General features: G+C 40.2%; 66 protein-coding genes and 2 pseudogenes (1 of these 68 only partly in view). 52 read left to right on the top strand and 16 right to left on the bottom strand.

Annotated elements, in window-relative coordinates; translation table 11 throughout:
• The 5 genes from AB204_RS10675 to AB204_RS10655 form a co-directional block, all read left to right on the top strand.
• Positions 1-562: the 3' portion of a DnaB-like helicase C-terminal domain-containing protein gene (locus AB204_RS10675; protein WP_047963352.1), read on the top strand. It extends 791 nt beyond the left edge of the window; 562 of the gene's 1,353 nt are visible here — the last part of the coding sequence; its start codon lies beyond the left edge, outside the window; its stop codon occupies positions 560-562.
• 137 nt (positions 563-699) lie between these two features.
• A complete protein-coding gene (locus tag AB204_RS10670) occupies positions 700-1,827 on the top strand; it encodes a DNA primase catalytic core, N-terminal domain protein (protein WP_047963351.1) in 1,128 nt (375 codons plus the stop codon).
• Between the two features lie 40 nt (positions 1,828-1,867).
• On the top strand, positions 1,868-2,650 hold the full coding sequence (locus AB204_RS10665; RefSeq protein WP_152671532.1) for a hypothetical protein: 783 nt from the start codon (positions 1,868-1,870) through the stop codon (positions 2,648-2,650).
• A gap of 171 nt (positions 2,651-2,821) precedes the next feature.
• On the top strand, positions 2,822-3,355 hold the full coding sequence (gene abiEi, locus AB204_RS10660; protein ID WP_047963349.1) for a type IV toxin-antitoxin system AbiEi family antitoxin: 534 nt from the start codon (positions 2,822-2,824) through the stop codon (positions 3,353-3,355).
• Positions 3,356-3,706: 351 nt separating this feature from the next.
• Positions 3,707-4,408 (top strand): hypothetical protein, encoded by a 702-nt coding sequence (locus tag AB204_RS10655; RefSeq protein WP_047963348.1) that lies wholly within the window; start codon positions 3,707-3,709, stop codon positions 4,406-4,408.
• Between the two features lie 92 nt (positions 4,409-4,500).
• On the opposite strand, the gene AB204_RS10650 is transcribed toward AB204_RS10655, so the two are convergent.
• From AB204_RS10650 to AB204_RS10640, 4 genes and pseudogenes are all read right to left on the bottom strand, one after another.
• The gene (locus AB204_RS10650; protein WP_047963347.1) at positions 4,501-5,025 is read right to left on the bottom strand and encodes a hypothetical protein; all 525 of its coding nucleotides are present in this window, start codon (positions 5,023-5,025) and stop codon (positions 4,501-4,503) included.
• A 163-nt stretch (positions 5,026-5,188) separates the two neighbouring features.
• The gene (locus tag AB204_RS10645) at positions 5,189-5,458 is read right to left on the bottom strand and encodes a hypothetical protein (RefSeq protein ID WP_053067885.1); all 270 of its coding nucleotides are present in this window, start codon (positions 5,456-5,458) and stop codon (positions 5,189-5,191) included.
• Positions 5,455-5,759, bottom strand: a pseudogene (locus AB204_RS21395) (type II toxin-antitoxin system HigB family toxin); the annotation flags it as partial. The gene AB204_RS10645 and the pseudogene AB204_RS21395, both read right to left, overlap by 4 nt.
• A gap of 176 nt (positions 5,760-5,935) precedes the next feature.
• Positions 5,936-6,493 carry a hypothetical protein gene (locus tag AB204_RS10640; protein WP_047963346.1) on the bottom strand — a complete coding sequence of 186 codons (558 nt, stop codon included), beginning with the start codon at positions 6,491-6,493 and terminating at the stop codon, positions 5,936-5,938.
• Positions 6,494-6,979: 486 nt separating this feature from the next.
• On the opposite strand from AB204_RS10640, the pseudogene AB204_RS21390 reads away from it, so the two are divergent.
• Positions 6,980-7,137, top strand: a pseudogene (locus AB204_RS21390) (BrnA antitoxin family protein); the annotation flags it as partial.
• Positions 7,138-7,220: 83 nt separating this feature from the next.
• On the opposite strand, the gene AB204_RS10635 reads toward AB204_RS21390, so the two are convergent.
• On the bottom strand, positions 7,221-8,162 hold the full coding sequence (locus tag AB204_RS10635; RefSeq protein ID WP_047766534.1) for an Rpn family recombination-promoting nuclease/putative transposase: 942 nt from the start codon (positions 8,160-8,162) through the stop codon (positions 7,221-7,223).
• A 370-nt stretch (positions 8,163-8,532) separates the two neighbouring features.
• Between AB204_RS10635 and AB204_RS10630 the strand changes: the two genes are divergently transcribed.
• The 6 genes from AB204_RS10630 (at position 8,533) to AB204_RS10605 (ending at position 12,824) form a co-directional block, all read left to right on the top strand.
• The gene (locus AB204_RS10630; RefSeq protein WP_047963345.1) at positions 8,533-8,796 is read left to right on the top strand and encodes a helix-turn-helix domain-containing protein; all 264 of its coding nucleotides are present in this window, start codon (positions 8,533-8,535) and stop codon (positions 8,794-8,796) included.
• A 43-nt stretch (positions 8,797-8,839) separates the two neighbouring features.
• Entirely contained in the window at positions 8,840-9,262 is a 423-nt protein-coding gene (locus tag AB204_RS23040) for a hypothetical protein (RefSeq protein ID WP_047963344.1), read from the top strand.
• A gap of 334 nt (positions 9,263-9,596) precedes the next feature.
• Complete coding sequence (locus tag AB204_RS10620; protein WP_047766537.1) at positions 9,597-9,875, top strand: type II toxin-antitoxin system RelE/ParE family toxin; 279 nt, start codon at positions 9,597-9,599, stop codon at positions 9,873-9,875.
• Positions 9,875-10,189 (top strand): HigA family addiction module antitoxin, encoded by a 315-nt coding sequence (locus AB204_RS10615; protein ID WP_047766538.1) that lies wholly within the window; start codon positions 9,875-9,877, stop codon positions 10,187-10,189. The genes AB204_RS10620 and AB204_RS10615 overlap by 1 nt, the downstream gene beginning before the upstream one ends.
• 494 nt (positions 10,190-10,683) lie before the next feature.
• Entirely contained in the window at positions 10,684-12,564 is a 1,881-nt protein-coding gene (locus AB204_RS10610; RefSeq protein ID WP_047963343.1) for a colicin-like bacteriocin tRNase domain-containing protein, read from the top strand.
• Positions 12,564-12,824 carry a bacteriocin immunity protein gene (locus tag AB204_RS10605; protein ID WP_047963342.1) on the top strand — a complete coding sequence of 87 codons (261 nt, stop codon included), beginning with the start codon at positions 12,564-12,566 and terminating at the stop codon, positions 12,822-12,824. Before AB204_RS10610 ends, AB204_RS10605 begins: the two co-directional genes overlap by 1 nt.
• A 140-nt stretch (positions 12,825-12,964) precedes the next feature.
• On the opposite strand, the gene AB204_RS10600 is transcribed toward AB204_RS10605, so the two are convergent.
• Together AB204_RS10600 and AB204_RS10595 are read right to left on the bottom strand one after the other, a co-directional pair.
• Positions 12,965-13,489, bottom strand: coding sequence for an acetyltransferase (locus tag AB204_RS10600; RefSeq protein WP_047963341.1), 525 nt, complete (start codon positions 13,487-13,489; stop codon positions 12,965-12,967).
• Complete coding sequence (locus AB204_RS10595) at positions 13,486-13,764, bottom strand: type II toxin-antitoxin system TacA family antitoxin (protein ID WP_047963340.1); 279 nt, start codon at positions 13,762-13,764, stop codon at positions 13,486-13,488. Before AB204_RS10595 ends, AB204_RS10600 begins: the two co-directional genes overlap by 4 nt.
• A gap of 325 nt (positions 13,765-14,089) precedes the next feature.
• Here AB204_RS10595 and AB204_RS10590 point away from each other — a divergent pair, with 325 nt between their 5' ends.
• Positions 14,090-15,199: a tyrosine-type recombinase/integrase gene (locus tag AB204_RS10590; protein WP_047963339.1), complete on the top strand. Its 1,110-nt coding sequence runs from the start codon at positions 14,090-14,092 to the stop codon at positions 15,197-15,199.
• Here AB204_RS10590 and AB204_RS10585 read toward each other — a convergent pair.
• A complete protein-coding gene (locus AB204_RS10585; RefSeq protein ID WP_047963338.1) occupies positions 15,196-15,576 on the bottom strand; it encodes a helix-turn-helix domain-containing protein in 381 nt (126 codons plus the stop codon). The genes AB204_RS10590 and AB204_RS10585 overlap by 4 nt on opposite strands.
• Before the next feature lie 273 nt (positions 15,577-15,849).
• Here AB204_RS10585 and AB204_RS22375 point away from each other — a divergent pair, with 273 nt between their 5' ends.
• The 15 genes from AB204_RS22375 to AB204_RS10510 all read left to right on the top strand — a co-directional run bounded on the left by AB204_RS22375 (position 15,850) and on the right by AB204_RS10510 (position 31,823).
• A complete protein-coding gene (locus tag AB204_RS22375; RefSeq protein ID WP_152671531.1) occupies positions 15,850-16,062 on the top strand; it encodes a hypothetical protein in 213 nt (70 codons plus the stop codon).
• A gap of 107 nt (positions 16,063-16,169) precedes the next feature.
• Positions 16,170-18,254: a cobaltochelatase CobT-related protein gene (locus tag AB204_RS10575; RefSeq protein ID WP_047963336.1), complete on the top strand. Its 2,085-nt coding sequence runs from the start codon at positions 16,170-16,172 to the stop codon at positions 18,252-18,254.
• Between the two features lie 171 nt (positions 18,255-18,425).
• Entirely contained in the window at positions 18,426-19,712 is a 1,287-nt protein-coding gene (locus AB204_RS10570; RefSeq protein ID WP_053067884.1) for an AAA family ATPase, read from the top strand.
• A gap of 165 nt (positions 19,713-19,877) precedes the next feature.
• Positions 19,878-23,414, top strand: a complete 3,537-nt coding sequence (gene dnaE / locus AB204_RS10565; RefSeq protein WP_047963366.1) for a DNA polymerase III subunit alpha — start codon at positions 19,878-19,880, stop codon at positions 23,412-23,414.
• 87 nt (positions 23,415-23,501) lie between these two features.
• Positions 23,502-23,942 (top strand): hypothetical protein, encoded by a 441-nt coding sequence (locus AB204_RS10560; protein WP_047963335.1) that lies wholly within the window; start codon positions 23,502-23,504, stop codon positions 23,940-23,942.
• Entirely contained in the window at positions 23,942-24,220 is a 279-nt protein-coding gene (locus AB204_RS10555; protein WP_047963334.1) for a hypothetical protein, read from the top strand. Before AB204_RS10560 ends, AB204_RS10555 begins: the two co-directional genes overlap by 1 nt.
• A gap of 53 nt (positions 24,221-24,273) precedes the next feature.
• The gene (locus AB204_RS10550) at positions 24,274-24,813 is read left to right on the top strand and encodes a hypothetical protein (protein WP_047963333.1); all 540 of its coding nucleotides are present in this window, start codon (positions 24,274-24,276) and stop codon (positions 24,811-24,813) included.
• A gap of 148 nt (positions 24,814-24,961) precedes the next feature.
• Positions 24,962-25,939 carry a hypothetical protein gene (locus tag AB204_RS10545; protein ID WP_047963332.1) on the top strand — a complete coding sequence of 326 codons (978 nt, stop codon included), beginning with the start codon at positions 24,962-24,964 and terminating at the stop codon, positions 25,937-25,939.
• 58 nt (positions 25,940-25,997) lie between these two features.
• A complete protein-coding gene (locus AB204_RS10540) occupies positions 25,998-26,942 on the top strand; it encodes a 5'-3' exonuclease family protein (RefSeq protein WP_047963331.1) in 945 nt (314 codons plus the stop codon).
• Positions 26,939-27,199, top strand: a complete 261-nt coding sequence (locus AB204_RS10535) for a hypothetical protein (RefSeq protein ID WP_047963330.1) — start codon at positions 26,939-26,941, stop codon at positions 27,197-27,199. Before AB204_RS10540 ends, AB204_RS10535 begins: the two co-directional genes overlap by 4 nt.
• A gap of 2 nt (positions 27,200-27,201) precedes the next feature.
• Positions 27,202-28,293 (top strand): recombinase RecA, encoded by a 1,092-nt coding sequence (locus tag AB204_RS10530; RefSeq protein ID WP_072061425.1) that lies wholly within the window; start codon positions 27,202-27,204, stop codon positions 28,291-28,293.
• Between the two features lie 296 nt (positions 28,294-28,589).
• Positions 28,590-28,841, top strand: coding sequence for a helix-turn-helix domain-containing protein (locus AB204_RS10525; RefSeq protein WP_047963329.1), 252 nt, complete (start codon positions 28,590-28,592; stop codon positions 28,839-28,841).
• Between the two features lie 3 nt (positions 28,842-28,844).
• The gene (locus AB204_RS10520) at positions 28,845-30,158 is read left to right on the top strand and encodes a type II toxin-antitoxin system HipA family toxin (protein ID WP_047963328.1); all 1,314 of its coding nucleotides are present in this window, start codon (positions 28,845-28,847) and stop codon (positions 30,156-30,158) included.
• A gap of 1,017 nt (positions 30,159-31,175) precedes the next feature.
• Complete coding sequence (locus tag AB204_RS10515; protein ID WP_047963327.1) at positions 31,176-31,520, top strand: hypothetical protein; 345 nt, start codon at positions 31,176-31,178, stop codon at positions 31,518-31,520.
• Between the two features lie 81 nt (positions 31,521-31,601).
• Positions 31,602-31,823 (top strand): helix-turn-helix domain-containing protein, encoded by a 222-nt coding sequence (locus AB204_RS10510; RefSeq protein ID WP_047963364.1) that lies wholly within the window; start codon positions 31,602-31,604, stop codon positions 31,821-31,823.
• A gap of 108 nt (positions 31,824-31,931) precedes the next feature.
• Here AB204_RS10510 and AB204_RS10505 read toward each other — a convergent pair whose 3' ends face one another.
• Together AB204_RS10505 and AB204_RS10500 are read right to left on the bottom strand one after the other, a co-directional pair.
• Entirely contained in the window at positions 31,932-32,339 is a 408-nt protein-coding gene (locus AB204_RS10505) for a type II toxin-antitoxin system HicB family antitoxin (RefSeq protein WP_047766559.1), read from the bottom strand.
• Positions 32,340-32,395: 56 nt separating this feature from the next.
• Positions 32,396-32,578 carry a type II toxin-antitoxin system HicA family toxin gene (locus AB204_RS10500; protein ID WP_047963326.1) on the bottom strand — a complete coding sequence of 61 codons (183 nt, stop codon included), beginning with the start codon at positions 32,576-32,578 and terminating at the stop codon, positions 32,396-32,398.
• A 466-nt stretch (positions 32,579-33,044) separates the two neighbouring features.
• Between AB204_RS10500 and AB204_RS10495 the strand changes: the two genes are divergently transcribed.
• Complete coding sequence (locus AB204_RS10495) at positions 33,045-33,683, top strand: zinc ribbon domain-containing protein (protein WP_047963325.1); 639 nt, start codon at positions 33,045-33,047, stop codon at positions 33,681-33,683.
• A 114-nt stretch (positions 33,684-33,797) separates the two neighbouring features.
• On the opposite strand, the gene AB204_RS10490 is transcribed toward AB204_RS10495, so the two are convergent.
• Positions 33,798-34,811 carry a RepB family plasmid replication initiator protein gene (locus AB204_RS10490; protein ID WP_047963324.1) on the bottom strand — a complete coding sequence of 338 codons (1,014 nt, stop codon included), beginning with the start codon at positions 34,809-34,811 and terminating at the stop codon, positions 33,798-33,800.
• Positions 34,812-35,476: 665 nt separating this feature from the next.
• On the opposite strand from AB204_RS10490, the gene AB204_RS23480 reads away from it, so the two are divergent.
• From AB204_RS23480 to AB204_RS10420, 14 genes are all read left to right on the top strand, one after another.
• Positions 35,477-36,103, top strand: coding sequence for a hypothetical protein (locus AB204_RS23480; RefSeq protein WP_047963323.1), 627 nt, complete (start codon positions 35,477-35,479; stop codon positions 36,101-36,103).
• Positions 36,104-36,222: 119 nt separating this feature from the next.
• Entirely contained in the window at positions 36,223-37,308 is a 1,086-nt protein-coding gene (locus AB204_RS10480; RefSeq protein WP_047963322.1) for a metallophosphoesterase family protein, read from the top strand.
• Positions 37,308-39,227 (top strand): AAA family ATPase, encoded by a 1,920-nt coding sequence (locus AB204_RS10475; protein WP_047963321.1) that lies wholly within the window; start codon positions 37,308-37,310, stop codon positions 39,225-39,227. Before AB204_RS10480 ends, AB204_RS10475 begins: the two co-directional genes overlap by 1 nt.
• Positions 39,217-40,095 carry a hypothetical protein gene (locus AB204_RS10470; RefSeq protein WP_047963320.1) on the top strand — a complete coding sequence of 293 codons (879 nt, stop codon included), beginning with the start codon at positions 39,217-39,219 and terminating at the stop codon, positions 40,093-40,095. Before AB204_RS10475 ends, AB204_RS10470 begins: the two co-directional genes overlap by 11 nt.
• Positions 40,096-40,116: 21 nt before the next feature.
• A complete protein-coding gene (locus AB204_RS10465; RefSeq protein WP_047963319.1) occupies positions 40,117-40,689 on the top strand; it encodes a RuvC family protein in 573 nt (190 codons plus the stop codon).
• 113 nt (positions 40,690-40,802) lie between these two features.
• On the top strand, positions 40,803-43,097 hold the full coding sequence (gene nrdA, locus AB204_RS10460) for a class 1a ribonucleoside-diphosphate reductase subunit alpha (protein ID WP_235428068.1): 2,295 nt from the start codon (positions 40,803-40,805) through the stop codon (positions 43,095-43,097).
• Between the two features lie 109 nt (positions 43,098-43,206).
• Positions 43,207-44,328, top strand: coding sequence for a class Ia ribonucleoside-diphosphate reductase subunit beta (nrdB, locus tag AB204_RS10455; RefSeq protein ID WP_047963317.1), 1,122 nt, complete (start codon positions 43,207-43,209; stop codon positions 44,326-44,328).
• 100 nt (positions 44,329-44,428) lie between these two features.
• Positions 44,429-45,238, top strand: coding sequence for a nucleoside triphosphate pyrophosphohydrolase family protein (locus AB204_RS10450; protein WP_053067883.1), 810 nt, complete (start codon positions 44,429-44,431; stop codon positions 45,236-45,238).
• A gap of 204 nt (positions 45,239-45,442) precedes the next feature.
• Complete coding sequence (locus AB204_RS10445; RefSeq protein ID WP_047766464.1) at positions 45,443-46,573, top strand: thymidylate synthase; 1,131 nt, start codon at positions 45,443-45,445, stop codon at positions 46,571-46,573.
• 12 nt (positions 46,574-46,585) lie between these two features.
• The gene (locus AB204_RS10440) at positions 46,586-47,023 is read left to right on the top strand and encodes an HAD family hydrolase (RefSeq protein WP_047766465.1); all 438 of its coding nucleotides are present in this window, start codon (positions 46,586-46,588) and stop codon (positions 47,021-47,023) included.
• Entirely contained in the window at positions 47,020-47,511 is a 492-nt protein-coding gene (locus AB204_RS10435; protein ID WP_047963316.1) for a dihydrofolate reductase, read from the top strand. Before AB204_RS10440 ends, AB204_RS10435 begins: the two co-directional genes overlap by 4 nt.
• Positions 47,508-48,164 (top strand): AAA family ATPase, encoded by a 657-nt coding sequence (locus AB204_RS20845; protein ID WP_053067882.1) that lies wholly within the window; start codon positions 47,508-47,510, stop codon positions 48,162-48,164. Before AB204_RS10435 ends, AB204_RS20845 begins: the two co-directional genes overlap by 4 nt.
• A gap of 60 nt (positions 48,165-48,224) precedes the next feature.
• Positions 48,225-48,686 carry a hypothetical protein gene (locus tag AB204_RS20840; protein ID WP_053014184.1) on the top strand — a complete coding sequence of 154 codons (462 nt, stop codon included), beginning with the start codon at positions 48,225-48,227 and terminating at the stop codon, positions 48,684-48,686.
• Positions 48,683-49,255 carry a 3'-5' exonuclease gene (locus AB204_RS10420; protein ID WP_047963315.1) on the top strand — a complete coding sequence of 191 codons (573 nt, stop codon included), beginning with the start codon at positions 48,683-48,685 and terminating at the stop codon, positions 49,253-49,255. The genes AB204_RS20840 and AB204_RS10420 overlap by 4 nt, the downstream gene beginning before the upstream one ends.
• Positions 49,256-49,376: 121 nt before the next feature.
• Here the strand turns inward: AB204_RS10420 and AB204_RS10415 are convergent, their stop codons facing one another.
• Together AB204_RS10415 and AB204_RS10410 are read right to left on the bottom strand one after the other, a co-directional pair.
• Entirely contained in the window at positions 49,377-50,069 is a 693-nt protein-coding gene (locus tag AB204_RS10415; RefSeq protein ID WP_072061424.1) for a hypothetical protein, read from the bottom strand.
• Positions 50,070-50,074: 5 nt separating this feature from the next.
• A complete protein-coding gene (locus AB204_RS10410; protein WP_047963314.1) occupies positions 50,075-50,290 on the bottom strand; it encodes a hypothetical protein in 216 nt (71 codons plus the stop codon).
• A 32-nt stretch (positions 50,291-50,322) separates the two neighbouring features.
• Here AB204_RS10410 and AB204_RS23840 point away from each other — a divergent pair, with 32 nt between their 5' ends.
• A complete protein-coding gene (locus AB204_RS23840; protein ID WP_324292611.1) occupies positions 50,323-50,568 on the top strand; it encodes an antitoxin PaaA2 family protein in 246 nt (81 codons plus the stop codon).
• Complete coding sequence (locus AB204_RS10405) at positions 50,568-50,846, top strand: type II toxin-antitoxin system RelE/ParE family toxin (RefSeq protein ID WP_047963313.1); 279 nt, start codon at positions 50,568-50,570, stop codon at positions 50,844-50,846. Before AB204_RS23840 ends, AB204_RS10405 begins: the two co-directional genes overlap by 1 nt.
• On the opposite strand, the gene AB204_RS10400 is transcribed toward AB204_RS10405, so the two are convergent.
• From AB204_RS10400 to AB204_RS10390, 3 genes are read right to left on the bottom strand one after another with little or no spacing between them, the layout of a single operon-like run.
• Complete coding sequence (locus AB204_RS10400; RefSeq protein WP_047963312.1) at positions 50,822-51,070, bottom strand: type II toxin-antitoxin system HicB family antitoxin; 249 nt, start codon at positions 51,068-51,070, stop codon at positions 50,822-50,824. The genes AB204_RS10405 and AB204_RS10400 overlap by 25 nt on opposite strands.
• 15 nt (positions 51,071-51,085) lie before the next feature.
• Positions 51,086-51,400: a CcdB family protein gene (locus AB204_RS10395; protein ID WP_047963311.1), complete on the bottom strand. Its 315-nt coding sequence runs from the start codon at positions 51,398-51,400 to the stop codon at positions 51,086-51,088.
• Between the two features lie 2 nt (positions 51,401-51,402).
• Positions 51,403-51,639: a type II toxin-antitoxin system CcdA family antitoxin gene (locus AB204_RS10390; protein ID WP_047766470.1), complete on the bottom strand. Its 237-nt coding sequence runs from the start codon at positions 51,637-51,639 to the stop codon at positions 51,403-51,405.
• A gap of 333 nt (positions 51,640-51,972) precedes the next feature.
• On the opposite strand from AB204_RS10390, the gene AB204_RS20835 reads away from it, so the two are divergent.
• The 7 genes from AB204_RS20835 to AB204_RS10355 all read left to right on the top strand — a co-directional run bounded on the left by AB204_RS20835 (position 51,973) and on the right by AB204_RS10355 (position 55,889).
• Entirely contained in the window at positions 51,973-52,818 is an 846-nt protein-coding gene (locus tag AB204_RS20835) for a hypothetical protein (protein WP_152671529.1), read from the top strand.
• Positions 52,819-52,986: 168 nt separating this feature from the next.
• Entirely contained in the window at positions 52,987-53,595 is a 609-nt protein-coding gene (locus AB204_RS10380; RefSeq protein WP_047766471.1) for a phage N-6-adenine-methyltransferase, read from the top strand.
• Positions 53,596-53,726: 131 nt separating this feature from the next.
• The gene (locus AB204_RS10375; RefSeq protein ID WP_047963310.1) at positions 53,727-53,960 is read left to right on the top strand and encodes a hypothetical protein; all 234 of its coding nucleotides are present in this window, start codon (positions 53,727-53,729) and stop codon (positions 53,958-53,960) included.
• A gap of 159 nt (positions 53,961-54,119) precedes the next feature.
• Positions 54,120-54,371 carry a type II toxin-antitoxin system Phd/YefM family antitoxin gene (locus tag AB204_RS10370; RefSeq protein WP_047766473.1) on the top strand — a complete coding sequence of 84 codons (252 nt, stop codon included), beginning with the start codon at positions 54,120-54,122 and terminating at the stop codon, positions 54,369-54,371.
• Positions 54,361-54,642 (top strand): type II toxin-antitoxin system RelE family toxin, encoded by a 282-nt coding sequence (locus AB204_RS10365; RefSeq protein WP_047963309.1) that lies wholly within the window; start codon positions 54,361-54,363, stop codon positions 54,640-54,642. The genes AB204_RS10370 and AB204_RS10365 overlap by 11 nt, the downstream gene beginning before the upstream one ends.
• 618 nt (positions 54,643-55,260) lie before the next feature.
• Positions 55,261-55,539 (top strand): AbrB/MazE/SpoVT family DNA-binding domain-containing protein, encoded by a 279-nt coding sequence (locus AB204_RS10360; RefSeq protein WP_053067880.1) that lies wholly within the window; start codon positions 55,261-55,263, stop codon positions 55,537-55,539.
• Positions 55,539-55,889 carry a type II toxin-antitoxin system PemK/MazF family toxin gene (locus tag AB204_RS10355; protein ID WP_047963308.1) on the top strand — a complete coding sequence of 117 codons (351 nt, stop codon included), beginning with the start codon at positions 55,539-55,541 and terminating at the stop codon, positions 55,887-55,889. The genes AB204_RS10360 and AB204_RS10355 overlap by 1 nt, the downstream gene beginning before the upstream one ends.
• The last annotated feature ends 592 nt before the right edge of the window (positions 55,890-56,481 follow it).

Raw genomic sequence — 56,481 nt, 5'->3', positions numbered from 1 at the left:
TTCTGAAACGGATATGGACGAGTTGGTTGATGGTCGTGACAGGGTATCGAAAAAACTAAAAGAGATTGGTGCGATAGGCAAAGTCGGCAAGATGTTTGTTGTCCAACGTCCATCAGGTTCTGTTTCACCAAATGATGTTGTCCGTATCGTTGAAGGAATTATCTCTACAGGTGTCGCGCTGGATATGCTGGTTGTGGATTATGCTGATCTGATGAAATCTAACTATCGGAGCGGTGATGTTAGGGAAGACGTGAAAAGTATATATACCGACCTTCGAGCAGTTTTTGATACCTATAATGTAGCTGGTATTACCGCATCGCAGACAAACCGTGAAGGTGGCTCGTCAGAAGTTGCAACTATGATGCACGCCGCAGATAACGTTGAAAAAGTCCGCATTGCCGATTTGGTTATCACTATCAACAAAACAGAAGAAGAAAAAGCCAAAGGCGAAGCAAGATTGTTTATTGCAGGTTCTCGTAACCAGAAAGGAGATGTCAGTATTCGTATTGAACAGAACCTTGATCAGATGCGTTTTATTAAACGAATTATAGATATTACCTAAAAATTTATGACTCCCGATCTAATGAAATTTATATAAAACCACACAGCTAACAGCTTTAAATAACGAGCCACAAATTGTCAGGCAACCCATTCAATGCCTTGTGGTTCTTATCATAAAAACAAAAGAAAGATTAAGTTATGAGTACACACAGTGGCTTTAGGGAAAAACTAAACGAATTTGATTTTGAGCAGTTTCTTGATCTAGAAGGCATCTCCTATCGTAGAACAACCGGTAAGGATGGGCTTGAGCTAAACATTAGAGAATGCCCAACCTGTAGCAATTATGATTGGAAGGTCTACTTCAACCCGAAAACTAAAGTAGGAGTATGCTTTGCCGGTAGCCATCCACAAGATGAGCAATTCAACCTATACCGGTTTTTACAGAAATATTCTGGTTTAGCTGGGCGAGAGCTTCATGCCTATATTGACACTCAATTGCTTGAGCAAGGCTGGCGACCAAAAGAAAAAGAAATTACTTTAGAGAGTAAGGTCGAGCTGAAAGAAGAAGTACAGCTCCCGCCACATTACTTACTGCCTTTACCTGATGGTCGTATTCCCGATTATCTTGTTCAGAGAAACATATCTTCTGAACTTATCCGGTACTTTGACTTGCGATTTATTGTGAATGGCTCACACGTTTATCACGACTATAGTGGTCGTATCTCAACGCAAGATTTTTCAATGCGGGTACTTATTCCAATCTACGATTTAACGGGGAAATTGAGTACTTTTCAGGGGCGTGATGTCACTGGCATCTCAGATAAAAAGTATCTGTTCCCATCCACATTACCAGCGTCAGGACGTTTTCTATATAACGGTCATAATGCTATGGGAAAATCTACGGTCGTTGTCTTGGAGGGAGTATTTGACGTATTTGCCGTCAAGCGCGCTTTATTCAGTGATGAATCATTACGCGACTACGTTGAGCCAATAGGCACTTTTGGTATGCACTTGTCAGGGGCTTTATCAGAAGAAGGGCAAGATCAATTAGGTAGCTTTTTAACACTGAAAGAGACTGGCCTTAAAAACGTCATTTTCCTATGGGACTCAGAGAAACAAGCAGTTAAGAACACGATTAAGGCTGCTAAAAAGCTACAGTCTATAGGACTTAACGTGAAGATCGCTGCTTTTACTCGTGAGGGTCAAGATGCCGGTGAATCTGATGATGATGAAATACTACAAGCTTATTTCTGCTCTAAGTTTTTCAATCACCAATTAGCACTAGAAATGTTAATTAAAGGGCACAATGCGATTCGTTCTTATTAATACCTACCAATATAAGAAATCAAATAGAGGTGAATGCAAAATGAATAAGTCAGTTTATCTTGAAAAAATTGAGTCTTTAGAGGGATTCAGTACCGTCAAAAATGACGAAAGGCAAAGCGTTATCGATGTTGGTATGGAAGCAATGACAAATGAGTTTAATCGACTCACGGCTGAAAAATTCCCGTATGCCCCAAATGGTCCCTGCTTAGAGATACATCATATTCACACTAACGATGATGGCATAAGTTACGATCTTGTGTACATGCGGGATATAGCGCGTAGTAAAACCGGTAAACCAGCTAGCTACATGATTGGCTTTAACGACCGTGCACTTGTGGCTACAGCATCAGATCTCGAACAGAAAACACCATTAGAAATGTTCGATCTTTTTACCAAAGCTTATCAGCAGCAATCAGATGAGGAATTTATCGATATGCCATTGTCAGTCTTTGTAAAAGCAATACAACAAGGAAAGGTCGATAAATCAGAAAAATATGTCACTTTATACCGCAAAGCGATCGTCAATATGCCTGATTACAGCGAAATTAAAGGCTCGTCTAGTGAAGTACTCAATTTTATTAAAGATCGCCAAGGGGCAGAGATACTACCTAACCTCGGATCAGGCGTAGAAATCGTACTTCATGCTAATGCCTTTACAGACAATGTAATTAATCGCCCTGCACGTCTTACCTCTAATGCCATTGCAGAAGTTGGGATGATGAAAGAACAAGCTCTTGCATTCGGGTTAAAAGCAGCCTCATCGAGAATAGCTGACATTCAACTGCGTGGCTCTAAATTAGCTGGTATGGCTGGCATGTTTTAAACCTGTGACTGGCATTGGGCAAGGATTTACATCGGATTGCTCTAATTAAAACCCACAACATCTTTACACAAACACCCCTAAAATGGGGTTTTTATGTATACAAGTAATTGTTATGATAATTATCTATACACATAAACCCCTTTAAAGAGGTATTAGAGTAGAGATAATGAAATGGATAGGATCACAGCAATTAACAAATTAGATGAATTCAGCAAAATGGGAAGAGCCATTTTCCTTTTACAAGATTTGAAAGTCATCTTTGCTGGCAAGTCTTCTAAGACATTGCAAAAATCTGTTGCTCGCCTCGTCAAAACCAAGTTGTTGCTTCGCATTACAAAAGGGGTTTATGTCTATACACGAGCTAGCATGGGAGGCTATCCTCTGGAAACTATCGCCAAAAATATCCGACGAGGCGAATATAATTACATTAGCTTAGAGTCAGCCTTATCTCAATATGGCCTCATTCCACAAATCCCAATCGACCGCCTGACTATTATGTCTACTGGTAGAACAGGTGAATTTAAAACCCCGTGGGGTGTTATTGAAATCACCCACACCAGCAGAGAGCCTAGCGAAATTCTGAAGGCAACGTTAGAAAGTCGTAGCCCCTTGCGTATCGCAAGAAAAGAGACTGCTCTGCGTGATCAAAAAAGAGTGGGGAGGAATATGCATTTAGTTCAACTAGAGGAACTTAACTCTGTCTAGTTTCCATGAACTTACTCCACCCTCTCCTTAAGTGGTCGTCATGTTTACGGGATGATGACGACCGGATTGGTGATAAAGAGTAAGTTTTTTAGGCTAAAATCACACTAGGCCGTTTAATACTCGATGCTCTTTTATTTGATACTGACCATTAAAGTGTGGCCTGATTCCGCAAATCCCTTATGAGTCGAACACAAACTCTGGTTGACTCTACTTCAACAATTAACTCCGTTATGATAGACGTAGAATAGTAAGGCGTTGATAATCAATTTTATTATAAGTGTGATTACCCACCGCTATTGTTTTCACTACTCTTGGAAGTACGCAGTAGCGAACGGAATCTAAAGGATCTAAATGAAAAAAACATCTATTATATTGGCAATATCGTTAATGCTCTCTGGTTGCGCAAACACTCAGCCTATAATTTCTAAGTCTAAATATAAGAGCATAAACAGCTACCCATCGTTGACTAAACTTTTTGTTGCTAAAGGCGATTTTACCGACGATCAGATACTATATTTGCTTTCTTATGATTACAACCATGAAACCGACCCTTCTGAAAAGCAAAAAATCAGAGTGACAGAGCTGGAAAGAATTAAGAAATATTTAAAACAGTATAAAGATCATAAATACTATTCATTACAGATTGACAGCCGAGTCTTTATGAGAGCAGATTTGGCATTTGCACTCCCAACAATGTCAGAATACGACCCTGTAACAAAAAGCTTTCCGATAGATAACCTCGGCTGTAAAGGCAAACCGAGACGAATAACCAATCCTCAACATGTCAGTATAAGTATCAAAAATGATATTTTCTGTAGCTTGCCTGTAACTGATAATATTCAGGTTCAAAAAATTGAGAATCTTAGAGCACAGCGTGATTCCGATATATCATACAGCGGTAACATGTACATGGATGTGTATTCAAAAGACAATCAGCTATTTGGAAACATAATTGATGTTGAGCTTAAAATATATGATAGAAAATCAAGAAGCTATATCTATCAATACAACTATAACCCCGTAAACAACTCAGAGTCATCACCGAAGTCCTAATACCGTTCAATTAAAGTGGGTGACTGTCATATCAAGTCTGAACTACTACAGTTAAATCAAGGCCGTTAGTCCGGCCTTGATTTAACAAAAATTTATTTAATACTTACCATGCAAGTTTGGCCTGATTTTAGTTTTGCAATAAACGGTTGAGATACAGAAAAGGCAGTATGATGTCCTCTCACTGACTTAAAAAGCTGAGATACACCGTCTATCGTTACTGTTAAATCCCTTTCTATATTGTGTGGCTTAAAAATAAGCACTGCAAAATCACCCCAGTCGTCATATACATATTCGTAAAAATAAAGTTGAGCTAGCTTCATTGATTCAAAAAATACATCGCCTGACGCGCTGCTACCAAATTTTCTAAAAGAAGCAACTTGTGATTCGACACTAGTATCTAATACGACTCCACTGCCAGCAACGGTGAATTCGTCGTAATTATACTCATCATCCCATTCAGCATGACCAAAGGTTAATTTAAATCCTTGTGCTTTACCGATGAAATCAGACATTTTAAAGGTTGGTTTTAAACCTAATTTAGCGCCAGCTTGAAGTATTGACCGAAGACCCGTTTCTTTAACGACTTCACTGCCAACATAACCTCCATTTATAGCCATTTTATCCTCCGTGATACAAGACGATATTGAAAGCATGTTCATACGCCTATGAAATGAAATATTACTACAATCATTATTTAAAAACGTATGTTCCTAACTCTTACCCGCTTTTCGCACGGGTAAGAGAACAGAAAATGTAGTCCGTGCTGATCCATCAAGGTTCTCAGCATCGCCAACTCCTGCGGTACGGTGGCAATACGCGCGTTAAATTCGGCGAATTCGGGCGCTGTATTCTCATAATCAGCGATTTTTTCGCCAGCAGGTCGATAAGCGGGTTTTCATCATCGGTATCGATCAGCCGTTCTACTATCTCAAGCGCTTGTTCATAGTCATCACGTCTATTACTTCCACCCAACAAGGGAATGGCGTTTATCAGGGGCGCGGTAGCGTTTAACGCTACCTCATAGTTCTCATAATTGTTTACAGTCATCATTTTGGATTTCTCCGGTAGTGATCAGTGAGCCGGTCATATTCTTTGTGGGTCACGATGTGTTTTATAAACACGTTCTGAGTTTCAAATTTAATGTATGCAATGATACGAAGATTGTTACCTCCGGTATCAATTACCCACCATTTTTCCCTATACTTGAACCTGTCCAGACTGCCAAAACGCACTTTAAGGGGCTCGGGGTTAAGAATCTCTCTGTGTTAAGCACCTTGTACGTGTCATCGAGTGCAGAGGCATCATTAGGAAACCGGCGCCCTGCTTCGTCAAAAGGCTTTTTTGAAAGTACAAATTAAATTGAAAGATGCTTCTACTGTTTATGCATATTCGTCATAATTTGACCTGATAGAATTCTGTGTGAATAACCAGATTCAATCAGGCCAAATCTGAGTTATAAAATTAAGCTGCTCTTACAATTTAATTGAATGCTATGTTGCGTGAGCGGGTTATTATCCCCTTATGTATCTATGAAATAGATATTTTTTTCGCTCCACCGCTTTTAATTACCGTATTAATGGTATTATCGTTACAAATATATATATAGGGACTAAATGCGGAATCAGGTCCGGCACCGTGATTACCGCCAGTAAAAACATAAGGTTTGTCATTGAGCCTGATCGTTATAGAACCACCTACATTCGCATAGTCTTTAAATCCTAGATACGCATTTTCCTCTGTACGATATCCACCAGTTAAGTGTGTGAGGACGACCAAAAAAACCAATTGTGTTTTTTTGTAGTACAATTGCGGATCTATCTTTCCTATTTTTATATCTGGCACAAGGATAGTTCTTCTCGGTGAAATGCCCGAATACCCCCAAAATGGTTGTGGATCAGAGTAACCATCTGAATAATCAGACCAAGTACCAGACGCAAAAGTAACAATTGATCCCGCAGATTTATTAACAAACGCAGACATAGCAAATGTCGGCTTTAAACCCGCTTTGACGCCAGCCGCCAACATAGACCGTTCACCAAATTCTGCTACTACGCTACTACCAATATTTCCATTTTTTACTGCCATTTCAATCTCCTTTTGTAGATGCTAAGTATACTAAATATCTAATCAATAAAGCGCCATCAGGCACTCTATTTTTAAGTGGATCAAATCAGTGAAAAGAAATCTATGATGCTGGTCGCAGTCGCACCGATCGTCGTAAAAATAATGATGTCAGACAGTCCTAAGGGTCGGTTTGGAATTCGGAAAATATCCTACGTTAAGCCCTTTTTCGTACAATAGAACATAAGACGTTCTACTTACCCAATATCCCAGTTAGGCCAACATATTAAAAATAAACCATGACAAATAAGTTCTACCCAAATGTCATAGCCTAAGATTCTGTTATTTATCCCTTAGATCATTACTTAAACGTTCGCTTTAGCTACGAATAAACGGCACGTTTAAACAATTCAAGTTGTTACCAATTCTATTTTGGTTAAAAAAATCTTAACGTAGGATATTTTCCGAATTCCAAGCGCACCCCATATTGCGCCATTAGATAATAATTTCTGGAAAAAGGCCGAACGAGGACACTTTTATCGTCCAGTAAAAACTCAGGCTTCGGTCAGGATTGATGCAGATGTTTTAAGCAACCGGGAAAAGGTTACCAGACAAGACTTAACGCTATCTTACGTGAAGCCATGACGCGTGATTTACATCGAAAGTAATGCCCGCGATGGCAAACTACAAAAGACACTTACCTGCCTTGAAAAAAAGCAGGTAAGTGGGTAAAAAAGTAGAAAGAAAAGAGTTATTGCAGTGGGATAAGTTCTTCGCGGCTCAGGCCGGTAATTTCCATAACCAGTTCAATACTGTCACCACGTTTTAAGAGGGCACGGGCAATATTTATGGATGCCTCTTTTTGACCTTCCAACTTACCTTCTAATTTACCTTCTAATTTACCTTCTAATCTTCCTTCTTCCCGGCCTTTGTCCTGTAATCGTTGTGCAATATTCACAATCACCTCCTGATGGCTATCTACCTGTTCAATCAGTTGCTGGATCACTTGTTCAAAATGCGGCGAGTCCATTGTAACAAATAGGTAGTTCATAATAGTCACAACATCGTTGTCACTATTATAGTTATGTTTGAGGGCGTGGGCTAATAGCGTGGTAACTGCTTTAAATCCCTCACGCAAATTCTTATGTTTCATCGCCAATTCCATCACGGCGATTTTGCGATGATTGACCAATTCGTTATCATCAATAACTGTCACATCAACCAGCGGAAACGGATTAAAATACATCTCCTCCGCCAGTTTGGGCAATGAAAAGCATTGTGTCCAAGCCTGCTGGAAAGGATAAGGACTGGTATCACCATGATAAAACAAAACAGGCACAACTAGCGGCAATTCCTTATTCCCCTGTTGCAAATGCTGATTCATCGCCATAAAAGCGTAGTGCATCATTCGCCACGCCATCATTTTATCTGGAGTAGACTGGTGTTCAACAAGCACATAAATATAACCATCACCTTGTTGAGTTTTCACCGAATAGAGGACATCGGACATTCTTGAACGTAACTGATGATCAATAAAAGAAGAGTTAGTCAATCTTAACGTATCAAAATCACACAGTTTCTTGATTTTTTCCGATAGATGAATATCAAAAAAATCACGAGCATTCTCAATTCGAGCCATAAATCCTTTGAACGCTGCATCATGAGGTGTGGGGATAGCCTTTTTATTCTTCATGTTTTCTTATCAAAAAATGATTCCCGCATCCAGTCTACAGTAGAAGAAAGGCGAGCATCAAGTGCAATGGCATAAGACTCTTAACCGGCTTACATACAAAAAGATAAGAATTATACCGATTCGCTTATTGAGTCAAATAAACCAATCAGTTAAAGTAGCCTCGCCATTGGCAAAATCCAGTGGTCAAGGTTTCGCAGCCTTGTAAGTTCCCCACTGGTAGGATGTTTCTACCAGTGTGTCTGCTATCGCCCTTTCAATGGCGGTTCAGGCAGGGGAGGCTTCGGCCTCGCCGGGTGGGAACTCCGGTACTGCGAACCCTGCTTTGAATCGCCACCATCAATATTATTGATTAATGGAAGGAGTAGCAGGAATGTTCAATAACAAAAACGACTGGCATCAAGCCGATATAATTGCTGAATTACGTAAGCGTGGTACAACCTTAGCCGCAGTCTCCCGTGAAGCGGGACTCAGTTCATCAACATTAGCAAATGCCCTATCGCGAGAGTGGCCTAAAGGCGAATGGATTATTGCCAATTACCTCGGAATCCATCCCTCAGAAATCTGGCCCAGCCGCTATTTTGACAAAAACGGTCAACCAATTGAACGTAAACCTCGCAACAATTCTCAGGAATAATTATCAAATTATTACCCAAGCGCAGTAATTGTAGAGGTAAGCTGTGTGTAGTAATCCTATTCCACTAAAACAAGCCATGTACCGTGCAGGTTTGGCAGTGTCTCTATTTAAATTCATTTTCGAAAAAGCGAAAAATGAGTGCTCAATAGATTTAAATAACCTGATTGCTCTGGTGAATGATATCAATCAGGACGTTCACCATGCCCTTTTGAAACATTCACCAAAGCCATTAACACTAAAATTACTGAGTTACGTAAAACATAAGAAACCTATCTCATTAGATCAGGCGATGTATCGGGCGGGTTTAGGAACCTCTTTATTTGAAGTGATTCTCGACAAAACCAGCAACAATTGTTCAACCGAATTACATGATCTGATTTCGTTAGCATGTGATATCAATCAAGAAGTGTATCATTCACTTGTAGCCGAGGTTTATAAAGATACTCCTGAAAAGGATCTTACTTAGTAAATAAATTGATTTTTTGTTCATTTATCCAATGGGCTAATCCACCCTAAACCCATTCAAAAATTGGCGGTTATCGCAGCTACCCTGTCATTACTCCATTCAGAGTACAACTGACGAGGTTTACCCTGCAAAGTGAGCAGGATGTAGCGGTAACCCTGTTAGGGAATGGGAAGATAGCTGCGATAATCGCCAATTTTCCTCAACTCCAGCCATAAGAGCAAAAACGTTAGTTTGTGCAATCCCATTCCGCTGATTGGTAGATCAGTGGCTTATCCATTGCACAGCGTGTAATATTACAGTATAATATTACACATCATGTAATACGGATCGGACAATGATTAAATCATTCAAGCACAAAGGATTGAAGCAACTTTTTGAAAAAGGAATTACTTCTGGTATACCAGCGCAAGATGCCGAGAGGATTAACGACCGTTTACAGGCCATCGATACAGCAAATGAAATAAGCGAGTTAAACCGTCAAATCTACAAACTTCACCCGTTGAAAGGAGATCGCGAAGGTTATTGGTCTATTACAGTCCGAGCTAACTGGCGCATTACTTTTCAGTTCGTCAACGGTGATGCTTATATTTTGAATTATGAGGATTATCATTAATGAGACAGTTTAAAATTTCCCACCCAGGAGAGATTATCGCCAGAGATTTGGCTGATATGGGCATTAGTGGTCGTCGTTTTGCGCTCAATATCGGAGTAACTCCCGCTACTGTATCGCGTTTTCTTGCTGGTAAAACTGCATTAACTCCACCATTAGCAATTCGCATCGCTGCCGCGCTGGGAAGCACACCTGAGTTTTGGTTACGTCTCCAGAGTGCTTATGACCTGCGTCAATTGGAAAATAAAATCGACACGTCTGGGATCGTTTTATACGGCGACCAAGACGAAACCTTGCAGGTCACTTCAAAGCATTAAGCAATAGTAAATGTGGGGCTACGCCAGCCTCGCATTTGCTGGCGGTTATCGCAGCTACCCAGTCACTACCCCCGCCATTTTCAGAATTCATCTTTCCGCTTTCTTATTCTGTGCGCTGTAAACCCCGTTCTTCAGGATGGGAAGGATATCAAGATAGCAACTTTTGATAGCTGTTTTTTACCAAATCAAAATGTAGACAATTTGATAATTCTTTGAAGAAAGGTTGTTATTTTAGGGGGCATTCCACTAGACCCCAAATAGGTGCAAAGTACTAACTCGTATATTTAACTCCCCCTTCGGTTGAGATCTCTGTGAAGTTCCAATCACAGCATCGATAAAAATAGTATATGAAATAGATAAAAAATTTTTGACTTTCTTAGTTGTGGAATTTACAGTTCATATACTGTATATAAATACAGTATTTATAAGTTCAATATGTATACGAACATAGTAGACAAAAACTTAATTAAGACTCACTGAACAGGAGGTTCACTATGAGCGGCGGAGATGGAATGGGTCATAACAGCGGAGCACACAATTCGGGTGGCGGCATCAATGGAGGTCCAACTGGTTTCGGTGGCGGTGGTGGTAACAGTGGTAATTCTTATTCAGATAATTCGGGATGGAGCTCAGAGAACAATCCGTGGGGTGGAGGTTCATCGGGTGGTAGTTCCGGTCCAGATGGCAGCAATAGCGGTAATAGTGGCGATAGTAATAGTGGTCGCCGTGGCGATAAAAACGCAAAAGCCAAGGCCATAGGCGAACTGACTACTATTTCCGCAGTCGCTGGTACATTAACCATCGCAACATATAATCCTTTCTCTTCACCTTTCGGTTCAATCACTTTAAGCGAACTTGCCGCATTTTTTGCTGAGACACTAACCAAAGCAGCTCCGATTGCTGGAAGATTATTGGGGGTGTTTGGTTTATTTTACCCTAGCAGTATTGGGACAGAACCACCAATTGATCTTAATCTCAGAAATAGAGAAGATAATAGCTATAACGTCATAACGTTACCTACACTGATGGTATCAGGTGTTCCTGCCGAAGACATCCCAGAAAACACATCAGTTCCTGCCAATGTGCTGGCTCAACCCGTTTTTGACGAAGTAACCAAAACACGGCGAGTAGCTATTACCCCGGTTCAAGCAACCCCAGTACCTGTAGTTAAAGCGGAAAAAACTGACGAACCTAATGTGTACACCGCTCAAGTCGTGCCGGGCATGAAACCGATGCGGATTAATGTCATGAATAGCAAACCGGGGAAACAAAATCAGGCCAAAGTTAATACAACCCCAGCATTAGGTCAGTACTTGCCAGCAGCGACGGAGAAAGATACGCACCATGCAATTCTTGATTTTGGTGGTGAACATGATTCTATCTATATTTCTGTGTCACGTACTCCAAAACTGGACGAGGAGAAAAAACAGCTTGAGGAAGCAAGACGAGACTGGGAAGAGAGATATCCTGTTGAAGCAGCTCAAGAAAAATTAGATATAGTTAATAATGAGTTATATAAAACACGAGCCGAAGTTAATATCAACCAAGGACTTCTCAATAATTTAAAAAATACACCCGAAGGGCTAGCGCTTTCAAATCCACGCCAGCATCCGATTAAATCCGAATCATATTACGAAGAGAGCGTTACATCTGGACCATATAGAGGAACAGTATCAGGAACAGCCACAGCAATTATCGATAGTCAGGAAAACCTAAACTATTTACTTGCTCATGATGGCCTTGCGTATAAAAGAAATATACTCAATGACAAAGACGTTGTTCTCTCTGACGATGTTGAAGGTGACACAATCATCTATGAGGCGGAATATGGCGAATATGACAAGCTACGTCAGAGACTTCTAGATACTCGGAATCGTATAGCAGAAGCGGAAAAAAACTTAGCATTAGCTAAGAAAAGTGAAAAAGAAGCGGAAAACAAGAAAAAAACTGCTCAAGATAAGGTTGATAAGGAGAATAAACGTAATCAACCCGGCACAGCAACGGGCAAGGGCAAACCAGTTGGTGATAAATGGCTTCATGATGCAGGGAAAGAAAACGGAGCGCCTATTCCAGACCGGATTGCAGATAAATTACGAGGCAAGAAATTTAGAAACTTTGACGACTTTCGGAAGCAGTTTTGGGAAGAGGTCTCCAAAGACCCGGAATTATCCAAGCAATTTAATAAAAGCAATAGGAAACATATAACTGAGGGAAGATCTCCATATGTTCCTGAAAATGAGCAAGTTGGCGGGCGTGAAGTGAATGAGATTCATCATAATAAGCCTATTAGTCAGGGTGGGGAAGTCTACGATATGGACAATTTAAGAATCACTACACCTAAACGACACATTGAAATTCACAGAGGAAAAAAATAATGGAGCTGAAACATAGTATTAGTGAATATACCGAAGCGGAATTTCTCAAATTATTACAAATAATTTGTGATTCAGATACAGAAACTGAGGAAGAACACAATGATCTTGTAAGACATTTTAAAAAAGTAACGGAACATCCCAGCGGTAGCGATCTGATTTATTTTCCAAAAGCAGGAGAAGATGATTCTCCAGAAGGGATTTTAAAAACGGTCAAAGAATGGCGAAGTAAAAATGGCAAACCGGGATTTAAACAAGGTTGAGAAACCGACAACCTTGTTGACGAGCCTGCATTGCATTTTGTGAAACACCCTCCAAGGTGACCGCTCAGATGGTCACCTAATTTCGTTAGCATGTGGTATCAATCAGTAAGTTTATCGCACACTATAGCAGAAGTTTATATTCAAAGTTTCCCTGCTGCCCTTAATGCTGCATGAATTGTTGTAAACGGCAGTAACAATGATAAAGAAGCATCCAGTAACGGAACCGCTCCATATGCCGCGTACCAGTGAGCTACTCGTTCATTTTTAGCATCAATTAGTAACGCAATACCACCTGCCTGTGCTGCAACTAACAGGCTGCGTCTCCCGGCGGCAAGTAATAACTGGCCACCAAGTCCTTGTCCCTGTACAGAAACATCTACTGCCAAGCGCCCCAATCGGAAAACCGGCACTTCATGCCGCGCCAGACCACGTTTAATCACTTCGGGTGTACTTTCATAGGCGATGGAGGCGGGGCTTAAGCTATAGTAGCCAAGAACTTTTTGGTTACAGTCACTTACTGCAAGGTATGTTTTGGCACCGCCTTTCTCATGGTTCTGCCTTGCGTGGCGATATAAAAACTGATTCAACGCATCATCGCCACAATCAAAAGCTGCACGATCATGATGTCTGCTAATAGGTTCTTCATGCCAATCTACTAACATCATGGTAATTTCGGCAACGCAAAGGCCGCAGCTATTAACTTATCATTGGGTGGCGGCGGATTATCTAAAAGGTCAAGTAAATGCAGACTGTCCCTTTCTGTTAGCGCCAGTCGTTCATTCTCATCAATAATTTTTCGCGCCACTGAAACAACATTTCGGATAACAAACTCTGTCAGATTAGTATGTTGTATAGCAGCAGCGCGCATCAAAAGCGATTTTTCCTCTGAGGCAATACGCAATGACATACGATCATTAGTTTCTACAGGAATCTGAGGCATGGTAATGCTCTCCTTTATTGTACACATTTAAATAGTACATTATGTTTTAGAACAGCACAATATGTACAGATAATGTGCTGAAATTTTTAGATCCGAATACATAATACATTCTGAGACTGAAAAGTTAGCAGCTGCCGCCCAATAGTGTTCCTTTGGTGTTTCCCTCCTTTCTCTACGTTAGTTTTCATTAAAACTCATCATAGTGACTCCAGACGTAATTAGTCTGGAGTCACAACATTTAATAGGATATATTTAAACCAATACGAAAATAAAATAACATTATTTATTTATTTAAATAAGTTATTTTTAAAAATAAGGCATTGAAATGAATAAGATTAATAATAACGAGTCATATCGCATAAATGAGTACGTAGGTGTAAATACTATAAATTATTTAAATATGATAGGTAACTGCTCACTTATTGAATTGGAACATAAATTAAAAACTGAATACAGGGTGAGAGATTTAATTAGTATATGGGTAAAGGTTTCCTTACTAATTACCAGACGTAGACCAGAGATTGCTATCTCATCATTACTTGCTCACATATTACCTCTTATTGGCGATATTGATATAAGACAATGTACAAAAATCCAATTGAATCGAGTATTCAATTACTTACTTTCCGAAGGGAAAGTTAATGAGGCCAAACGAGTATTTGCTCTTACAAAACAGTTCCTTTCATGGTGCGAACATCAGGGATACATCGAACGCAACCCGTTAGTTTCAATGACACGTAAAGACGTTGGTGGCAAGACGCCTGAGCCGCGCAGCCGTTCATTATCTGATGCTGAGATATGGTGTTTCTGGCACGGGTTAGATATGTGGGATTTCAGTGATCAAATCAGGTGGGGATTGCGATTCTGTTTGCTAAGTGCCAGAAGACCAGATGAAGTTTTCAGGGCTAAAAAAAGTGAGTTCAGCTTTGAGTCTGGTATATGGAGGCAGGGTAGCCGCAACAAATCACGCCGTAATCATTCACTACCTATTAGTAAAATGATGCGCGCCTGCTTGGAAAAGCTATTTGAAGCCTCTCCTAACAGTGAATGGCTTTGCCCATCACCTAAATATCCGACCGAACTTATATCAAAAGGCGCGCCGGCCCAATGTATACGCCGCATGGTTCGTAACTATCCTAGCTTTGGGTTGGAAGAATTTACCCCTCGAGATTTACGCAGAACAGCCAGAACCAAGTTGTCAGCATTAGGGGTTCAAAATGATGTGTCACGCAAGATAATGAACCACGCTCTTGAGGGAATAGACAGAGTGTACGATAGACATGATTACTTTGACCACATGCGAGATGCGCTTGACTTATTTTCAGATGAAGTCAAGAGGATCGTAGAAACTGACTCTTACCGCAAATTGTATCATGACTTTGAAGTAGGCAGCCTATCATTACCACCTACTTCAAAAATCTATTGTGAAGATTAATTAGTTGCTTTGCTGATAAACTCATCAGCTTTCATAGCGGCCAGTGCGGTATCACCAATATCACTACCTTTAAAGTTACGATACGCCTCTAACACTTTAACCTCATCTTGAGAAAGTGTGCGGGCGTTCTTTTCATACAGTGCGAAGATTTCAGGATAGCGAGTCTGCATGACAATTCTGAACAAGACACCCTCATCAATCCCTAACGCTTTTGCGAAAATAGAGATTTTTTCAGCCGGAAACAGCATCTTACCGCTTTTTAACATAGAAATGTTATTGTGGGCTGAATACCCTACTTCTTCCGCAATCTCAGCCTGCGACTTTCCACTTGCAAGAATTGCAGCAGCCAAAAAATCGCCGATAATATTTTTACTCATTTCTTGTGCCTTATTTAATGTGAATTTTGTAATTTAAATGTTTTTCACAATATACACGCTAAGGACAATATAAGTAAATACCTATCTATTACTAGGCATTAATTATGTCATTCAACAAAAGACAACCTTATGTATTTAAAAAAAATTTTTATGATTATTAAAAATAAGAATAAAAATAATTGCCTTTGTAGAGTTCTCATTTATATAATCCATCTCCTAATTAAGAATTATCAATATAAGTATTCAATTACATACAAACAGGGCATTAATTACATGGCAGTAATAACAAAATTGTTTGAAAAAATTCAGTCGGGCAAATACGTTCTTTTGACTGAAAATGAAATGGCTGAAATCATGGGCGAAACCTCTAACAATCTTTTGCAGATTTACACTTCTAATGACCTCATTATTCATCACCTTACAGTCAATGGTGAGTTTTATATGTTGACAGACACAGGCACTTCACGGGTTCTAATTCAACGTTAGCAGATCCGCACCTTTCAAATAAGAAGCGTATAGATTGACTGCCTATACGCTTTTTTTATTATGTCTACGCACTAAAACACACTTAACACTATGAAAAGGTAAAATAAATGATAAAAAGCGAAAAAATAAGACCGGAAGTTCTGACGTTTCGTGAATCTGTTCAGACGGTCATCAGTCTTTTGGCCGCGAAGAAAATCAAAGTGGTAGATTTCGGCTCACAAGCATATTGCGCATATAACAAAAAGACTGGCGAACTCGAATACATCAATATTCCGTCAATTCCAGACACAGCTTCCGATACATTACTTAATGCTATACGTGGTTTTATAGATCATGAAGTTGCACACGTTCTATTCACTGACCAGAAAATCTCAGCCTTTTTCTCAGACAAAAAGGCGCACTATGTTTGGAACGTTATTGAAGACACATATATTGAGCGGAAAATGTCTTCAATGTTTCAGGGGAGTCGCCAAAACTTACTAAAAACGCAGAAACATATAATTGAGAATTACTTTGCCCCTAAAATCGATGGCTACATTCACGGTTATGCAGAGGATACTCGCACTCTATTTTTGGAAGTATTTTTGATGCCGGTTTCACGCGCATTCTGCGGTCATACACCATTTGTAGACTTCATGGAGCCGTATTGGAATATGTTTGAAGGTGAATTAGCTGTACTCGATTCAATCAATTATAAAACTCGCATAAACCGAATCACTAAATCAGAAGGATCAGCCAAGTTAGCTGCCGACTTGTTACGCGCATTCCGTCTTGATGAAGAAAAGAAAAAGACATCACCTAGTGAAAGCGACTCACCAAGCAAAAAACTGGAACCAACTGAGGAGGGAGTAGACGATAAGGCTTCTAAAACAAAAGAAGAAAAATCAGATCTTTCTTCTGACAAAGGAGATAGGTATTCAGATACAGAATGCAAATCAAAAAATAAGGTAAAACCTAAAGAAGATGTTTTAAGTAATACTGGTGACACAACAAAATCCGAAACCGATGAGCCTGAATCTGCAAAATTTGATCGGGAGTCAGAGAATGGTTCAGGTTCAGAAGATGAGTCGAAAGAGGTTGATGCAAGCACAGATGGTGATTCTGAATCGGAAGAATTGACGACAGAAGATATGGCCGAGTTGGAATCAGATTATGCGCCGAAATCTAAAAGCGTGGAAGATGCCGCCAGCGAAATGATCTCTGATGAAATTAAGTCCGTCCATTCCAGTGCTTATCTGCCACTCACCCGCGTTAATGATTTCATGGGATTGTTGGAAGATGCGTCAGAATTTATCAGGAATGGAGCAGGGCGTGTTGGTGGAGCCATTTGGACTGATCACTCATATAGAGACTATGAATTTAACGAAAAGTCGGGACTTCATAATTTCAGAAAATTTATCAAACCTCAGCTCACTAGCAAATCACAAACTCTATCAAAAGATTTAGAGCGAGCAATTGCCAGCAAGAACCGAGTTCAAAAGGTTAATGGACTACGTAAAGGCAAAATTAACTCGTCAAGTTTATGGAAAATTGCGCTACCTACTATCAATGATGATCGAGTGTTTTCTAAGAAGTATGATCACAAAGCAGTTAATGCCGCTGTTCAGCTTGTTATCGACTTATCCGGTTCTATGGATGGAAGCCGAATCAAGCTCGCAACTGCCGCTGCCTACGCTTTATCTGATGCTTTGGACAAAATTAAAGTGCCGAACGTAATCACTGGCTTTACAACCGTTGGTCGTATGAAGGGTGGTGGCACTAGTTGCAGCCGTTATGAACCTTTGTTCCTGCCAACTTTAAAAAACTGGAACGAAAAAGCTAATTCCAGTACCGCAATGGCCAGATTAGGATTGTGCGTTAATCACATTCCTTTACGTAATAACGTGGACGGAGAAAGCATTCTCTCTCTGTCTCGTCACCATGTGGGTAGAACTGAAGATAAGCAAATCATGCTTGTTCTGTCTGATGGCGCTCCCTCCGCTGATGGTAGTGGCTTTAATAAGCATTTAGTTGAGGTTGCTGATTATCTAACAAACAAGGTCAAAATCGATCTGCTGGCTGTCGGCATACAGACAAGCGCTCCGGCAAGATTTTACAAGTACCACACTGAGGTTAGATCCGTAGATGATTTGCCTAAAACAGTTATTGCCGCAATCCACAACGTACTATTAGGGAATAGTATAATTCTTTGAAATTAAAGAAATTACGTAAAGTATAACACCGTTCTCCCATAATATATTTGTAGACTTTCCATAAACCGCATTTAAAAAATACGTAGGCAAGTACTTATTTACCTTCTTTTTTTATGTAAGATATATATGAATTTGAACAATAACACCAACATAAATTAAGGCTACAAGAAAATGTCAAAAGAGGCTGACGAAAAGAAAATTGCCGCTATTCACTGTGCGCTTTGCGGAAAACCAGATGTAATGATGAAACGGCATTTCACTCCTAAAGATGGTGTGTACCTGTGCTCTAAGCATCCAATTAATGAGGACGACACCCCAATGAGTCCAGACGATGCCTTAGCTGAGTACAAGCGTCTTTATCCTAACATGCAAACGATCTCACCTAGTGCATTGGACGCATGGCGTAAAAAGCAGGAAGAAAAGTTAGCCGAAGAAAGCACGAAGGTGACAATGTCCACTACGACGAGTGAGTCTGATGCAAAAATAACCCCGATACACGGTCATGTTGGTGTGACCGAATACCGCACTGAGCGAGTAGCAATAAACGAAGTGCTTGGTCTGCCAGCCGAACGTCTGTGCAACGCACTAGGCAAACCAATTGTTACTGACGTTTTTATTAACAGACCATTCCCAGAATTTGTGCCGGAAGCAAAAGATTCATACGTCTTTAATGATATCGAATTGATTAAAGACGTATTGATGATGTTCACTACCGGAATGCCGGGTTATCTATGGGGTCATGCCGGTACTGGTAAATCGTCGCTGCCAACACAGATTGCTGCTCGTTTAGGCCGTCCTCTGATCCGTTCACAACACACGGCATCCACGGAAGAATCGCACATTACCGGTCAGATACTTGCCAAAGATGGCCGTACTTATTTTGAACCTGGGCTTTTGACCTTAGCGATGAAGCATGGCTTTATCTATCTGGCCGACGAATACGATTTTGCTTATCCGCAAATTCTATCTTTGTACCAGCCTGTGCTAGAGGGAGAACCGCTGATCCTGAAAGAAGCAACACCGGAATGGCGTAAAACAACTCGCCATAAGCACTTTGCATTTGTCGCGACCGGTAACACCAACGGCTCTGGTGATGAAACCGGACTTTATCAGGGTACAAACCAGCAAAACGCCGCCAACTATTCACGTTTTGCGCTGGTATCGAAAGTGGAATACATGCCGGAAGCACAGGAAATCACAATTCTGGTTTCACACGGTATACCTGAGCAAATGGCTAAAAATCTGGTCAAGTTCGCTAAACGCTGCCGTGATGCGTATGAATCTCATGAAGTATCTCAACCTATTGGACCTCGTGAGCTGCTGAATGCTGGTATTGTCGGTGTAATGCGTAACGACCCCGTACTCGGATTGCAAAAATCCTATATCAACAAATTGCCATCTGCATCTGCTGTAGCAACCTGCGAGTTTGCGCAACGGATCTTCGGAAAAACCGCATGATCGGTTGCTTTGGCTCAATCACCACAGCCTCAGAAAAATCGCCTCTTTGTTGTACCTGTACGCACAAAGAGGCATGCCATGCAGAGGCTCAGAAGCGAATTATCACTATCTTTGGCAAATTTGAAGGCTTCCCAATGGATGCGGGGAAGAAAAAAAGGTAAAAAAATGCAAGCCCTACTTGCTAGAACCGACTTTTCATTAGGTGAATCCACCATCAAGGCATCGAAAGCTGTCGAAATTGCAAAGCTGAAAGGCTACAAAGCGATTATTTCCTCCGACACGATGAATATATCCGCTGTTATCCCGATGCAACTGGCGGCTTCTGACGAACTTTCAGTAGTATTGGGTACCCGACTTTGTATTGTTGATAATCCATTTCTGGAATCAGAGAACAAAGCACGTAAAGAGGCTGGTGAAGAACTGCTTCCGGTTATGCGTGATTTTAGCTACTCATTTATTGCTATGGTCAAAAACGAAACTGGATTCTCTGATCTCTGCTCGTTAATAAGCCTCGGATATGAACGAAAGCAATTCTATAAAACACCCCGACTGGATATTGAGCAAGTTATTACTACATATCAAAAAGGTAATATCGCTTTAATGACCGCCGATTTTGACAGCGTATTTCGCCGTCGCGATTACATGGCTATTATGGAAAAGTTAGCGTCAGTGGGTTCCGATGACCTGTACGCTGCCATATACCCTATGACTTCACCTTTCTTTGACCAGATTAATATTAAATCTTCTCTTGCTGCCGATACTCTTTCACTGAAAAAAATAGCCTTTTATCCTGCATATTACGAAATGCCCGAAGACGCAGATCTGAAAGATGTAGCGTATCAGGTATGCAATAACGTCAAATCAGATCAAATACACCGCATGAGAATCCCTTACGTGCGTGATAACGCCATTAACGATCGTGTTCATCTACTCAAGAACCTTAAAGAATTCAGTGTGCGAACATCAACACTTGTTACGCCAGCTATGGTTTCCACCATGCAAGATGAGCTAATCGAAAAGTGCAAGTGGCGGTGGCACAAGATGGACGTCGCTTTGCCTAAAATGGCAGATGATGAAGCTGTAACGTTGAAAGCAATGGCGATCTCTGGACTCAAAGCCAAGCTGACAGGGCAATCATTTGGCTACACACCACCATCAACGCAATGGCAGGCTTATATTGATCGCTTGAAATACGAGTTAGAGGTGTTAAATCGTCTAGGCTTTTGCGGCTACTTCCTGCTGGTTTCAGATCTTATGCAACATGCACTAAAAACCAAAGTGCCAGTAGGGGCAGGACGTGGTTCTGTGGGTGGTTCGCTTGTTGCATGGTGCGTTGGTATTACAGATGTTGATCCTATCCGCCACGGGCTGCTGTTTGAACGTTTCATTAACCCTGAGCGTCTGGACTTGCCGGATGCTGATTTGGACTTTTCACAAGCTAAACGCCACCTTGCCATTCAATATCTCTATGACAAATACGGTCAGGACTATGTTGCTGGCATCGTTAACTATTCATATTTAGGGGCTGCATCGGCAATCCGTGACTCTGCAAGGATTTTCAACGTTCCGGCAAGCGATCTATCTGTTTCAAAGGAAGTCGGTTGGGCTGTTAAAGATGGTGATGATCTTCCGCTCGAAGAACTTCGCACCGAACTGGCATCACTCGATAAATATGCAGATAAATATCCACAAGCCTTTTCCGCTGCCTGTAAGCTAAAAAGCATGATGCGAAGCTATGGCCGCCATGCTGCCGGTATGATTGTATCCAGTGTACCAATCCATGAACGTGCAGTAATAGAACTACGCGGCGATGAGCGTGTAATCAATTGGGACAAACGCCATTGTGAAGATATGGGATTAATCAAATTAGACGTGTTAGGACTGGCTACGCTCGATTTACTGCAATTGGCAGTCGATTATATAGATGAGCGTTATGGCTCCGGTACAGTGAAATTGAACGAAGTTTCCCTTGATGATAAAAAAGTCATGGCTAATTTCGCTGATGGGCGTACTAAGGGCGTGTTCCAGCTTGAATCTGCGCCAATGCGTAAGCTACTTAAAGATTTAGGTAGCGGTCTTGATCCAGTGTCTTTTGAGACAGTTGTTGCGACAACAGCGTTATTCCGACCGGGTCCTATTCAATCAGGCATGTTAGATACATTTGTTGGAGTCGCTAAAGGCTTCCATGAACCAAGTTCACTTCACCCGAAACTTGATGAGCTAACCAAAGAAACAAACGGTGTTATTCTCTACCAAGAACAGACGATGAAAACAGTACAGATACTCGGTGGATTTACACTTGCCGAGGCTGATGGTGTCCGTTCCGCAATCGGCAAGAAGGATACGGCAAAAATGGCTTTGATGGGTACTCTATTCAAAGCACAAGCCGGAGCTGGTTGGATTGATGTGTTATTTGAGGATAGAGTAATCAAAACAGTGCATCGTGCAGAGCATTTTAAATGTGGAGACACTAAGTTGACCGTAGAAGATGCTCTGAGAGCCGGTCTTGAGCTTCTTATTGAAGACAAGTTAGTTAACTCTATTGTTTCGGGATCAGAGCAACCGGGTTTATCCGAAGAAAAAGCAAATGAAATTTGGGAAGCGCTGGAAAAGAATGGATCGTACCAATTCAATAAATCACATGCAGTGGCCTATACCCTAATTAGCTACCAATCTATGTGGCTGAAAACTTATTATCCGGCTGAGTTTTTTGCTGCGGCACTGACGATTCTAGGAGAAGATAAGCACCAAGATCTCGCCAATGATGCGTTGGATTACGGTATTGTCATTATGCCCCCTGATATCAACATTTCCAGTCAGCGAATGGAAATTAGAGATATTGACGGGCGCCCTACTTTGTTTGCTCCGTTTAGTGCCATTAAAGGCTGTTCGTCTACGGGCAGCATTGCGATTGTCAATGCCAGAGATAAGGTTGGTGGCAAGTTTGAAAGCAAGTCTCAATTTGTAGAGGCAGTTAATAAGAGATCTTGTAATTCTCGTGTCATTGAAGCCTTGGATTTAGTCGGTGCTTTTGCAGTGATAGAATCAGATCAACCACCTGCCACAGACGAATCACGCCGGAAAAATCAGGCTGAAATGATGGGTAGCCTGATTGTTGAAGCAGTCAAAACTTCCCGTAATTTCATAATAGATGAGAAGGTTAATGCCAATATCAATTTGTTGATGAACCGGATTGCCAGTGAAACCGGATTAAAGGACGGCCTTGTTCGCCCTCGTACCGGTCGCAAGCCAAGATTTATGATTATTCTTGACGGAGCAAGCAAAGGCGACTCAACAAACGGTTACTTTATGGAGTCTGGCTATAACGAGTTCAAAGCTATTCTGGCAAACGCAGGTTTCTTGACGGGAGATCTGTACATCACCGGCGTGCTTAAAAAGCCGAAAGATGAGGGAATGAAGACGTATTCCAAAGAGGATATTGTCGCATTTACCGAGTACATGAAAGCCGAACTGGAGATTGCAAAACCCACCTATGTCTTAGCCTGTGGCAATTTGGCAGCTTCGCTATTCAACAACAAATCAAAGCCATCTGACCTTGTTGGTAGAAAAGAATACTTTTCAGGAATGGACGCCACCGTGTTTTATGCATTCAATCCTAACATTCTCTATTTTCGACCAGAAGAAGACGAAAAGCTGATAAAAATCGTTGAAGAAATAGCAAACGCAGTAAACGAAAGTTAATGCCACAAGCCGTCCAGTTATGGTTTAGTGCCTCTCTGGGTGGTTTATTATTTCAATGTAATTAGTTAAGAGATAAGCAAAATAGAAATGAAAAAAGCACAGCCTGTTATTACAGATCAAATTCGTGAAAAAGCTAAATTAATGGTACTGACTTCACCTTACGGGAGATTCATCAGTGTTACGACCACTTTAGAAATCGTCATTGCTTTGGCAAAAAAAGAAAAAATACGTGTTAATCGCCGTCTCCGTGATGTGGCTAAAGGTATGGTAGGTAAATATGAGCTGGACGAACTTAACCGGCTGCTTAAAGAGATCGCATTCAGTAGCAACACAGAAAAAGCATTTCAGAAACTTGTCAATTATCGTAACAGCTTCCTATCTTCGGCTGAGGAACGTATAGCCTTGATGAACGAGTTTATTGGCGGTGATTTGGATGATTTGATTGAACAAGGTGTCCCACGCGAAGAACTGACTAAAAAGGTTCGGTTATTCAGGCAACAAGAGACGGAAAGACGAAAGGCAGCGTAATGGAAAAAATCAAATTAAAGCTCACCTACTTTAAGCCAAGCGGCAAATACTATACAGAGGAAACGCTTGAAGCGCCAAAAAATATGCCGTGGCACCAATGTCTGGAATTGGTTGAGTTTCACTTTGTCGGCGGCTGCTTGCCGGGACTTGTTACAGGTGAAAAAGATTACATTGTCCATGTCACCAGTGACGATCATCCAACGGCTTGTCCAGCGCTTGTAAATAAATCTTTGCGTCATGTAGGATCATTGACGCATAATTTCGACCTTTATTCATAGGTATATAAATACATATTTAAATTAATTAATATTTAGTTATTAGGCTTTATCATATGACAGAATCAAATCAAAGTATCAAAGAAACTATCATTGATCAGATAGAAAAAGACCTTAAAACAGACCTGACAGACCTCGATACAGTCTGGTCAACACAGCCCCTTTTAATGATGAAATATGCCGCCAAACAAGCTGATGCCGAGCGTATTTGTTTAGAAGAAAAGCAACGTATCGAGGGGCTTGAAGCTGCTATTTATAACATCGTCAGATCGGCACGTAGTATGAACGGCACAAAGAGTTCCGAGTCGGCTATAGATGCAATGGTAAGCCAGATAGAGCGCCATTATTCCGGTGAAGAAGCTGAATTAAATCTCAAGACGTCCTTTATCGAAGAATTGCCGGAAAAGGTTATTACGATTACCCGTGCTCTCGTCTCTACTCGACACAACTACAACCACAATAAAGAGTTAGCAGATCTCTTTAAAGCCGCCACAGAAGCCTTTCGCCACCGCAGAGACATGATTGTACAAGCCTCAAAGAAAGCCACGCTGGATTACGAATATCTGAATGCCGGAGCGTTTGCCGGAAAGAAATGAAAAGCCCCTTAAAAAACAGCTTTAATGTATGTATTTACTGATTTATTATTTATTCGATCTTAATAAGCAGGAACATTAATTAACTTACCAAATTAATTAACTACCTAAGCACACAAGCCAATAAACAAAACAAATTAAGGAAACAGATATGTCTACATTGTTAGAGCTAATCAAAGGTAAACGTAAAGAGCTAGCGTCAAAACGCGCAAGCCGTGGTGTCGATATTGCCAAGTTACAAAGTGGTGTCCAGTATCTTCGCATTTTCCCTAATGTAGAAAATCCAAACGCAGTCTTTTATCAGCCATTCGGTATGCACTTTGTTAAAACCAAAGAGGCTGGTAAAGAGAAAACAGTCGCTTCTGTCTGTAAGACAGCAACATACGGTGAATCATGTGAGTTATGTGAAGCAATTATGGAAGCAAAAGCAGTCCATAAAGGCAACTCCAGCATGGAAGACTTGATCTCCGAAATTCGTTCAAGCCAACGTTACATTATCAACGGTGCATTAACAGCTACACCAGATATCAATCTGGCCGAAAAAACTCAATTGGTTGAACTCCCTCAAACCGTGTTTGAAGACGTTCTTAAATCCATTGAGGAAGATATGTCCGATGAAATTGGCGAACCTTTAGATATCGAAAAAGGTTACTGCTTTAAAATCGAACGCACTGGTGCTGGTCGTGATACTCAATACACCGTGTCACCGGTACGTAAAGATGGCAAAGCTGCCGTTCCAACTAAATTGCTTTCTTCCATACACAATCTCGAAAACTTCGCCAACGGTTTGAATGATGCTAATAAACTGGCAATTGCTGGTAAAGCAATCGGAACACTAACTGGTGTTTCAGTCGCTATTAGCTCAACTATGGCTCTCCCTGCCACTGGTACAACTGGAACAGCATTGCCGGGCTTCTCAAGTCTTGCTGCTGGTACAGGTTCAACCACTGGTACAACTGGTAACGCTGCCAAAGAAGCTGCTCAGGAAGCTGTAGCTGCTGAGTTCACTGGTGTTGCAAGTGTATCAACCGTTACGGAAACACCAACTGCTCACGTTGCTCCTGCATCATCCGAAGCATTAGGCGGTGATGAGCTGGCTGACATGATGGCACAGTTAGAAGGTCTGTAATTGTAACTTTGGTTGTGAACAAGGGCGCATTCGTGCGCCCTTATCATTAGGAGAAACTATGAACCTTTTATTAGTTGATGCACACAGTCAAGGCTACTATCACCAGCAATCAGCAGCGACATTGAAAGTTGGCGATATGGAGGTACAAGCTATCTTCAATACGCTACGATCTGTAAAACGTATCGCCTCTATCAAAAAAGCCCGCGTTATTGTTCTTTGGGACGGAAAACCGCTAAAGCGTGAGGCATTGTTTCCACAATACAAAACACGAGATCCGAACCCAGACATGGAAGCAATGAAAGAGAAATTTAAGCAGCAACGACCTCTCATTCAGGAAGCATTTTCATACTTAGGCGTTGAACAGTTTATTGCAGAAGATGGTGAAGCTGACGATTTAGCAGGTCTTCTGGTTAACACTGAAAAACTCAAATATGATCACATTTATCTTCTGACCGGTGACGGTGATTGGAAGCAATTGGTTGATGAAAACGTGTCTTATATCAATCAGCGTGACGATAAAATCCTGCGCCTTGAAAAATTCTTTGAAGACACCGGTTATCACACTCCACTTGCTTTCGTTCAAGGGAAAGCTCTTCATGGCGATAACTCAGACACCATACCTGGAGTTGGTGGAATTGGTGAGAAAGGAGCAAAAGAGTTTATGGCTGAATATGGTTCTGTAGCCGAAATTCGCCACATCGTCCTAGCTGGTGAAGAACTTATGAAGAACCGTGCTCGTAAATCGTTTGAGAAGCTGTCACACAACGAATTTAACGAAAAGCAGGGTCTTGGCATGATGGATATCTTCAAGCGCAACCTCAAGCTAATGATGCTGCGTGGCTGTCCATTAAAGCCAGATACTATCCGACAAATCCCGATGGATTACGATCCTGAGAAACTACATCAATTACTGCTCAAGTTAAATTTCCAATCAATCCTAGACGATTTAGAAGTGTTTCTTACCCCATTTGAACGGTATGGACTGAAAGGTGGAGCCGTATGATCACTTCACTAATAACCAAAGACCTAAAAATCACTCCAACCGACTTAGCGAAGGAAATTATCAACCTATACGGTCGTGATGGCTTGGGTCGTGTTCGTTCCATTCTGGCAAATAGCGAAATCAGTGTAACCGAGCGTGAGTTGGAAATCGTATACGGGCACTGCCTAACCATCTATAACCGTGTCTGCAAACATTTGAGTCAGACCATTATTGAAATTGACGTATTAAAAACTGTTTACCCGTTGGAGAAAGCGTAATTATGGCAAAGAACGACGCATTAAAAAAATTCTTTAAAAACACTGTTAAATCTAACGCTAAACAGCAACACGTCAATGTGTGGCTCGATACTGGTTTGCCTCATCTGAATAAAGCTGTTTCAGGCAAATACAGTGGCGGTTTCCCATGTGGCCGCATCATTGAGATCTTTGGTTGGGAGTCCAGCGGCAAAACCTATATTGCAACCCAAGCAATGAAAGCCGGTCAACAAGCAGGTGGAGTTGCTATTTTTATGGATCATGAAAAGAGCTTTGATTCCCTGCTGGCGGAAAAATGCGGCCTTAATGTAGGTGATGATGGAAATTGGATTTACCAACAGCCGGAGACGTTTGAGGAATCGATTGAATACGCTGCCTCAATTGTCAAAGCAATGCGTGACAGCAAAGTTATTCAGCCAGAATCCCCTATTGTTCTAGTGTACGATTCACTGGCATCAATGGTGCCGAATCAGATCTTCCAGAAGTTCGAAAATAAGGCTTCTGGTAAAGGCAAAGATAAAGATAACCTGAACATGAACGACAATACTGCATTAGCTCGTTGCACGTCTTCACACTTCCCTGCTCTCGCGCAATGGGCGAGTAAGTATAACGTATGCATGATCTTTTTGAACCAATGTCGCTTAGATTTAGGTGTCACTTTTGGTGATAATACAAAAGCACCGGGCGGTAAGGCTCCGGGCTTTTACGCCTCCGTTCGTATCCAGCTATCCAAAGCTCAAATTAAAGATGGGGCTGAACGTATCGGTGACGTTGTAACGGCAAAAGTCATTAAAAATAAAGTGGCCCCACCTTTTAAAACCGCATCGTGGAGTTTCTATTACGATACCGATATTGGTATCGACTCAACCGAATCTTTAGTTGAGCACATGCTGAATATCGGTTATCTACAAAAGAATGCATCCGGTCGTATTCTCTTGGGTGAAAAAGCCTATTCACGTAAAGAAGTTGTCGAAAACTTCAAGAAGCTCCCTACAGAGAAAATCATTGAGCTGCTTGAAAAGTGGCATACTGAAAATGCAGAGATTGCAGATGCCGCAATGGATGGTGGTGAGTTGGAAGATAACGAGGAAGAATAATACATATCAACGAGGGTGCTATGCGCCCTTCCTACTTCCCATTCTATATTTTTATCAACTAGATACAAATTAATTATTTTTAAAAATTAGAAAAATCAAAAAATAACTAATTAAGTAAACAACATAAATATCTTACGGTTAGTGTTTTCTAATTGAGTTATATTGCAATTATCCTCTATAGAGGATATTATTGAATTATCCCCTGTAGAGGATATTATTGAATTATCCCCTGTAGAGGATATTATTGAATTATCCCCTGTAGAGGATAATTATTTTTTGTCCTTTGGAGGATATTTATGAAGATCACATCACCTAAAACACTTGCGGTGGCAATTAGAGATAAACGCAAGGAAATGAAGTTCACGCAAAAGAATGCCGCTGAACTTGTAGGAATGAAACAGAGTACAGTATCTGCTTTCGAGAATGATCCAGAAAAATGCAAAGTTGAGACATTGTTTAAATTGTTATCTGCATTAGAACTACAACTAGTTATTACTGAGCGTAATCCAGATAAGGATACAAATAATGGTTGGACTGAGGAGTGGTGATAAATGAAAAGCCAGCACTTAACTGTTGCAATGAACGGTACAGAAGTGGGCATTTTATTCCGTGATACCAGTGGAGCAATGTCTTTTCAGTACAAAAAGTCATGGATTAAAACCGTTGGTTCGCGAGCTATATCATTCTCCTTACCCCTGACCTCTCATAAATATACCGGACGTGAAGTATTCAATTTTTTCAGCAACTTATTACCTGATTCAAGCATTATACTTGCACGTATGCAGGCAAAATTTAAAATAGCTACTTCCCATCCGTTTGACCTGTTGGCTAGTGTTGGACGCGATTGCATTGGAGCAATTCAGCTTTATCCAGAAGATTCAAAAATTCCTCCCGTAAGAGAAATACATGCAGAACCACTTAGTGAAGGGGATATAATTCAGTTAATTGATGATTATAGAACAGCCCCTTTAGGGATGAATAATGACACTGATTTCAGAATTTCTCTAGCTGGCGCACAAGAGAAAACAGCCTTATTATGGTATCAGGAACGCTGGCAACGCCCTATCGGTAGTACACCAACCAGCCATATTTTTAAACTTCCAATAGGAAGAATAGAACAAAATAATATAGACCTAAGTGAAAGCTGCGAAAACGAATGGTTATGTTTGAAAATTGCCAAAGAATTTGGTTTTCCAGTAGCAGATGCTGAGTTAGCAACATTTGGTAATAAAAAAGTATTAATAGTACGGCGTTTCGACCGACGATGGTCTAATGACGGTTCTTGGCTAATGCGTCTACCACAGGAAGATATGTGTCAGGCTTTAGGGGTATCTTCCGCACAAAAATATGAGTCTGATGGAGGGCCGAGTATTTCAGATATAATGAAATTACTTATTAGTTCTCGACAATCAACACTGGATAGAGAAACATTTTTTCGTACTCAAATTCTATTTTGGCTATTGGCTGCGATTGATGGTCATGCTAAGAATTTTAGTCTCTTTATTGACGCAGGGTCATCTTTTACCATGACTCCTTTATACGATATCATATCAGCCTATCCTCTGTTTCATCCTAAAGGAATTCCACAACAAAAAGCTAAAATGGCGATGGCTCTACAAGGGAAAAATCGTCAATATCATTGGGCTAAAATTCTACCGCGTCATTTTCTGAATACTGCTGATCATGTTGGTATTTCTCCAGAGCTAGCAAAAAAATTCTTAACAGAGATAGGGCAACAAACACCTGACGTTATCCAGAAAGTTTCGGCGCAACTACCTGATAATTTCCCTACACACATCAGTGATGCCATATTTAAAGGAATTGAAAAACAGGCAATTAAGCTCCTCAAAGCAATACTAGGATAGCTCACATAACTTACCTACTCATCATATCAATGACCTTAGCAATAATCTTGAACAGCATATCTAGTTAATTTTAAAGGCACTTTATTGAGTGCCTTTTTCATTTTGGCAAAATATCATCAGCAATTAAACAATCACATTATCTTAATGATAAAAATTAGATAATGTGATTGTTTCTATCTTTACTCTTATAAGACAAACCACTATAGTACGTATTAAAATACATACATAAAGATATTATGAATCACACAATTATTGTACTACTCATGCTTTACATTGGCGGAACTGGTTTAATGCTCGAATCTATGTTACGGCACAACATCCGTCACCCATTTTTGAAATGCTGGTTGTGGATGTTCATCTGTTGGCCTCACATCAAATCAGAGATGGCTAGACTGATAACCTCATCGGCTAAAAGGATGCGAGTTAAAACTGATGATTATCCAATTAAATAAACATGCAAAAGGCCACGTTAAGCAGCCTTCAAAGCCCACCAATGAGTTCTGAGGCTTACTCTTCATCCACTATCTTTATCATTTCTACAACAGAAGCCATAGGCATAAACAGTTTATTCTTCGTTCTCGGAAACTCCTCAAAGCCAATATTTGTATATAGCTTTTGGCTATTTCATTCTTAGCTTCAACGATAATCATCGGGATAGAAATAGACTCTGATGAATCTATAGCTTTCCTAATTGCATCTATTAGTAAAATTTCACCAACAACTTGTCTTTAAAAAAGATTTTTAAACAACTAACCGACGCAGTACAGGCTAATTGCAACGGCAATCCTCTTATCGACCTCTCAAAAAGCTACTCTCTATAGTGCTCATGCTCCTTCATCACATCCAGCACTTTCAAAAAACAAAATCAAACATAATAAATTGAAAAATATCAAGTTTTTATCATTTTATAAAATATAATGATATTATATACATTATAACTTTATAGATTTTATGATATTATATATTCTATAATATTAAGGCAAGTACAAAGATTAACTTTAAATAAGGATAATAATTATGAAAAAAACTAACCCAAGAATTGAACATGAAATTACTACACATTTAGCTGAAATTTATCACAAAGGATCAACTTACATTCCTCTTTTCAAGATTCTCCATTGGTTTGAAAAAGATGGCGGAAAAATAACTAAGGCATTCTTTATAAAAGAAATTTTTAGCCGTTGGGCAGATTATCTAGGAAAGGATGACCATACTGTAGACTTCCCAATTTCTGTAATCAACGTACTCAGTGATCACAGTGTAGCGAAACCGGAAGGCTATATAATTTTTCAAAATTCCTTTTTGTATATAAATGCAGATAGTAAAAAGGAAGAAGACATTGAAGAAGATGATGATGAGTAAAAACTCCATTTCATAGAAGGAAACGATCAGACAAGCTGATTTCGAGTACCGTCATCATTTGGACAAGTTGGAGAAATAATTATGGCTAATTACATAGAATTATTAGCAAAAGAAAGTCCAGAAATGCAGGCTCATGTTGAAAAGCGCATTGAACTGGCTAGCATCAAATTAGCCCTTAGTCAGTTACGTGATGAACTAGACATGTCACAAGCGGAACTGGCTGCCATTATAGGTGTTCAACAACCTTCTATTGCTCGAATGGAAAATGCTGATCATGATCCATTACTTTCGACGCTCAAGTAGCTACATATAGTGGTCATTCATTTATAGTGCGTAGTACCATCTATTAATAACAGAAAAAACCCGCACATAAGGCGGGATTTTCTGATTTTGCAAAGAGGATATTTTGAGTTACGAGTGTTTCGCTAGTTCACGCCTAGCTAATTCGGCAAAGAATCCGCTACGGCTGTGGTACTCACGATGTGAGTTTACATAGTCATCAATTCTTACCAACAGAAATTGTGGTAGTGTGATGTTTAATTTAGTCGTTTTCCCTTCGTATTTAGTTAGATCTATATCGACATAAGCCCAGATTCCACCTTGACAATCGTCATCATTCAGGTGTTCAGCTACAGTTTTTGCCTCTACAGGGGTGTTACCATTCTCACTCATATATTCAAAGTAAGTATCTAAAGCATTTGTAGCATCAGAAATTGCATCGTCTATAGTATCACCAGCGAAGTAACAACCAATTACGTCTGGAACGAAGCCGGAAAATGAACCGTCATCAGCCTGATGTAAATATATTGGGTATCTCATAGTTACCTCATTTTAAGTCAGGATAAGCGACCATAAACGGCCGCTTAACTTCATTGTTATTTCAGTTTTGCTTGTTTTAGTAATTTGTTTAGCGTTCCTACCGCAATATCTTTACGCGGGTGAGGAATTACTAACGGCAAGGGTTCTCCTGATTTCTCGAAAACATGGTGAGATCCATTGATCCTAACCAATGTCCAGCCGTTCGCTTTAATTTTCTTAATTAAATCATCGCTACTCATTTTTCTCCTCATTTGCAAAAATCAGAGTAATTTTACTTCATTTAATACCCACCGTCAACACCAATACCCACTATCAACACCTCCTGATAATTATTAAGGAAATACACCACCCAACATCACAGTAATGAGTAATGTAGTGCAAAAACTATGGACGTTATTTATAAGAAACATGACTACTATAAAGAGTGATTTACTTCTTCCTATAGTGGTCTAGTGAATACTAGTAAGAGAACACAAAAAGTTACGCCGTCACTATTAATTGAATTGGTATCCTTACAGAAGGAGTTTAGCAGACTGCTTTAATGCATTTCTTCACAAATAAATTTACCAACTGATTGTTAAATTTATTATAAAAACTAAAGCACGTAGCATAAAAATACAGTATATATATTATACTCACTTACCTGTGAGCCTCTTGCACATTAAAGTCCATTACTAGGTAGCATCATATAATTAGGAGGTTACGTTGGTATTTTGTACAGCTTGTGGAAAGGAAATCGCGGAAAATGATAATTTTTGCTCAACATGCGGTAAAACGAGAGGAGGCACCTCTATCGTCTTTGGTGATAATAGTTTTAATGCCCTTAACTCCGAGATAAAAGATAATGTTATCCATGTAGGTGACAGTTATACAAATTCGAATAATATCGACCCTTCTACTCTAAATATCCAGCGTTCTTTCGTAAAACTTCCTTGGTCAAAAGAAGGTAAACTGGCAAAACGTTCAACTTTTTTAAAGCTAGGTACTTGGGGAAGTCTTGCTAGTATAGCTGGAATTTTCTTACCATTCCTTACAGGAAACTACTATTTACACTCAATCGCGCTCATAGCTTTAGTATTCTCTCTACCTATTTTGCTTATGGGGTTACTCATTAACCGATTTAAGTTCCAACATCTTCTCGGTCTGCAAAATCTGGAAATTGGTTTAAAAGAAAACATTTACTTAACTAAAATAACTTGTGATTGCCCGTGGTGTAAATCTGAAATGAAACTGCGTATGATAGGCTCTAAAGAACATCGACAGCATCTGCTAATATGCGCTAGAAATCCATCGCAGCATAGAATTATCTTCGACCCTACTGTTTTGCCAAATATAGAAGAATAATTCTAATACCCTAATCCAAACCCAAGTAACATAAAAAAGACCACTATAAAGAGTTAACTTCTCACTATAGTGGTCGTTAGATGTTTACTTTCTATAGTGGTCTTAATCCAGATATCACTTTGATTTTCTTATTTTTTCTAGTAACTCCAACTCTTCCCTAGTCAGTTCGGCAAGGATAGTATCATCACTTCCTTTAGAGGCTTTACTCTCTTTAGTGGTCTTTCGTTTCCCAACTGTTTTGATAACCTTGGTTTTTTTGAGCTTAGGCGTCCGCTCGTGGATCATGAAGTAAACCGAGTTCCCTTTCTTAGTTTCGGTAAAGTCTAGATACCCAATTTCTTTCAACTGCTCCATAGCCCGACGAACAGTAGCATTCTGCGTATTGACACGAGATTTCAAATTTAACCGCGCTCTAAGCCTTGCTAGCGATACCGGAGCTGGATTTGATGGCAAACTCTCAATGAACGTATAAAGCGCCTGAGCGCTCTCTTTACGCGATAATTCATTAATGGCTCGTAGCTGCAATAAAACTTTGTGGTCGAACTGGTACAACTCAAAAATTTTTGGGTCGGCTTGTAACGTCACCGTATCTTTCTGCATGTCGTAGTAGGCTGACTGAACCAGATGGGAGTGATACGCCTTTGTATCACTCGTAAACGAGAGAGTTGTAGAGACAATACGCCGCAAAGATTCATCCAGTCTTTCACGTAATCTCTTTGATGAGCGGGATGAGGGAATACCGCATAACTTGATAAAATCGACAAACTTCAACGTGACCTTGTCACCAATGACTTTGTGCTTGGCAAATGAATGGATCACACCTACCCACGTTTTGAAATCATTATCCATATCAAGACGTTCGCCAGTTATCTTGATATTCGTATAACCCTCAGATTTAGCCAGCGATAATTGCTTCAATTCATCAGTTGCATCCATTGAGGCCATCAGGTTACGTTTACTACGATTCGTCGATTTAAGGGTTGGTACAAACAATCCGAGGCGCATTAAAGCCACTGGCTGCACTGTATTGTTTGTGTTTGGCATTAACGTGACTAATTCACCTGTTTCTTTTCTCACCTCTGAAAAAGCTTGAATTAATTCCTCGTCAAATAAGGTATTTTCAGGCAAAACAGTCCCCTCTCAATTGAATTAATTAGGCTCGTTTACTCATCATAGTAGTCTATTATTATTGTCGATAGTGGTCATGTCACATTCTATAGTGGTTTATTTACTCTTCATAGTAGTCATTTTACTGTTCATAGTGGTCATGAAATGATTAATCTATTTGATATACAAAAGAAAATAAGAAAATGAATCTCTATGTACTTATAGAACTCTTTGGTACTTACTTATTAGGATCTAACCTGTTGATATGTAAAAAAGCCCAATCAATCTCCTTGTGGATAGAATCTTCCTTTACTCTCCATAGTAGTCGTAGTTTCTTTCTACAGTGGTTTGTTTACTCTCCATAGTAGTCATAAAAGCTCATGTTAGTGGTCTAAATACTCTTTATAGTGGTCGCAGATCCACTCTCAAGCCTTATATGATGCGGGATTCCAGCTACGGGGATCTATATTGATCTTATATAGATCTCTTAGGGTCTTATTATTAGATCTATCCTGTGGAAAATATGAGTAACTTAGCTTTTGACTACTCTTTTACATCTAACTATTTGTTAAATAATTAATTATAAATACACATATCTGAGAATAAAAACAGGTAAAGCAACACAACTTCATTTTTTCAGATATGATTTACCGCATAATCTGACAAGCAGTAAATAAGACAAATTAATGACCGATCATAAACAAAAACAGAAAAGGGTCAGACGATTGGAAACAGGTGTCTATACCATCGAACCGAAATCCCTGCGATCCCGCAATAACCATCTATGCCAAATTTGTTCCATCATATCTAACTGCCCTATTCAACGTGCTCTAAAACTCACTGAGAGCCATGCAGAAGCCACTATACGTACTTGTGCCAGATTCGTACCATCTATCTCATTCAGAACGCCCTACGTTGGCTTAGAGTTCCCTATTTTTAACACTCTAAGAGCGGGCACAACATGGCAAGAAAGATTAGTAAAAGGAAAAGTTATTGCGCTGACTGACTCTAAAACAGGTGAAATCCTCCGGTTTGGAATGGTACGTAGCGTTGTTTCAGGTTCTATCGATAAAATGCTTGAGATACACGCTCAATTCAACCATCTTGCTATGGGAGGCAAATCTATCGATGAAGTGAAAACTGTTATTCAGAAGTCCTACGGCCACTTTTTAAAACCTGATTCCAAATTAACCGCTATCTATATTGAAAAAGTTAGTCATTCACTTATCGATGAGATAGATAGGAAACTCGGTGATCCACCTGAAGCCATACAATCGAACGTGATTAATCTATCATGGCATCACAACCAGTAATCCTCTCTAAAGGCGCGTAACACCTATAGCGCCTTATTTTCTTTCTTCTTTGCCTTTTCTATTCTGTTATTATCCTAATTTCAATATGTATATGAATACTTACATAAAGGTAAAGATAAATGAAAAAAGCGCTATACGGATTAATATCTGACACGCATTACCATGTTTGGGATGCCTTTGCGACCACTTCACACAATGGAATGAACTCTCGCCTAAAAATTCAATTGGATGCTACTTGGGAAGCAGCTGTCGCAGCAAAAGAGGCTGGTGCAAAAGCGTTATTTCATGCAGGTGATGTTTTTCACGTTCGTGGCTCCATTGCGCCTACAGTTCTTCATTTCACATCAGAACTGTATAACAAGATCATCAATACGCTCGGTTTACCAGTGTACATCCTTGCTGGCAATCATGATTTAGAAACTAATGATTCTGTATTTTCAGCAAATGCTTCGGCTTCGTTTTCCAAAATAGGCGCTAATATTGTCTGTTCTAAAACACCACAATCATTTGATCTTGATGGTGTAAAGGTTCACATGATTAGCTGGTATAGCGACCATAGATCATTACTGAATACAGTCAAAGAACTGGCGAAAACCATTGATATATCAGTTCCAAATGATCTGATTATTCATACCTCAATTAACAAAGCGATCCCCGGCATGCCAGATGTAGGTATGGAGGCAGAAGAGTTTAACGGTTTGGGTTTTCGCTATGTTCTTTCTGGTCATTATCACAACCACAAAGAAGTTATTCCCGGTGTTATTTCGGTTGGGGCACTGACCCATCAAAACTGGGGAGATATCGGCACTACCGCTGGCTATATGCTGATTAATCAAGATGGAACATATAGCCAACATGCAACTAAAGCCCCTATTTTCCTTGAATTGGATAACGAACTTACTCCTGAAATGGTGAAAGGCAATTACGTCCGAATTCGCGCTGTCATCAAAGATGATGAACACGGCAAGAAGTTAGAAGAAATGGCAAAGCTGCTAGGAGCAAGTGGTATTACTCGTAATTTTACGAAAGAAGCCTCTCTGGTAAGTGTTGGTACTGCTACAGCAGGAACAGCCAAGATAGATAGCCTTAAAGAATCTGTCGGCAATTACTGTGTACTTATAGGGAAATCAGATACCTCTATTGATGTGACAAAACTGACAGCGGTGTGTGAGGACGTGTTATCCCAAGCAGAGGGAAAAGAATAATGAAATTCATCAAAATGACTGTTGAAAACTTTATGAGGATTGCAGAAGCAGAAGTTGAACTGAATGACCGTGGTTTAATTTTAATTCAAGGTAAAAATACTGACGATACCTCAGCAAACAGTAATGGTTCAGGCAAATCCACTCTAATGAATGCCTTATGTTGGGGGATTTACGGTGAAACAGCTAATGGGCTGAAAGCTGATGATGTGTTAAGCACAGGATTTGAAAAGAATTGCCGAGTTTCTATCGTAATTGAAGATGAAGACAGCAAACGTTATTCCATAATGCGCCACCGTGCTCATACTACCAATAAGAACCGCTTAATGGTGTCTTGTGAAGATGGTGACCTGACAAAAGGTACTGACAAGCTCACTCAGGAGTTTATCGAAAAGCTGATAGGCGCTTCCAAAGAGGTATTTCTGGCTTCAATCTATGCCAGTCAGGAAAACATGCCTGATTTACCGGGCATGACCGACAAGAATCTGAAAGCTATTGTTGAAGAAGCTGCGGGGGTTGATCGTCTTACCTACTCGTATGAGATTGCTCGTGAGAGGCACAATGCAAAACTTGCTGAACGTGATGGTGTTGATGGGAAAATTACTGTTGCTGACCGTGCATTTATCAGTGCCCTCGAAACGTCTGAGGAAACTGAACACTCTGCTGCCAAATGGGAATCGCAACGTAAGGTACGTATTACAGAGGTAAAAAAATCCATTGAATTGGCTGAAATTAATCTGGCCGAATTACAGTTGTCCAGTAGAGATAACCCATCACTCGAGTCAATCGATGAAAAAATTACCGACATTCGTACCGAAATTTCAGGTGTCACAGAACATGATCATAAGGTCAGTGAGCTTGAGTCTGCAATTGCGAAAACTCGTTCAATGCAGATGATAAAACAGAATGAAATAGATCGCCTAAAAGCACAAGCTAAACGAGCTATGACCAATGCCACGGAAGTTGTGGCTAAAGTCGGTGTGCCATGTTCTGAATGTGGTAAACCTTACTGTGAAAGCAATTTGGAAACTGTCAAAAAAGGTCATGTTGATAAGGCTAGAACAGATATGACGACCATTACTGTTGAGCTTATTCCGGAGATTAATAAAATCACTGAACAGCTTACAAAAGCAGAAGAAAAGCTGACAATCTTAAGAACTTCACGCCCGAACATTGATGTTCAAATGGAAAGCATTGCTAATCTTCAAAAACAACGAGCCTATGTTGAGAAATCAACCACTAATGAGAAAACCGCAGAAATTTATTACAAGGCAGAAATTGATAAATTAAAAGTGATTGAAGCTGAAATTAACCCATTCACCGGACTCATTGAAAAGACCAAAAAAGAAGCCTTGCTCCTAAAAGATAATTTAAAGATTTTAAAAGAGAACAAAGTAGTTTTAGATGGTGAATGTACTTTGTTAGAACATGCACGGAAAGTATTCTCTCCGTCCGGTGTCAGAAGTCATATTCTGTCTAATGTTACGCCTTTCTTAAATTCTCGCACTGCGGAATATCTCAATACGTTATCTGACGGTTCTATCGAAGCGGTCTGGTCTACGATGGAAACCACCAAAAAAGGTGAAGTTAAGGACAAGTTTAATATCGCGGTTTCTAAAGAAGGTGCATCTAAGTCTTTTGCCGGTTTATCTGGCGGTGAAAAACGTAAAGTCCGTATTGCTACCGCATTAGCACTACAAGATCTGGTTGCCAACCGTGCAACTAAGAACATTCAATTATTCATCGGTGATGAAATTGATGATGCACTGGATGTAGCAGGTCTGGAGCGCTTGATGGCAATTCTTGAGGTTAAGGCTCGTGAGCGTGGCACAGTGATGATTATTTCCCACAAGGAAATGAAATCATGGTTCAGGGAAACAATCACTGTCGAATCAAAAGGCGGTCGTTCTTATGTCAACTAAGTTACCTCTTGAATCTGCTATTGCTTCGGCGATAGCTGTTTCTGATGCAATCAATCTAAGCCGAGTCTACAACTTAATGAACGTGAAAGGGATTCCGGTTTTAGCTTACTCTCATTCAATTGATGAAAATTTATGTGTAGCTGAGTCTGGAATGGAGTTTGAAAAATCAGACGCCACAGGCAGTTTTGCTATTACTCCTGACAAATGGCGTACGTCCAAGCCGTTACTGCAAAAAGTTATGTCGTCCGCAGCTATTGAAAAAATTGATAGTTGGTTGTCGATGAAAATGTTAGAGGGGAAAGAACCTTTAATGGTTCATTTCCACCGTGTTAACACGGTGCTTGATGGAAAAAGCGAATATATCATCATGCCGATCCTGACTGACTGCGACGGCAAAGATATTCAAGAAAACCGACGTGTTTTGATTGAGGAGATCAATCACGTTGATTTAAACGCAACACTACGTATGGCAACTCACTATCACGCTGCTATTGAAAAACTCACAGAAACACTCAAGAGAAACTTTTTTGAGTCTGGTGATACCAGTGGGCTATCAGTTTCAAAAAAACGATGTACAAGCCATACAGACAATATTTACGGGGTAACGTGTGGTGACTTCGTGTTTAAAGTAGAGGTAAAGCATGATTGTTCTAAACTCACTCAGGATCTAAACGCAATTGCTGCTTTGTCACGAAACTACACTTTGTCAGAACAATTTAATTCTGAAAAATTTAGTTCATTTAGTTCAGTCACAAAATCACCTGAAACTACAAAAATCGAAATAGCTAAGGTATCAGAAATAAGCATTGATGACGGAATTGTGAGTATTGCTGTTAACGGTAGAGCGTTTGAATTTGGCTCTTTTTAGTTAAAAAATACAGGTAACATAGTGAATAAAATTATCAAAGTAGTTGGTATCGACCCTTCTCTTTCCAATTTTGGCATTGTTTCTGGAGAGTTGGATATCAGAAATAATACGGTTGTGAAAATTGAACGCATGGAGCTGACGCAAACAGAATCAGGCGATACTAAAAAATCTGTTCGGGTGAACAGTGACGATCTCCGCCGAGCGTCGGAGATTTGGAAAAAGGCGAAACCCATTATTGAGCAGGCTCAGTTAATATTCTGTGAGTTACCTGTTGGCAGCCAGTCAAGTCGAGCACAAACGTCATACGGCATTTGTATTGGTGTTCTGGCTTGTATTGATAAGCCACTGATTCAGGTTACACCTATCGAAATCAAAAAGTTTGTTGCCGGCAAAAAGACAACGACCAAAGAAGAAATAATCGCATGGGCGACTCAAAAGCACCCAGAAGCCCCGTGGTTAACTCGTAAAGAAAAAGGCGAAGTTAAGCTGGTCAATAAAAATGAGCATTTAGCGGATGCCATTGCTGCAATTCATACCGGTATGCAAACCGATCAGTATCGCCAAGTAGCCTCCGTTCTATCCTCTCTTATCTAGCTAGCCCAATATATTGGTTACTTAAAAATCAACCACACAATATATAGTTTTTGTGTGGTTGATAATAGGTAAATACTTACCTATTATCTTTAAAATTTATCAAATTAATGGAAATATGTATGACCTTAGTAGTTACTAAACGTGACGGATCGCAAGTACCGTTCGATACTGAAAAATTCAATCGTGTTGCTATGTATGGTACACAAGGTATTGATGGTGTAAGTGCATCTGCTATTGCTATGAAAGTGCATATAGGCGCACAGAATGGAGTTAAAACTACTGATATTCATTCCCTTATGGTAAAAGCTGCTGCTGACTTAATATCAGTTGATTCCCCTAATTACAGCAAAGTAGCTGCTCGCCTTAACATTGGCCTAATTCGCAAGGAAGCTTTTGGTGGCTATGAATATCCTGACCTGTTTGAACACATTCAGCGAATCGTTGCCATTAATAAATACGATAAAGATTTACTGACAAAATACACTGAAAAAGAAATTACAGAACTTGGTGAATACCTTGAGCCTGATCGTGATGAGTTGTTTGGTTATGCCGCAACTGTTCAGCTACGGGGAAAATATTTAGTTCAGAATCGCGTTACTGGTCAGCTTTATGAAGCTCCGCAGCATGTCTACATGTTATCGGCTATGTGTTTTTTTCAAAACTGGAAGAAAGATACCCGTCTGCAAATGGTAAAAGACTTCTATGATGCTACTTCAACTTTCAAACTGTCTTTACCTACTCCGATCATGGCAGGTTTGCGTACTCCAACCCGTCAATTCAGTTCTTGCGTGGTTATGGAAGCAGGTGATTCCCTGTCGTCAATTAACGCAACCGCAGCCGCTATCGTTAGTTATATCTCTCAACGTGCCGGTATTGGTCTTGGTTTCGGTGCTATTCGTGCTCTTGGTAGCGAAATTCGTGGTGGTGAAGCGAACCACACGGGGGTAATTCCGTTTCTTAAATATTTCCAAGCTGCGGTGAAATCCTGTTCTCAGGGGGGCGTTCGAGGTGGAGCAGCAACGGCATTTTATCCACTGTGGCATAAAGAATCCCAAAGCTTGTTAGTGTTAAAGAACAACAGAGGCGTTGAAGAAAACCGTGTTCGTCACATGGATTATGGCGTAATGATCAACGGTTATATATACAAGCGCCTGATTGACGGTAAAAACATTTCACTGATTAGCCCTAACGATGTGCCCGGTCTTTATGAAGCATTTTTTGCTGACCAAGCTAAATTTTCCCGTTTGTATGAATCGGCAGAATCAGATGAAAATATTCAGAAAATTTCCGTTCCAGCTGTTGAGCTTTTCTCATCCTTGATGCAAGAACGCGCCTCTACTGGTCGTGTGTACATTGCTAACGTAGATCACATGAACACGCATGGTGCATTTAATCCTGTTCTTGCACCTATTCACCAATCCAATCTTTGTATGGAAATAGCCTTGCCTACAAAGCCATTGCAATATGCGGACGATCCTAATGGTGAAATTTCCCTGTGTACTCTGTCTGCATTCAACTTGGGTGCAATTGATAACCTCGATGAGCTTGAACATCTTTCCTATCTATTGGTCGCGGCTCTTGATGTGTTACTGGATTATCAAAACTATCCATTGAAAGCGGCAGAACGTTCTACAAAAGGTCGCCGTAGCTTAGGTGTGGGGGTGACCAATTTTGCTTATTACTTGGCGAAGAATGGATTTAAGTATTCTGATTCTGCGGGGGATCAGTTTGTTCATGACACTTTTGAGGTTTTCCAATATTACTTGTTAAAAGCATCTAACCGTCTGGCGAAAGAGTTCGGTGCATGCTCTATGTTTGGTGATACTCGCTATGCGAACGGCGAGCTTCCTATCGACCACTATCGTAAGCAATTAGACAAGATAACAGGTGGCGTTACTGAACCTCTGAAAATGGATTGGGAAGCGTTACGCGAGGATATCAAAACCTATGGCCTGCGTAACTCAACTGTATCTGCTTTGATGCCATGTGAAACTTCTAGCCAAATTACAAACAGCACTAACGGTATTGAACCGCCTCGTGGCCCTGTCTCTGTGAAGATGAGCAAAGAAGGAGCAGTGAAAATGGTCGTGCCGGGATATGAACTTCTAAAAGAGCAGTATGAATACCTGTGGCAAATGGGAGGAAACAAAGGTTATCTGACCAAAGTGGCGATCATGCAGAAGTTCGTTGACCAGTCTATCTCTGCTAATACCAACTACGACCCTGAGATTTATCCTAACGGACGTGTGCCGATGGAGGAGTTATTACGTGATCTGCTAATGGCTTATTCAATGGGAGTAAAAACACTGTATTACCACAACACCCGTGACCGTTCTGGCGAAGAAGATAAGCGCGAAACTCCAGTCGCTCCAGCCGGTGACGATTGTGGCGACTCTTGCAAAATCTAACCGATTCTAATTGCTACTTTAAGGTGGGTGAAAACCCGCCTTTTTATTCGTCTTGAACACCTAATTGATTGATTAAGAATATAAGAACACCAAATTTAAAGGAAAAAATATGTCAGGTTATTCCGTATTCCGACAAAAGAAGAATGATGCTACTAAAGAGCCAATGTTTTTCGGATTAAGCGTAAACGTTGCTCGCTACGATCAACAAAAGCATCGCTTGTTTGAAAAAGCAATTGAGCGTCAATTAAGTCTATTCTGGCGACCAGAAGAAGTGGACGTAAGTAAGGATCGTATTGACTACCAAGCTATGTCGGAACATGAACGCCATATTTTTATCTCTAACCTAAAATATCAAACTCTGTTGGATTCAGTGCAGGGTCGTGCGCCAAACATTGCTTTCCTGCCAATTTGTTCATTGCCGGAGCTGGAAACATGGATAGAAACATGGTCATTCTCTGAAACCATTCATAGCCGTAGTTATACTCACATCATTCGTAATCTGGTTAATGATCCCGACACTATCTTTGATGGCATTGTTGAAGACGAAATGATTCTGACTCGTGCCGCATCTGTTTCAGAGGAATACGACAAACTTATTAAGCTCTTTGTTGCTCGTGAATATCTCGGTATTGAGGAATTTGAACACAAATACGGCGTTGAGACAATTCATGAACAAGTGTTTAAAACATTGGTAGCTGTAAATACCCTTGAGGCTATCCGCTTTTATGTGAGCTTCGCTTGTACGTTTGCATTTGGCGAACGCGGTGTGATGGAAGCTAATGCCAAAATTATGAAGTTTATTGCCCGTGACGAAGCTCTTCACTGTCACGTCACTCAGGAAATGATCAAACTGATGTATTCCGGTCGTGAGGGCGATATGTGGAAGCGTATAGCCGAACGTAATCGCCAGTTTGTTATTAATACAATGAAGTCTGTTGCCGAGCAGGAAATGGCTTGGGCTGAATATCTGTTTAAAGACGGATCAATGATTGGTCTGAACGCTGATATGTTGAAGAAATACGTAAAGCACCGCTCAAATGTAGCTATGAAACGTATTCACTTTACCCCTATCTTTGATGATGTGAAAAGCGATCCGCTACCGTGGATGGATAGCTGGCTGTTATCTGACAATGTACAAGTTGCCCCTCAAGAGGCTGAAAAGGCTGACTATTTAACAGGTCAGATTGACTCTCAAGTAAGTACTGGTGCTTTAGCTGGCTTTGAAATCTAACCCAACTACCGCTCATAAAAGAGTGACTGTCTCTGTCACTCTTTTATTGTTATTAACGATATCTAATTAACAAAAATATCTTATATTGGAAAATAACTTAATGAAGATCAATAACCCGACACTTAGCCTAAAACCCACTGATAAAACTGCAATTGCTATTAACAACCACATTAAACCACTCTATGAGTTGGTGAAGGAGTTTCATCAGGTTTTTGGTCACCCGATAGACGAAACAGACATAACATCTGAAATGCTGTACTTACGTGCCAATTTGATTCGTGAAGAAGCCGAAGAAGGTTTAGCTGCGCTTGATGAAGGTAATTCTAAGGAAATTCTTGATGCTGTAGGTGACACTGTTTATGTGCTGGTTGGTACTCTTGTTGTTATAAAAAATTCAATGAGCCATGCCTTATCACTCGACCATTCCCAATTAGGTGCAAAAACCGTTTTCAACATAATGGCAACTGAAACCGGATCGTGCTTTGTGAGAGATTTAGAAACAGGCTTTAATTTAGCTATTACTACGGCTGGTTTGCTTGTTGATATCGCTGATTATTTAGACGCTGGTGAGGGAGTTTCCGCATGTGAGGGAATTTCTTGTTTGCCAGATTACATTTCAGATTGTCTGGTTGTATTCCGGCACGTATTGCATTTAAGTGGTGTACCTCTGTATGGGCTGACTCAGGCTATTCATGAATCTAACATGTCTAAGTTGTGGTCTGCTGACACAGAAACTCGCAAAAGTCAGGTTGCTAACTGTAAATACAATCCGGCAGATTTAGCATTCCGCACCTGTCTCTCTCGTGATGGGGTGATCGGTTATCGTATTTCAGACGATAAGATATTGAAGTCACCGAGTTATACACCAGTTGATTTGATGCCTTTTATCGAGCAATGCAATTCTCTATAAAATAATCATTGATAAGTAAATAGATACCTATTAATATTTGTTATGCCTTATTTACTGTTATCGGTAATAAAATTACCACTATTGACAGACTTTTTATAGTAAATACTATCCTTGAGCGCGCTTAACAAGTGCGCTTTTTTTTATTTGCTACTTAACTAACTTATATAAAATGTAGTAAGTGAATGAGTACGGTGATAATTTAAAATGACAGAATCAAACAAATCAACTAGCCAGAATAACTTCCCGGTTCTCAATGATGAATCATATCGTGATATCGTTTCAGATATAGCTCAATTTGGCCTTTCGTCCAGTGCAGACAGAACTGGTATTGGCACAATCGGGCTTTGCTTCATTCCAAGTTTTTATCACTTGGACGGTGGCATTATTCCAATGATCTCCGGTAAAACGGTTAACCAAAAGCCATTATTGGTAGAACTGGAATGGTATTTCAAAGGGCTTACCAACATTCACTTCCTCAATGAGAATGGTGTATCAATTTGGGATCAGTGGGCTGACGAAAATGGCGATCTCGGCCCCGTTTATGGGAAACAGTGGCGCAAATGGCGTGATACTCGTGTTGTTACGCCTGAACAATATGAGCAAATTAAAGATCGTGGGTATGCCATTGAGGGAATTCTGACAGATGGACGCTTAGCTATAACCCGTCAAATCGACCAGTTACAACGCATCGTTGACAATCTGCGTAATGATCCTGAAAACCGACGTAATATCATGACAGCATGGAACGTAGGTGAGCTGGAAGATATGAAACTTCCGCCTTGCCATTTTGCGTTTGGTGCATGGAGCCGTGAAACTGATCCGGTTACTCGTCTGGTAATGGCATTCCGCATTGGCGTCAATCACATTGAGCATGATATTGACTCAAAATACGCTAACTTTGCTCTGGCGATTAAGCCAATAATGGAAAGAGATAGTGTAAATTATGATGACTTCATATCGAGCCTTACTCATGAATGGCTTGATCATCACAATATCCCCCGTCGTGTACTGAATACAGGTATGGTGCAACGTAGTGTTGATACTTTCGTTGGTATGCCTTTTAACATTGCGGGTTATAGCATTATTACCCACTATCTCGCTCATATTACCGATCACATGGCCTGTAACTTCACCCACTTTGGGTTTGATGTTCACCTGTATAACAACCACGAAGATGGTGTAAACACTTATCTAAGCCGCTCTGACATGTCGGATAACAACCCGATTGTTGTTTTCCCTGACTCATGGAAAGAACTGAATGATTTTAATTGGCAAGGGATCAAGATTTGCGGTTACAAATCTCACCCGTGGATCAAAGTGCCTGTAGCGAAATAAGGATATTTCACCATGCAACCCCTAGTTATATGCACCATTGACGGTGTACTTTCTGACAACACTAACCGTTTTCACCTGATGAAAGAGGGAAGCATTATTGAGTATAACGAACGGCATGAGCGTGATGAGGCAATTATCGCGTCCATTCGTATGCTTAAAGGCTTCCAGCGTACCGGTTGTGACATTCTCATTGTTGACGACCGCCCTGCCGAATATATGGAGCAAACAGAAAGTTGGCTTAAAGAGTACGGTGTATTCTTTGACTACCTGTATTTACCATCACCAAAACAATCCGGTCGTAGCTTTAAAATGAAAGCAGTAAAAGAACATTTAAATGAAAACGGTGGTCAGATTATTGCTGTCCTGTGTACTGAACGACAGGATGAGCACGATTTTCGTAACCACCCACATCGCCCTACCGTTTATACAGTTTCGAGGGGTGCGATGTGATCTCATTAATTGCTGCGGTAGCGAAGAACAACGGAATAGGTATTAACAACACCTTACCGTGGTACTGCCCACGTGATCTGAAATTGTTTAAGCAGAGAACGCTTGGTGAAATCGTGGTGATGGGAAGAAAAACGGCTGAAAGTCTGGGTAAGCCATTAAAGGATCGCATTAATTTTGTCCTGTCACGTAACCCTAATCGTGTACCAGCCGGATTTTCAATTATCCGTGATGCTAATGAGGTGAAAGCATTAGCCGAATTTCATGCGGTTTACATCATTGGTGGTGCTGAAATCTATCGTCAGTTTATTAATATTGCTGACCGAGCTTTTATTTCCCACATAGAAGTCGATGCCATTGATGCCGATACATTCTTCCCAATGGAGGAGTTGAAAGCCGCATTTTCTCGTCGTCTGACCCTCAATTACTACGATGAACTGGAAAATGAGCCTGCTTTTGACCATGTGATGTATTGGAAGCAAACACCATGAAACCTATATTTAGACTCGGCTTAACAGGAGCACAGGGTACAGGAAAAAGTACTTTGGCTAAAACCTTTTCAGAACAGACAGGTATTCGTTATTTTGATGCCAATGTACGCGGTATTCTCAGTCGCAACGGTTTTGATTGTCGTTCTGAAATGACTATCAGACAGTATTTCAATATGCAGGAGACAGTTGCTCATGAATTGTATAGCAGCTATCCCGATGAGAGCTTTATAACAGATCGCACGCCTGTTGATGTAATGGCCTTTACGCTGGCTTATGTACCACCAACTATTGTTGAAGCCTCAGAGGACGGTAAGTCTGTTGAGCTTTCTCTGAACGATATCTTAACCCAATCACGGTTGGCAGTAGCTCGTCATTTCTCCCACGTTATTTTGGTGCATGGCGGCTTTAAGGTCGATGAAGAAAATATGAAGCGCAAAGATAGAGCTTCAATGCATTTGGGTTATCGAATGAAACTGGAAAGTCTCATAGAGGGTGAAATTGGTCGATTTTCTAATTTTACAAACACAAAAAATGTTGAGTTTCGCATGATCCCTCGTGATATGACTGAACTTCAACGTCGTGTCAGTTCGTTGATTGGGGTGTACAACCGCTATATCGACTCATTTAATTACGAAACCAGTACCGTTCATTAATCCTTTTATGCCTGTGTGGTTAGTTGAAAATTAGCTGACCACACAACGGAGATTTAAAGCATGTCAGAAGCTATTAACAATGACGAAGCAACACGATCAGAAGATGAGTTGATTGATTTGCGAGAAGAGATAGATCGCAAGGCACTAGTGGCTATTGAAAATATTGTAGGTCGATTTGAGAAGAACATGATTACAAGGCGTGAGGCATTTGTTGGAGTATCTGCCGTATTCGATTCTGTGCAAGGTCTGGTTAGCCGTGAAGTCGGAGAAACACTGAATGTTGTTTTCACCGAAATGCAGAAATCCAATAAGCAAGATAAGTTCCCTATGGTATTCGCGCACAAGGGGACAGTAGTGATTTTGAAACTGGATATGTTCTGCCACACATTAACTTCTATGATAGTCACTGGTTCAGGCCAAAAAGCGGAGAAATCAGAATCATTTGAGAATGAACCGGACGCATTGAAAGCAGCTATTTCTAAGGCTATGACGTTTAGTAAAAATGGGGCGATCCGACTATGACAAAAATAGCCGTTGGGCTTGATCTTGAAACTACGGGGTTAGAATACGCTGACGGGCATCGTATCTTTGAAATTGCATTATGTGCTCGTGATTTGGCTACAGGCGCAGTTATTAAAGATCTTGCTATGCGTTTTAATCCACGGAGGGAAATATCAGCCAAAGCACAGGAAATTACGGGTGTTAGGTTGTCTGACTTGGTTGCAGAACCGCTGTTTGAGAGCAAATGCCACTCTATTGCCGCAATATTGAATAATGCCACAGTGATTGTGGCACATAACGGATTAGGGTTTGATAAACCGTTTATTGACCATGAAATGAGACTGCACGGTGTGACACTGAGACAAGATCTCATCTGGATGGATACTATGCTTCACGGCCTATGGGCTACACAGGATGGTAAACGCCCGACCTTACGTGAATTAGCTTTTGCGCTTGGCTTTGAATACGACGAAGAAAAGGCACATGGTGCTTTGTATGATACTCAGCTTATGATGGATTGTTTTTTCATTGCTCGGTTGAAATACGGGTTATTTCGATTACCAGATGAAAATTGTATAAAATTTAGTTAAAGCCAGCCTCTCTTGGCTCCAGTTCAAGGCTTGACTATTTGGAGGGCGTTTTTAACAAACAAAAGAAGATTAATTTTCACCAAGAATGAGTTGATTAGTTAAACATAATCGAAACAGGCAATTACACAAATTTAGAAACAGGGTCAATGGTTGTAGAATTTAACGTTATCCCTTTTTTCTCGTAAATTTCTGTATAGTAGTGTTCTTCTCTGAAAGATAAATTATCTTTATCTCTATAGCCACTTATAAAGGGTATGATGGATACCATTGCATCGGAATGAGTATGAAAATTATAAAATTTCGCTTCATCAACCATTCCAACATACACCTTGCGAGACTTGAGGGTGATCATAACGAGAAGATTATTCTCCAATGATTCCAGCAACAATTCATTTACAGCGTCTTTTTTTGCATTATTCTTAATGGCTTTAATTTTGTAGTCATAGTGTTCTGATCTATTTTTGGCAATTGAAGCCTGCCCTATACTCATAAGAATTGTAGATGCAACCACAACCCATGAGAAAAAGCTTGCCGTAGCGTATCTAAATCCGTTCAAATCTGTAGCAAATGTAAAATGTATGTACTCTACACCCAAATATGCGGGCACATTCATAATGTACATTGCTAGATACAACAGGATTTCAATGAATAAAGCCATGACAAAGCCAGAGATCAAAAATTCACCACCATTTAAAGCTACTTGAAAGTAAGCATTCCACCCTTGTGTTTTTTGTAGTTCAATTTTTGACGGTATGTCGCTATCGATATATTTGTAGACACAGATCAAAACAAAAGTAATAAAAACAGGCCTCATAATAGTTATTTATTCTTCGATAAGGCTTTTAAATTGTGCTCAAAAGCTGCTATCACATCTCTGTTATTCTTATTGATAAGGACAGTACCGTCATTTCTGATCAGTAACCTATGCGAACAATTCTCAGTATCGTTTTTTTCTGTTTTTAACAGTCTAGCTGTTTCTCTAATAATTTTATCAGGAGAAACATATGCCTTATCTATGAATTTTGTAAATGACATGCCCTCTCTCCTTTTAATAAAATTTAATCGTTGTGATTAAATTTCACTCTATTTCTAGACTGAGTTTACTTACAAATTACTCTCCAGAGAATCCATCTCGACAAACTCGACCAGATCGGTCGGCAGCATTAAAACGCGCACATGAGGCCGTTTCTTATGATGACTGGTTCAGGGAACAGGTACAGGCATCGATTGATGATCCGCGACCAGCAGTTTCTCATGAGAATGCCAAACGTCACTTCGCCGCCCGGAAAAATGCTCTGCGTAAGGAGTCGTAATGCGTCTGGAATGGAAACCAATGGCTCTGACTGACCGCGAAAATATTATGGATTATATCTCTCGTGATAACCCAGAGGCGGCTATTGCATTGGATGATGAGTTTGAGGCAGCAGAGCGGGCGTGTACTCAGCCTGAGATGTATAAACCCGGTCGGCTGAAAGGTACGAGGGAAGTCGTGGTAAGGCCCCACCACATTCTGATATACCGGATTGAAAGAGATGTATTGACGGTTTTACGTGTACTTCATGCCGCTCAACAATGGCCGCCGATTGAGTGACGGAAATTTCGACGGATAAACGGGATATCTGGTTTTTTATTAAGTTCTTGACAGTCGTCAAGATACAGTTCAATGGATTTTTTGAATTCGTCTTCCAGTTCCTTAATTGTTGTTGCCTGATAGGTGACTAAATCACGGATATACGCTAGTTTTCCGAAAAGATAATTATCTTCGACATCAAATTCAATCGTTCCGATATAACCTTTATAAGTCAGGTGATTCATAGCCAATCTACCTTTTTAAATACCATCAAAGATGAAATCTATTGCAGCCTTAACCCGGTTACGGTATTGCGTAGCATCGCAAAATTCAGCACCCAAGGCACGAACAGATATACTTGCCATTTCATGAGTCATTACAGCATATTCTTTGTCGTCTATAAGTCTGACAAGGGGAATCATACGATCTGGACGACGGTTGTCTGGATATTTTTCAATGGGCAATAGTGGAATAACAATTCTGCGGTTTAACTGCCCTATAATGTCGCTCGTTACGTCCAGTAACAGTGGGTAAACGGCAGTTCTTCCAGTATTACGATAAACGGTGAATTGCATAGTTAAAACGTCCTGTATTCATCACTGAAACAACCATGTTCATCATGGAAACGGTTTAATGCCTCCAAAGCTTCTGTGTTCTCTTCTTGCCATTTCCTTGCCTCATAATGACGTAATTCTGTATCTAGAGCAGCAGAAAGTGTTGCACTAAAGTTAATTCCCGCTTCACGTGCCCGATTCAGTAAACCTCGTTCAATAGTCATTGTTACGCTCTGTGTATTGCGTTGTTTTGCTGTCATGATTTATCTCCATCATTAATTATACGTGCATATTACACGTGCATATACACGGAGTATAGTTCTAAAAAGACCAGAGCTTCGGTGATAGTACAATTTGCTCATTAGCTTAGTAGTTTTAACTGTGTTTAGGGCTCGGTAGATTAGAGTTTCACCTGATATGTATTTAGGTAGATCCATTATGAGACAATCAGCAAGAGCAGAAAAAGTGGATAAATGCGAGCAGTTATAACTACTCGGTCACTACATTTGCCTATTATTTCAACTTCATCGCCTAATCAATTTGGTCATAATTACTTAAAAAGTAGTACGTTAAATGTTAAAGGAAAAAATAAAGTGACTATGAATACTGAAACACAAGCAAACACTTCAAGCGATCTGTCTTTAGATGAAATGTTAGCAATTCTTGACTCAGAAGGCGTTGATTCTAAATCTGAAACAGTCACTTTTAAAAACGATGTAGGCGGGTTGAGTGAGCTGGATAAATTGAGTACAGAGTTGGAAAATCTAGATGTGAAAGACATCTCTGATGCTATCCGGCTTGAAGGTTTACCTGTTGTTAGCGGTAAGATGGAAACTTTGGTAATTTCAAAACTACTAGGATCTATTCCTGAACCAGTTGATCTGAATTCCTACGCAGAAGAAGATGATTTAGAGGCAACTCTGGCTGCGCTGTCTGATGAGATTGTCACAGACACACCTTCAATTGACCCTATCGAACCAGAAATAAAAATCAAACCTGCTCGCCAAAAGGCGATTCGTAGACGTGAAACAGTCGTGCGCCCCCGTTTCCAGCTATCTGATTTAACCACTGAGGATTGCGAAAAACTTGGTGTAACAAAAGAGGTCATGATAGAAGCGGTTGATAAGTGTCCGGTTAAGGCGAAAGACAAAGTACTTAACTTAGCTCAGTGGGCATTACGTGGTAACGAACTGTCAGTATATACGCAGTTAGGGATTGAATGTTTAATCAAGAACAATACGGCATCATCTGAAATTTTCCGTATTTACATGATGAGCAACCCGACTCGACCTTATCCAACTACAACTGCTGGCACTCAGGCAGGTCAGTTAATGGCTGTATTGCCAGCTATGGGTATTGCTGACCGTATTGGAAAGAATGTGACATTGAAAACGGATAGCCCTCTGGTAAGGATGTTCAGAGAACAATTCTCTCAGTAAACAGAATCTCCTGAGGGGACGTATTATGATTATTTAATACGTTTCCTTATCTAACTGTCAAAAACGTCTCACAATCGATTATAAACGTGTTCCCGACAAACAAATCAACACTTGAAGATCAGATCACTTGTTATAAAATTATTATTTTTAATAGGTATGTGAATACACATGGGAACAGCAACAACAGTTAAGACTCGGAAAAGAGATAAATCACTAAAGGATTTATGGCGGACACCTCGATGGTGTGTCACTGCCACCGAGATCATACTCTCGCTGAAATTTGACGTGGATATTGCCTGTAACAAAGAGAATGCATTATTTGAGAAGTTTATAGGCGTTGAAAAGGATGCTCTGAAATGTAGTTGGGGAATGTCAGGCACGAAAGCCTTTCTAAATCCTCCATATTCCAAAATTGAACCGTGGATTGATGCCGCCATTCGTGAGCAAATTCAGGGAGTAACTACGGTTATGTTGATCCCTCAGTCCATTGATACCAAGTGGTATTTGAAAGCTAGAAAATTCGCCAATGAGATTGTGATGATTGTTGGTGGTCGTGTGGCATTTTTGGAGCCAGATGTAACGCTGGGATTAAAAGAAAGCCGCATGAACACTGGCGGCAGTATGCTGGTAGTTTTTCGTGGCTATTCCGGTGGTATTGGCTGTATTAACCGAGAAATTGAAATTGAAGTCATGAAGACAATCGGTGGTTATGTTCCGCCTGTCAGAGCAAAACGTACAGTTAAATCTATATCCAAAAAAGAGAAAGCCGCAGCTTAGTTTTAGTAGCCTTGCTCCCATATATATTTAATAGATTTTTATTAAAATCACTTAAAGAAATACATATAGATATTATAGGAGCACGGCATTAGAAAAACTGCGTAAATGATGATACCTGCGGAGATAAAATAATGTCAGAACCTGTTAATGTAGTTGCTTTCGTTGAAACTGATTTCACTGCCCATGTACGTGAACGACTTCAAGATAAAGGTCAGTCTTTTGAGCTGGCGGAATGGGCTTTTAGGTGTATTGAAACTGGTGAGAACAAAGACAATATGCGGCAATTGGTTAGTGTGCTGGTCAATGAGGTGTTTTTTCAGCGTAAAATGTTCGAAGACATAGATAACTTTATAAGAAACAACTAAAAGTTCTGTTTGAAGTTTAAGATTTCATACAATTAATACAATAACTCGCTATAGGTTAGTGCAAACCGTCGTATACTCCGCCGATAACGATGCTTTTATTGATGCTTTTAAAAGTGCTATTATAAGACATTAAAAATGCAGTTAACTGTGGGGTTCAATATGGCATACCAGATATTAACGACGATAGCGGCCAGCATTACTGATTTAAAACGTAATCCAATGGGAACCATTGAAGAAGGGGAAGGTGGGGCAGTTGCTATCCTGAATCGCAATGAACCCGCATTCTATTGTGTTCCTCCTGAACTTTACGCTTATTATCTGGAATTAGCGGAAGATGCAGAATTAAACCGTATTGCAGATGAACGGCTGGCAGATTCTGAATTTGTGAGCGTTAGCCTCGATGATCTATAAACTTGAGTTTGAGAAGCGAGCGCTTAAAGAGTGGAGAAATTTGGGTCACACAATACGGGAGCAACTTAAAAAGAAGTTGGCTGAACGTTTGGAAACTCCTCATGTTCCGGCTTCTCGATTGAGTGGAAGGACTAACCGATATAAGATCAAACTTAAATCGTCAGGATATCGTTTGGTCTATGAGGTAAATGATAACAAAATAGTACTTCTTGTTATTGCTGTTGGAAAACGTGCCGATGATGAGATCTATAAATTAGCAGACAAACGATAAATGAGTCTGAAAACTAATCTGAAGCGCTAATCTAAGTAGCGTTTCATTTTCTAACGGCAATAAAAGTCTAATGACCTTATGGTGGCATAGGATTAGGGAGCTTACTGCTTTAGCAGCTTTCAGCCGTCCATACCAACATGAAGAATCTGTCTTAAAATACGAGAGTCAAATATGCAGAACCTCATTTGGGAGAGGTCGTCCCCGGCATCCATGCAGCTTTTACGAAAAATCGTGGTGTATGGTCTTGGTTGATCCATCAAGGTTAGATAGATCTCTCAAGGACACCGGCTTGATAGCATGGTTAGTTATTAGATCGTTGCCACCTTAAACCTGCTTTATCCTCGGTCAAAAAGTCATTCGCCCGTAAGTTTCCGCCTTTGTCATTGGTCTTGAGCGCAATTTGTTTGTTTTCAGGGGAGGAAACGCTACCACCTAACCATCATCACCACTTACTGAATAATAGGCGATATTTATTCAGTTGTTGGGTGATTACCAACGGTGGATGATGATAGATACATATTTAAATGCAATCAATAAGTATATGCATACATTATTGAGTTTCAGATTATAAATAGACCGATAAAGTCTTTGTGCTAAACTGATAAAGTGAGTTATACTATGTTTAAACAATTAAGTTATTTGGAGGCTGCTATGAGTGTAGCAATCAAAAAATGGGGTAATAGTCAGGGTATTATAATTCCAGCAAATATTCTGAGCAAAATAGGTGTAAAAGTTGGTCAAGTCATGGACTTGACTGTAGATGAAGGGAAGATTGTTTTGTCCCCCCGTAAAAGAAAAGCTGTTTATTCAGAAAGTTATTTGCTTTCCGGTTTAAATGAGCATACCGCCCATTCTGATGAGATTGCAAGTGTTTCCAGTACAGAGTTAGGTGAATAATGCTCCCTTATATCCCAAACAGAAACGATATTATTATGCTTGATTTTGAACCAACAAAGGGTAAGGAAATCGGTAAATATCGCCCTGCACTTGTTCTTTCGAGCCATGAATACAGCAAAAAAACAGGGCTTGTGATATGTTGTCCTATCAGCACAAGCATTAGAGGTGGGGCAACGGAAGTTTCGGTTGATAATTTGGATAAACCAAGCGTTGTGTCCTCAAGTCTGATCCAAACGCTGTCATGGAGAGAAAGAAAGTCAAAATTCGTTATCCAAGCTGAACTCGAAGTAATGGATGAAGTTTTAGCTAGAATCATTCCGTTAATAGGGGGTAATGTATTCTTTGAATAAAATCGTTCTAAAAATAAAATCCATAATGATAGGTAATTAAATACATATTGCATTTAATGTGTTTGTGCTGTTATATTGCCATCGTCATGGAATGATGCGCTCAGCGGCAGCTGTATTACTCAGGATGAGTAAAAATCGGGGTAGTGGGATCAGGTTTTCTGATTCCCTCTCCACCGCTCAAGTGACAAGGTGCCAGTCATTACGTAATTTTCCACATAAATCATTCCTCAATAATACTAATCCCCCTCTTGCGTCCATGTATGGGTGAATAAATAAACCTAAAGTTACTACTGACTCAGTTTCCTGATAACCAAATATTCTAAATAATTTATTTTATAAATTTCCATATGCATAAAAATAATTTCATTAAGAAAATTTTATTATTTTCATCGAGAGGTAAACAATAAATACAACCGTTTCTGTTTTGAATTCAGATATCTCATCGTTGCACATATTCTTCGGGAACAAAGACTGATTTTACATAATGCTCATGGTGGAATAGCCGTATCCAAAAATTCGGTTGCTTGATTTTGGCAGTTATTTTATAACACGCTCACTAAATTCTTTATCAGAGATATCCACAATAATGTTG

The organism is Xenorhabdus khoisanae (assembly GCF_001037465.1).
In the GTDB taxonomy this organism is placed as follows: domain Bacteria; phylum Pseudomonadota; class Gammaproteobacteria; order Enterobacterales; family Enterobacteriaceae; genus Xenorhabdus; species Xenorhabdus khoisanae.
The sequence above is the reverse complement of the archived record's forward strand: the minus strand, read 5'-3'. Positions and strand labels throughout refer to the sequence as shown.

Bases quoted from the DNA above. Each gene is read 5' to 3' on its own strand.
- AB204_RS10365 (WP_047963309.1), top strand. From the start codon at position 54,361: ATGATCTATAAACTTGAGTTTGAGAAGCGAGCGCTTAAAGAGTGGAGA.
- AB204_RS10515 (WP_047963327.1), top strand. From the start codon at position 31,176: ATGAAAAAAACTAACCCAAGAATTGAACATGAAATTACTACACATTTA.
- AB204_RS10640 (WP_047963346.1), bottom strand. From the start codon at position 6,493: ATGGCAGTAAAAAATGGAAATATTGGTAGTAGCGTAGTAGCAGAATTT.
- AB204_RS23480 (WP_047963323.1), top strand. From the start codon at position 35,477: ATGACCGATCATAAACAAAAACAGAAAAGGGTCAGACGATTGGAAACA.
- AB204_RS10395 (WP_047963311.1), bottom strand. From the start codon at position 51,400: ATGCAATTCACCGTTTATCGTAATACTGGAAGAACTGCCGTTTACCCA.
- AB204_RS10530 (WP_072061425.1), top strand. From the start codon at position 27,202: ATGGCAAAGAACGACGCATTAAAAAAATTCTTTAAAAACACTGTTAAA.
- AB204_RS10505 (WP_047766559.1), bottom strand. From the start codon at position 32,339: ATGAGATACCCAATATATTTACATCAGGCTGATGACGGTTCATTTTCC.
- AB204_RS10475 (WP_047963321.1), top strand. From the start codon at position 37,308: ATGAAATTCATCAAAATGACTGTTGAAAACTTTATGAGGATTGCAGAA.
- AB204_RS10360 (WP_053067880.1), top strand. From the start codon at position 55,261: ATGTTTAAACAATTAAGTTATTTGGAGGCTGCTATGAGTGTAGCAATC.
- AB204_RS10500 (WP_047963326.1), bottom strand. From the start codon at position 32,578: ATGAGTAGCGATGATTTAATTAAGAAAATTAAAGCGAACGGCTGGACA.
- AB204_RS10440 (WP_047766465.1), top strand. From the start codon at position 46,586: ATGCAACCCCTAGTTATATGCACCATTGACGGTGTACTTTCTGACAAC.
- AB204_RS20840 (WP_053014184.1), top strand. From the start codon at position 48,225: ATGTCAGAAGCTATTAACAATGACGAAGCAACACGATCAGAAGATGAG.
- AB204_RS10560 (WP_047963335.1), top strand. From the start codon at position 23,502: ATGAAAAAAGCACAGCCTGTTATTACAGATCAAATTCGTGAAAAAGCT.
- AB204_RS10605 (WP_047963342.1), top strand. From the start codon at position 12,564: ATGGAGCTGAAACATAGTATTAGTGAATATACCGAAGCGGAATTTCTC.
- AB204_RS10665 (WP_152671532.1), top strand. From the start codon at position 1,868: ATGAATAAGTCAGTTTATCTTGAAAAAATTGAGTCTTTAGAGGGATTC.
- AB204_RS10355 (WP_047963308.1), top strand. From the start codon at position 55,539: ATGCTCCCTTATATCCCAAACAGAAACGATATTATTATGCTTGATTTT.
- AB204_RS10575 (WP_047963336.1), top strand. From the start codon at position 16,170: ATGATAAAAAGCGAAAAAATAAGACCGGAAGTTCTGACGTTTCGTGAA.
- abiEi (WP_047963349.1), top strand. From the start codon at position 2,822: ATGGATAGGATCACAGCAATTAACAAATTAGATGAATTCAGCAAAATG.
- AB204_RS10450 (WP_053067883.1), top strand. From the start codon at position 44,429: ATGAAGATCAATAACCCGACACTTAGCCTAAAACCCACTGATAAAACT.
- AB204_RS10595 (WP_047963340.1), bottom strand. From the start codon at position 13,764: ATGCCTCAGATTCCTGTAGAAACTAATGATCGTATGTCATTGCGTATT.
- AB204_RS10670 (WP_047963351.1), top strand. From the start codon at position 700: ATGAGTACACACAGTGGCTTTAGGGAAAAACTAAACGAATTTGATTTT.
- AB204_RS10630 (WP_047963345.1), top strand. From the start codon at position 8,533: ATGTTCAATAACAAAAACGACTGGCATCAAGCCGATATAATTGCTGAA.
- AB204_RS10600 (WP_047963341.1), bottom strand. From the start codon at position 13,489: ATGATGTTAGTAGATTGGCATGAAGAACCTATTAGCAGACATCATGAT.
- AB204_RS10635 (WP_047766534.1), bottom strand. From the start codon at position 8,162: ATGAAGAATAAAAAGGCTATCCCCACACCTCATGATGCAGCGTTCAAA.
- AB204_RS10570 (WP_053067884.1), top strand. From the start codon at position 18,426: ATGTCAAAAGAGGCTGACGAAAAGAAAATTGCCGCTATTCACTGTGCG.
- AB204_RS10535 (WP_047963330.1), top strand. From the start codon at position 26,939: ATGATCACTTCACTAATAACCAAAGACCTAAAAATCACTCCAACCGAC.
- AB204_RS10525 (WP_047963329.1), top strand. From the start codon at position 28,590: ATGAAGATCACATCACCTAAAACACTTGCGGTGGCAATTAGAGATAAA.
- AB204_RS10390 (WP_047766470.1), bottom strand. From the start codon at position 51,639: ATGACAGCAAAACAACGCAATACACAGAGCGTAACAATGACTATTGAA.
- AB204_RS10470 (WP_047963320.1), top strand. From the start codon at position 39,217: ATGTCAACTAAGTTACCTCTTGAATCTGCTATTGCTTCGGCGATAGCT.
- AB204_RS10480 (WP_047963322.1), top strand. From the start codon at position 36,223: ATGAAAAAAGCGCTATACGGATTAATATCTGACACGCATTACCATGTT.
- AB204_RS10510 (WP_047963364.1), top strand. From the start codon at position 31,602: ATGGCTAATTACATAGAATTATTAGCAAAAGAAAGTCCAGAAATGCAG.
- AB204_RS10545 (WP_047963332.1), top strand. From the start codon at position 24,962: ATGTCTACATTGTTAGAGCTAATCAAAGGTAAACGTAAAGAGCTAGCG.
- AB204_RS10520 (WP_047963328.1), top strand. From the start codon at position 28,845: ATGAAAAGCCAGCACTTAACTGTTGCAATGAACGGTACAGAAGTGGGC.
- AB204_RS20845 (WP_053067882.1), top strand. From the start codon at position 47,508: ATGAAACCTATATTTAGACTCGGCTTAACAGGAGCACAGGGTACAGGA.
- AB204_RS10585 (WP_047963338.1), bottom strand. From the start codon at position 15,576: ATGAGTAAAAATATTATCGGCGATTTTTTGGCTGCTGCAATTCTTGCA.
- AB204_RS10540 (WP_047963331.1), top strand. From the start codon at position 25,998: ATGAACCTTTTATTAGTTGATGCACACAGTCAAGGCTACTATCACCAG.
- AB204_RS10550 (WP_047963333.1), top strand. From the start codon at position 24,274: ATGACAGAATCAAATCAAAGTATCAAAGAAACTATCATTGATCAGATA.
- AB204_RS10615 (WP_047766538.1), top strand. From the start codon at position 9,875: ATGAGACAGTTTAAAATTTCCCACCCAGGAGAGATTATCGCCAGAGAT.
- AB204_RS10415 (WP_072061424.1), bottom strand. From the start codon at position 50,069: ATGAGGCCTGTTTTTATTACTTTTGTTTTGATCTGTGTCTACAAATAT.
- nrdB (WP_047963317.1), top strand. From the start codon at position 43,207: ATGTCAGGTTATTCCGTATTCCGACAAAAGAAGAATGATGCTACTAAA.
- AB204_RS22375 (WP_152671531.1), top strand. From the start codon at position 15,850: ATGGCAGTAATAACAAAATTGTTTGAAAAAATTCAGTCGGGCAAATAC.
- AB204_RS10375 (WP_047963310.1), top strand. From the start codon at position 53,727: ATGTCAGAACCTGTTAATGTAGTTGCTTTCGTTGAAACTGATTTCACT.
- dnaE (WP_047963366.1), top strand. From the start codon at position 19,878: ATGCAAGCCCTACTTGCTAGAACCGACTTTTCATTAGGTGAATCCACC.
- AB204_RS10610 (WP_047963343.1), top strand. From the start codon at position 10,684: ATGAGCGGCGGAGATGGAATGGGTCATAACAGCGGAGCACACAATTCG.
- AB204_RS10370 (WP_047766473.1), top strand. From the start codon at position 54,120: ATGGCATACCAGATATTAACGACGATAGCGGCCAGCATTACTGATTTA.
- AB204_RS10445 (WP_047766464.1), top strand. From the start codon at position 45,443: ATGACAGAATCAAACAAATCAACTAGCCAGAATAACTTCCCGGTTCTC.
- AB204_RS10405 (WP_047963313.1), top strand. From the start codon at position 50,568: ATGCGTCTGGAATGGAAACCAATGGCTCTGACTGACCGCGAAAATATT.
- AB204_RS10555 (WP_047963334.1), top strand. From the start codon at position 23,942: ATGGAAAAAATCAAATTAAAGCTCACCTACTTTAAGCCAAGCGGCAAA.
- AB204_RS10650 (WP_047963347.1), bottom strand. From the start codon at position 5,025: ATGGCTATAAATGGAGGTTATGTTGGCAGTGAAGTCGTTAAAGAAACG.
- AB204_RS10410 (WP_047963314.1), bottom strand. From the start codon at position 50,290: ATGTCATTTACAAAATTCATAGATAAGGCATATGTTTCTCCTGATAAA.
- AB204_RS10655 (WP_047963348.1), top strand. From the start codon at position 3,707: ATGAAAAAAACATCTATTATATTGGCAATATCGTTAATGCTCTCTGGT.
- AB204_RS10620 (WP_047766537.1), top strand. From the start codon at position 9,597: ATGATTAAATCATTCAAGCACAAAGGATTGAAGCAACTTTTTGAAAAA.
- AB204_RS10380 (WP_047766471.1), top strand. From the start codon at position 52,987: ATGGGAACAGCAACAACAGTTAAGACTCGGAAAAGAGATAAATCACTA.
- AB204_RS10420 (WP_047963315.1), top strand. From the start codon at position 48,683: ATGACAAAAATAGCCGTTGGGCTTGATCTTGAAACTACGGGGTTAGAA.
- AB204_RS10400 (WP_047963312.1), bottom strand. From the start codon at position 51,070: ATGAATCACCTGACTTATAAAGGTTATATCGGAACGATTGAATTTGAT.
- AB204_RS10590 (WP_047963339.1), top strand. From the start codon at position 14,090: ATGAATAAGATTAATAATAACGAGTCATATCGCATAAATGAGTACGTA.
- AB204_RS10645 (WP_053067885.1), bottom strand. From the start codon at position 5,458: ATGATGACTGTAAACAATTATGAGAACTATGAGGTAGCGTTAAACGCT.